We start from the raw sequence: 57,671 nt of genomic DNA, 5'->3' as shown, positions 1-57,671 counted from the left end.
CAACATGGCTGCTGGTCCTGCTTCATACGGTATGACAGATACTATGGGTCGTATGCACTCAGACGCTCAGTTCGCCGGTTCATCCTCAGTTCCTGCTCACGTAGAAATGATGGGATTCCTGGGAATTGGTAACAACCCGATGGTAGGATGTACAGTAGCTTGTGCAGTTGACGTAGCTCAGGCTTTGGCAAAGTAATTTAAGCCATTCTATATTGACAAACTCCTGCAGTCATATGATTGCAGGAGTTTTTTATTGTATAAATCAGAATAGATTATTTCTTCCTTTTTAAACAAAAAACACCTCTCCTTTTCTCTATCATTTCCCTAATTCTATTTTCAGTATTATAACTTATCCTAATCTCACTACGAAAATCAATGCATTTAGATTACAAAATATAGAATAAGTCTTTCTTTTCTGTATATTTGCGCCCGGTATTTTAGATGCAATTCCGAAAAGTCGTAAGTTTTCGGAGTCATTTTATACTTCCCCCACTTAAGAACTTACTTATTTAGACAAAGTTAATGAAACAAATCAATGCAGTAATTACAGGAGTTGGAGGATATGTACCCGATTACATCCTGACTAATGATGAGATATCCAGAATTGTAGATACCACCGATGAATGGATCATGGGGCGTATCGGCATCAAGGAAAGACGTATTCTGAATGAAGAAGGTCTTGGCACTTCATACATGGCACGTAAGGCTGTGAAGCAATTGATGCAACGTACAAAAAGCCATCCGGATGACATCGATCTGGTAATTGTCGCTACAACCACTCCCGATTATCGGCTTCCTTCAACAGCTTCCATTCTGTGTGAAAGAGTGGGATTAAAAAATGCATTCGCCTTTGATATGCAGGCAGTATGCAGTGGTTTCTTATATGCTCTGGAGACCGGAGCCAACTTTATCCGTTCGGGAAGATACAAAAAGGTCATCATAGTTGGTGCCGATAAGATGTCATCGGTGATAGATTACACCGATCGCGCCACCTGTCCTATTTTTGGTGATGGTGCAGCAGCTTTTTTACTGGAACCTACTACGGATCATTTAGGCATTATAGATTCTGTTTTAAGAACAGACGGCAAAGGACTCCCTTTTTTACATATGAAAGCCGGCGGCTCCGTATGTTCTCCTTCTTATTTTACGATAGACAATCACATGCACTATCTCTATCAGGAAGGCCGTACAGTATTCAAATATGCTGTAGCCAATATGTCAGATGCTTGTGAATCGATTATCGAAAGAAATCAGCTAACGAAAGACCAAATCGACTGGGTTATTCCCCACCAAGCCAATCAGCGCATTATCAATGCTGTCGCCCAACGCCTGGATATGCCATTAGAAAAAGTCATGATCAATATCGAACGCTATGGCAACACCAGTGCCGGCACACTTCCATTATGTATATGGGATTTCGAAGATAAGCTCAAAAAAGGTGATAATTTGATCTTTACCGCTTTCGGAGCCGGATTTGCCTGGGGAGCCGTCTACGTGAAATGGGGATATGACGGAAATAAATAACGCCACCAGTACACAAGCTTAGCCACAGAAAGTCATAATCACGCCACCATCAACATCAGATAGCTTTTTAAAGCAAAATAGCCAAAAGTGCTTTTTGGCAAATACAAAGGAACCTTATGCCGCTTTTTTTTGTTATTTGCTGATAATTAAATGCATTAAGATGATGGAAAATGGCGTAATGATGCAGTATTTTGAATGGAATCTGCCTAACGATGGAAAGTTGTGGAAACAATTAAAAGAAGACGCATCACATCTACATAAAATCGGTGTGACAGCAGTTTGGATTCCGCCTGCTTATAAAGCCGACGAGCAACAAGATGAAGGTTATGCAACCTATGACTTGTATGATCTTGGCGAGTTCGAACAAAAAGGAACCGTAAGAACGAAGTATGGCACAAAAGATGAATTGAAAGAAGCGATCGACGAGTTACATAAAAACCATATTTCAGTATACCTGGATGTAGTACTCAACCATAAAGCCGGAGGTGATTTCACTGAAAAATTTATGGTTGTAGAAGTCGATCCCCATGACAGAACCCAAGGATTGGGAAAGCCATTCGAGATACAAAGCTGGACCGGATATAGTTTCCATGGACGTAAGGATAAATATTCTGATTTCAAATGGCATTGGTATCATTTCTCCGGAACCGGTTTTGACGATGCCAAAAAGCGGAGCGGCATCTTCCAGATACAAGGAGAAGGCAAAGCATGGAGCGAGGGTGTAGATAGCGAAAATGGAAACTATGATTTCCTGTTATGTAACGACATCGACCTGGATCATCCGGAAGTAATTGCCGAACTGAATCGCTGGGGAAAATGGGTTTCCAAAGAACTGAACCTTGACGGAATGCGTTTGGATGCCATCAAGCACATGAAGGATAAGTTCATCGCACAATTTCTGGATGCGGTAAGGAGTGAAAGAGGAAACAACTTTTACGCTGTAGGTGAATACTGGAACGGAGATCTGAAAACACTCGATGCATACATAGAATCTGTGGGCCATAAAGTCAACTTATTTGATGTTCCGTTACATTACAATATGTTTCAGGCTTCACAAGAAGGCAAAAATTATGATTTGCAGAATATCTTGAAGGGCACATTGGTCGAACATCATTGCGATTTAGCAGTCACCTTTGTCGACAATCACGATTCACAATTGGGCAGTTCGTTAGAATCACAAATAGAGGACTGGTTCAAGCCACTGGCCTATGGTTTGATATTATTGATGAAAAACGGTTATCCCTGCCTGTTCTATGGAGACTATTATGGTGTAAAAGGCGAAAAGTCTCCCCATGCCCCGATCATTGATATTTTACTGAATGCAAGGCGAAAATATGCCTACGGTGATCAGATCGAATATTTCGACCATCCTTCTACCATTGGTTTCATCCGTATGGGAGATAAAGAACATACTGGCTCCGGTCTGGTCTTCTTAATGTCAAATGATGAAGCCGGTAGCAAAATGATGAAGCCGGGTGAGGAACATAAAGGTGAAGTATGGCATGAAATCACCGGAAGCATTCCCGAAGAGGTCACTTTAGATGAGAAAGGAAACGGAAAATTCTCTGTTAATGCCCGTAATATTGCCGTTTGGATAAAGAAAAATTAAAATGGAAATTCATTCGGAGAGAAAGAAAAAGCTTAGTTTACCCCTACTGTTCAAAATAATAAAAGATACAGTTTGGGGATTTATAGACGACAGCGTTATGAGGCTGAGCGCTTCATTGGCTTATGCGACATTGTTTTCAATTATCCCTTTTCTTTCTCTCCTGGTCACTGTCGGAGTCTTTTTCCATATGGATTTGGCCAACCAGCTTTATGTCCAGTTACAGCCCATTGTAGGACCGGAAATTACCGGAGCACTTCGCTCCATTATAGAAAATGCAGAACATACAGATTCTTCCAGATCTGCTGCCATTGTCAGCTTAGGCATTTCTATTTTCGGTGCTACCACCATCTTTGCAGAGATACAAAGTTCATTGAACACAATTTGGGGAATAAAAGCTGTTCCTAAAAAAAGCTGGCTCAAGTTTATCAAAAACAGAATACTCTCTTTTTCCATAATACTTGTATTTGCTTTCATCCTTCTGGTTACATTTACCATCACCAGCATCATCGGAGAATTGAGTAAAAAGTTTATGGTTAATTATCCCGAAATAGCCGGGTCATTGGTTCAGGTAGTAGGAATCATTATAAATATAGGTGTAACGGCCATCATTTTCACATTGATTTTCAAAATATTGCCCGATGCCAAAATAAAAAGCAGAGATGTTTTTATTGGAGCGATTGTGACCACATTACTGCTACTGGTAGGTCAATGGGGAATCTCATTTTATATAGGGATTGCAAACGTAGGAACCGTTTACGGAGCAGCAGCATTCATGGTCGTTTTCGTTACGTGGATTTATTATTCTTCCATCATCATATATACAGGCGCAGAGTTCACCAAAGCATGGGCAAACGAAATGGGTGGTAAGATTTTTCCCGATGAATATGCGGTAGCCACCAAAACCATAGAAATACACGAAAACAAACCAATCGGATTGGATGATTGAGAACAGGGATTACTTCTCCTGCAATGACTTACTCTCAGCCTCACGACATGTTTTCGTATACTGTTTCAGATGCTTTCTCATCTGCCCGAAGCGGACAAAGCCTAAAAAGAATAAAATGATCCCGGCCATAATACACACCCACGCCAGCCCATGCAGACGTGAGATACTTTCAACTTGAAAGATCCCTACTCCTACAGTCAGGAGATAAAGTGCCATGCGGATATATGCAAACAAGGTTCTTTCATTGGCCAACTTTGTTCTTTCAAGTGCCAAATGATCACGGAGTATCAACTCTTTATCATTCTCAAAGTTATCGGTAAATGTCAACATAGATATTGAGGAAATTGTGTTCTATACGTTTTTCTTTAAAAACAAAGATAGAAAAGAATAGTTCCCCAAAACAGAATCTCAATTAACAAAAACACCACTGATAGCCTCTCCAATTCCAACCAATCTACTGCATATTAAAAATCATTTTCTGTTATATTTTTCATAACTGATTAATTAGATTTATGTAAATAGAAAAATCTCTTCATAAATAGAAGATATAACATACCCAACAGTAAGATAATCCCTAATAAATAATAATATCCATGCTCTCGTAATACCAGATATCCTACCACAACCATGGCTTGCACGAACATATAAGTCAATGATACAGTTACATGAGAAATCTTCAATTCATTAGCCATAATCTGATACAAATGTTTCCGGTGAGGCAAACCAATATTTTCATGTAGTAACAACCGGTGTACGATCGTCAACACACTATCCACCCCGTACACAACAAGCAATACAAGCCAGCTGAAATCTTTCGTTTGAAGAATCAAACTCCCAATCAGGAACAGGACTACAAAAGCTATACTAACCGAACCCACATCACCGGCGAAGCATTTCGCTCTCTTACGGAAATTAAAGAAATCAAACACCAACACAGAACAAATCATCGTATAAATAAAATTCTGTTCTGTGAAGGAGATCACTTCCGCATTTACATATGCCAAAGAAACCAGGATAACCAATGAATACCCGCCGGTAATGCCGTTAATGCCATCCATAAAGTTATAGGCATTGATAATCCCCGTACAGACGATCAGAGCGACAAGCAACGTCCACCAAGGTAAACTGAACAATCCCCATTGATAGAACATCAGGGCCATTGCCGTAAAATGGAAGACTAAACGCAAACCCTGTGAAGTAGAACGGATATCATCTACAAAACTGATAAAAGTGATCAAGGTCAAAGCCAGTATAAACCAAGGGTATTCAAACTGATTCGTCAGGAAAAAAGTCAATGCACCCAAATAGAAAATGATTCCTCCACCTCTCAGAGTAATACGGGTATGTGAACTCCGCTCGTTTGGCCTGTCAATAATATTACATTTATCAGCAATACGGAAATAAAAAAGTTCTGCCAAAAATAGCAGAACTAAGATTAGCAGATAATACATAAGTTATTTAGTTTCTTCAAATGAACGAATGGTCTTCATTAATCCTTCTTTAGCAGTGACAGGTAATTTATCAATACCTAAAGCTGCTTTGATCTTAGCATTACTTACCACATAATTCTCCGTCAGTTTACGAAGCCTTTCGGTATTCAAAGGCAAGTGGAGTAAAGTGCCCAATCCGGCACAAGCTTCCATAAAACGCTTATTCATCTTCCAGATACGAGGTTGTTTTTCCATTGCCTCGCACATGATGGCAATCAATTCATTTGTTGACAAAGCTTCATCATCCCCCATGTGATAAATACCCGTAGGTACATCCTGATTCAAAAGCCCCTCAATCACATAACAAAGGTTATCGATTGAAGTAAACGAACGACGATTATCAAAATCGCCAAGAGGCCAAGGGATTCCTTTTTTCACTACATTATATAATAAATTCAGATTCCCTTTATTTCCCGGTCCGTGAATCATGCAGGGACGAAGAATATACACCTGTTTCTCTGTTGTTGAGTATTCTAAATGCTCCTTTATATATTCTTCAGCCTTGATCTTACTCTCTCCATAAGGCCCAACAGGAGCCGGAATCACATCCTCAGTAAGCATATCTCCCACTACACTATCAGCCGCAGCTTTTACTGAACTAAAAAATATGAATTTCTTCGCAGAAGACTCCAAAAAGAAATCAAATATCTTTTGAGTCAGGCCGGTATTAATATCAAAATAAGACTGAGCAACTGATTGGTTTTTCGTATCATGAGCCTTTCCGGCAAGATGAATGATTGCATCAAACTGGGGAAGAGTTTGAAAAGGAAAAGATGTGGGTTCGATATCTCGCCAAGAAAATGTTTGGCTCACTCCATCTCTACAAGGAAAGATAATATCAAGTCCATATAATGTATGTTTATCTCTCAAGGCCCTGATAAAATTAGAACCTATAAATCCATGGATTCCTGTAATCAGTATATTCATTCTTTTATCAATAACAGTTCAAAAACCTTCACAGCATATTTTAAACATAAAAGTGGCAAACAAGTCCAAATTCCATTCTCCCTACATGCCCTGACAATCTCCTTATTCAGTAAAATATTACTTTTTACAGATGCTGTACTGGTGCCTCCCGTACGCATTTTCATAAAATCAAATGGTAAATATTTACTTTTCAATTGACGTACATACAAGAAGCGGATAAGAAGCTCATAATCAGCAGCTATCTTATAATCTGTTTTATAATAGCCAAACTCCTCAAAATACTTTCGATAAGTAAAGAAAGTCGGATGCGCAGGCATAAAACCATACCGGAACAAATGTGGGGCAAAGTTCTTAGAAGAATAATAACGCACTGTTTTATCCAAATTTTTAGGGTTCACAAAACGCACATCCCCATAAACGACTTGTGTATCTGTATTATCAAAAGCCTCTACCACTTTAGTTATGACATCATTCCTGTGATAAAAATCATCTGAATTAATTATACCGACAATATCCCCAGTAGCCATGTGGATACCTTTATTCATGGCATCATAAAGTCCATTATCCTTTTCACTGATCCATTTTAGCCGACCTTGAAATAGAGGCTCATACTTTTTTATAATTTCAATAGTATTATCCTGAGATGAACCATCTACTATTATATACTCAATGTTAGTAAAATGTTGTGAAATAACAGACTGAATAGTATCACAAAGAGTCCTGTCACTATTGAAAGTAACAGTTATAAGAGAAATTTTCATTAACTACAAAAGCTCCTGATAAAGAGCAGCATATTCTTTATATTTATCTTCTTTTCTAAAATTTTCCAAGATATATGAACGGCAATTATTTCCATAATACTGTTTTCCCACCAATTTTAACTGCTGTATAGCTTTTAAAGCTCTATCAATATTATGAGGGGCAATTACAAATCCCGTTTTTTCTGTCACTATTTCAGGACAGGCTGTCGAATCATAAACCAATGCAGGTGTTCCGCAAGCCATACTTTCAGCCGTAGTCAACCCAAAGGTCTCTTCCATTGAAAAATTCACAAATAAATCAGCAGATGAGTACAGTTCTACCAACTCGCTTATATTTTCTGTTTTCTTAAGTCCGATTATATTAGAAGGTAATTTAGAAATTTGTTTCTGATCCAAGCCTACCAGTATTATTCTATCATCAGATGAAAGATATTTTGCAAGCTTAATAAAATCAGATAAACCTTTACGAGCATTCCAAACTGTTGCTACTCCCAATATCAGGAATTTATTTTCTATATTATATTTTAATTTTGCTCCAACACCTACAGGACGAAATACATCCGTATCAACTCCATTATAAATAACTCTTACAGGATATTTAGCAAGGAAAGAATGCTCTACTTCATTTGCCAGCCACCGTGAAACAGTGACAATAGTTAAATTTTCGAGAGAAGTAAAACTTTGTTTTTTGAGCTGATAGTTTTTTCTAGAGTGGTCATAAAATAATGAAGCGGGATAGTCTTGAAGATTAGGGCAAGCATAACACCCTTGTTCCCATTTGTTACAGTCAATATTAGAATAATAAGCGCAATGTCCAGTATATGCCCAACAGTCGTGTAATGTCCAAACAACAGGAATATCAGATTTTGATAAAAAATCAAACAATAGTGGATAATTTAAATAATAACCATGAATATTATGTAAATGTATTAGATCTGGCTTTATCTCCTTTATTTTTAATATCAATCGTTTAGTTGCGCATATAGATCCTAATCCATGCATGTCAAACAACTTAGATATTAAATAATGAGAATAAATTGCACACCTATTTCCAATCTTATACAAGTATGTTTTACTTGGATTTCCCCAACGTCCATATGCTGTATAGCAAGTCCATTTATCATTTATTACAGCTTCCGCAATACCTTCAGCAATACGTCCAGTAGAGCCGGAATTGGCAACAACATTAATTTGAAAAAGGGTTGACATTATTAAAGCTCTATATTCAAAATTATTTCTTGCACCATTTATTATTAGAACCCCAAAAACAAATCGTATTTACAACTTTAAGAGAAATCAACTTTGTCATATCTAAAAGTTAGTACTCAATTTAGAGCAATACTAAATTCTAATTGATTCATCAATTATTAACATAATATCAATCCTATATTAGTTAGCGTTCAGAAAGTTTCAATATTTACAAATATTTAGTCAAAGGGATATTAATAATAAATTTCAATTACAAACATATCCAAGTAGTATCTATTTGAAGGATTCTTTCAGATATTAAATCACAAGGATACCCAGCATATAGCAGGTAGATATGATGGTTATCTACTACATTGATCACCTCAATACATATACACGTTGTATCCATCCGACTGCAATACTTTTATACGGCTTTCTGGGATGTTAACTTCCGTTTTATATATGACCATACTTTTTGCTTAGTCAACACATCAACTCCAATCCAATATATTGATAATAGAATTATTATAACAGTTACAATTCCTATGAAAAAGAAATGCATAATATTAGTAACATCCATTACATTATATAAAAAAATAGGTATAGGTAAAGCGACAGCTGTGACTAATAAGCACGGTTTGAAAACGCCCAAAATATCCTTCCAATAATACCCTGCTATTTTTACTACCAATATAGGCTTTATTACTAAACCCAATGTAGCATAGGTCAGCAAGCTAGCCCATGAAAGAGCTACCGGAGAATACCCCGCTTTAAATAAAAAATAGACTATGGGAAAACTTATTAAACCCAAAGTAGGGGATATTAAAGCATTTTCTTTTAACTGTCCTTTAGCATATAATGCTGTATAAAAAGAAGTGTCAAAAACCTGAAATAAGCTCTGAATGACTATAAGTTGAAGAAATATAACAGTATAATCCGGCACAACCCCCAACCATATTTTTAATAAAGGATAGGCTAAGAGACAAACTGGAAAACAGATAATAAACATCAAATAATAGGAATACTTAGTAGATACCAGTAGCAATTGCTTAGATCCCATTAAATCACCTGTGGCCAATCTCTTAACTATCTGCGGATTAGCAGCTGTACGAAAATTATCTACAAGTTGACCGGCTGCCATGTTCACTTGGATGGAAATAGCCCGTGCGGCGACAACAGCGGGTTCAAAAAACATATTCAGCAAAATTAAAATCCCTTGACTATTGAGGGCGATCGAACCACTGGCAAACAAACTCCACCCTGAAAAGCCAGCAATTTCCTTGAATATAGCTTTATCAAATACAAAATGATATATCGTTTCTTTAAAATGCCGACTACAATAAAAACGATAGATACAAATAATCCCTACCTGGACAATAAATAACAAAGAGGCATACAATTTCAATTTATCATAATCACCAATAGATAACAGATAAACTATCCCCAATTTGGCAGAAACTTCCAGAACACTCATATAGGCAAAAACTGACATCTTTTCATGCGCAATAATACTTGCATTATAAGGTACCTGTGTTAATGTAAACACAGCTGTTAGTATGGATATATGGAAAACATAGACTGCCGCCTCCATTCGGTCCGCTGGTATTACTAACTTATTATAAAGAAACCATATACCCAACGTTTCTCCAATTATAACGACCAAAAAAGCAATCACTGCATGAATCGTCATTGTTGTGGAAAATGTTCTCTTTAATTTTTCAAGATCACCCGTTCCAAGTTCATAAGTTAAGAAACGGGATGAACCGGTACTTAACGCACTATTAATAAAAGATAAAAAGCCAACAATGCCACCTACGGACTGATAAATACCATAATTTCCAATCCCTAAAGTTTGCAGTATTACACGTGAAGTATATAATGATACTATCATTGTAAACATCATACGAAAATACAGGAATGCAGTATTCTTTGCGATGGTTTTGTTTGAAGATGGTCCAGGCATTAATTTTATTAATTTATTTTCCGATTACCTAATAAAACTGAGAAGCATTTATTTCCAATATAAGAACGGCTATTGAAGTGACAATTTCAGAAGAAGATACAATAAGTGTTAATCAAAATCTTCCGAGGAGCAGCATCTGTTTGATAACGGAATAAAAATTCACTTATATTCATTTTCTGTCATTTTTAGGTGCGACACAAAGGCAATAAAGAGAGGCAAATCGAACAAATGTCATACAATGAGTGCTCTTTTTTGGACACTTACCCTTATAGAATGGAAAAATCACAATTATCAGGGTCATACCTCAGCCGACTATTGATGTTAATACCGTCTATCAACTTCATATCCTCGTCAGACAACTCAAAATCGAAGATTTGGAAATTGCTCAACTGATGAGATGGCGTGAGTGAACGAACCAAAGGTATACAGCCGTTTTGTATATGCCAACGCAAAATGATTTGGATGAAGTTCTTGTTATACTTCTTTTCCAATTTTTTCAGTAGAGGCAAACGAACAAGTCTGTCATCATAACGTGCTATAGGCGTATATGCTTCAACTAATATATTGTTTTTCTTATAGTATTCTATAAGCGTTTTTTGAGTAAACAAAGGATGAATCTCAAACTGTCCTATTTCCGGCTTGTACTTGCATATCTTGAATATTTCCTCAAGGTGATGCTGATGACAGTTTGCCACACCAAGGTGGCGTACATAGCCTTCATCCTTCAACCTTTCCATCTCTCGCCATGTATCAAGATATAGTTCGGTGACTGGCCAATGAAACTGTAAAAGGTCAACATAGTCAATCCCCATCTCTTTTATATTTCTGAGGAACTCCTCTCTTACAGTATGATTTAGTTGTGCTCCATTACTAACTCTTGTAGTGATAAACAAGCTTTTTCTATCAACGCCACTTCTGCGTATGGCTTCTCCAATAAGATCCATATTGCCATAGGAGGCAGAAAAGTCAAGCAATTTATAGCCTATTTTAAAAGCATTGGCTACGTTATTGACATATCTTCTGCTACTCTCTTTTCTAAGATACAATTTGTTTATTACCCTAATAAAGAGAAGCGATAGACCTGTTCTTTGTTTTTTCATTTTTGGATTGTACCCCATTCCTCCAGGACCAAAACCTATCGATTGGATTTCATCTCCATTCTGTAGTTTGAATGTTGTTACCATAATTTCCCAAAAATCATATATTAAAATTGTAATATCGTCCCTCCCCAGCTAAGACCGACTCCAAATCCAGTAACCATAACTTGCATTCCTTCCTTGATTGTTCCACTATCCAAACAATCCTTCAAACCAATCAACACAGTAGACGAAACTGTATTGCCAATCTCTTCAAGATTCACATAGAACTTATCTTTTGGTAGCACACATACCTTTCGGATGGTGTTGAGCATAAATTTATTGGCCTGATGAAAGATGTAGTAATCCACTTTATCAGCAATTGTGTCATTTTTTTCCAGAACATCTTTCATCATGGACGGGACCGCTTCAAGAGTAAAATTGAAAATGCCGCTTCCGTCCATATAGAGATAATCGTCATAACGGGTATGTCCCTCGTCATCCACTTCGTTTTTCTCTGCACTGTCTTTGCATCTTGCAGCTCCGGTCCTCACAATAAGTTTTTCCGCACCACTGCCATCCGTGCCGAGAGAGAACTCACCGATTTTGGCAAATCCCTCAGTAGATATAAGGCAAGCAGCTGCACCATCGCCAAAGATGGCACGATTGCTTTTATCAGATGGATGAAGATACTTGGTATATGTCTCTGCCGTCAATAATAAAACGTTCTTTGCGACACCCGCAGTAATAATGCCTTTGGCTAAAGCCATTCCATAAATACAACCGGAGCACCCTAAATTAAAATCAAATGCTCCTGCTGACGTGGGGATACCGAGCCTATGCTGAAGAATACAAGCTGTTGATGGCAGGAAATGGTCAGGACTCTGTGTACAGAGCATCACGAAGTCGATATTCTCCGGCCTGACGCTATATTCCTCAAACAATTTGCGGGCTGCTTTCCCGGCCATGTCACCTGCCGTTTCGTTTTCAGCGGCAAGGCGACGGGAATTGACTCCCACCTTCCTTGCTATCTTGTCAACACTCCATTCAGGGAACTCTTTCACCAATTCCTCATTAGTCATCACCCTTTCGGGCAAATAATATGATATGCCTTTAATATAAACCATTATTTTATTTAAAATTTCAAAACAGTGGCAGCCCACGATAATCCGACACCAAATCCAGCAATCATTACTTGCTGTCCCTTTTGTATCTTATTCTCATCAAGACAATGTTTTAACGCAATCGGGATTGTTGAAGACGTGGTGTTGCCTGTGTTCTCTATATTAATATAGAATTTATCTTTTGTATGCTACATACTTTACGTATGGTGTTGAGCATGAATTTATTTGCTTGATGAAATACATAATAATCCATATGCTCTTTCTTTACATTATTTTTACTAAGCGTATCATCAATTAGTTGTGGAACACGATCAATCGTAAAATTGAAAACTTGCTCACCATTCATATAGAAATAATCGTCACGCCTAACATTGTCCGCCCCGTCTTTTTCCTCATGTCCTGTCCGCGCAAGATGCCTTGAACCGCAGTTTTTTACAATAATAGCCTCCGCACCGCTTCCATCAGTACCGTATACGGTTTCCCCTATTTCTGCAAGGCCCTCATTGAATATCAACGTTGCCGTGGCACTGTCACCGAAAAGTATCCGGTTCTTGTCCTCAGGATGGAGATATTTCGAAATGGTATCACCTGTGAGCAACAATACATTGCGTGCCAAACCTGAATCTATGAAACTTTTAGCCATTGCTAATCCGTATGTATAACCGGAGCACCCTAAATTAAAATCAAATGCTCCAGCAGTGGTTGATATACCAAGTCTATGCTGCAAAACACACGATGATGCAGGAAGAAAATAGTCGGAGCTTTGTGTGGAGAAGATAATGAAATCGATAGACTTACGGTCAACATTCCACTCTTCAAACAACTTGTTAGCGGCTTCACAAGCCATGTCCGCAGCTGTCTGATTCTCTGTAGCCACATATCTTTGATTTACTCCTACACTCTTCGCTATCTTAGTAATGTCTATATTTCCAAAAAAAATTGAAGCCCCACTATTTGTCAATATATTTTCACACATAGAGAGAGGGGGGGGGGGAGAATATTGAAATAGCCTTTATACACGCCATAGTTTTCTTTTTATAAATTATAATTTACTTATCCCTCCGGTCAGTTTTATACTGGATCCTGTCATCCATGCGGAAGCGTCCGACAATAGATAAACGGACAGGTTGGCAACATCTTCCGGTTTTCCATAGCGCTTGAGAGGATATTTCTTTTCGTCCTCTTTCAACTCTTCCTCCGTGATGCCTCCCTTGTAAATGAGATCTGTCCAAATCATAGCAGGAAGAATACAGTTCACTCTTATCAATCTTGGAGCAAGCTCTAAAGCCAGACAGTTGGCGTACGAAATGACAGCACCTTTGGATGCACAATACATTGCATTGCCAATAGTAGGAGAATCGTAGGCAATAGATGCTATGAACACTATAGAAGCCCCTTTGTTAATTTTCTTTTGCCTTAACAACTCAGTTTGAAACATAACAGGGGCTTTAAAATTTACATCCATCATATTATCAAGGTCGCTTTCTTGAAGCTGCTTACACAAAATCCGCTGTCCAATTCCGGCACAATGTACGACACCATCCAATTTAGGCAGTTGTCTGACCATGATTGCAACAGCATCTGTTTGGCTGAGATCGGCAATCAATGAGAGATTTTCTTCCCCTCGCATTTCCCGCAATGTTTCTGCAAGTCTTTGCTCATTTCTGCCATTGATTATCACAGACGCTCCCATCTTGGAACAGGCTATGGCTATGCCGCGGCCTATCCCAGATGATGCTCCAGTCACGAGAATTGTCTTTCCCTTGAGTGTGAAAGGATTGAATATATCCATTTTTACTTTTCAGCTACAAGATTAAACAAATCCTCTACAGTAATACACTCACGGATTTCCTTACCAGTAATAGTTTTACCATAAATGGTCTTTACCATGGCGATCACGCCCATACCTGCAAGACTTCCCCACTCGTCGAGTTCATGAAATTCGGTGTAAGCCTGGATTTCTGACGCATCTGTGTCATCAAACTGTTCTGCGAAGTTCGCAACAAATTCTTTTAAATTCATATACTTATTTTTTCTAATTAATATTTCCATAAAATATCCTCATCGACTATTTGAGCCGGATGCCCTGAAACCATGGCATGTGCCGGAACATTACTTATAACAAAAGATTTTGCACCAATAATCGCCCCATCTCCAATCCTGACTCCATTCATAATAGTGCAAGATTCACATAACCATGCCTTATCACCAATAATTACAGGTTTTGTATTCTTATATCCCTGACGATTGATATAATGTGATCCATTATTGTCCCTGACAGTAACATTGCGTCCTATCATCACCCTATCACCAAATTCAATATGCTCACCACAAACAACTGTCAATCCGATATTGGAACCACCATGCCCTTTAAAAGTAAGTGTGGCACCACTGAATATCTCTATGTCTGAACCGTAACCGATGATGGTTCCAGGGCCGAGATTAAGCGTAGCTCCTGCATCTACCGACAAGCGTGTTTCAAGCTTTGATTTACGGAATTTTACCTTTTGTCCAAGAAATGTGATGCCTTGCTTGCGGATAGTGGCAGTTTTGTTTATATGAATGATGCAATAAGGAGCAGGCAACAATATATTGCCGCGAAAGATTTCACCGATAGTATTGTATTTCAGTAACTGCCAGAGTGGACGTGGACGCATTTGCGTGGTTTTCATAATGGTGCAAACATAGCCGAGCCTATCCTTAACAAACTGTTTTTTACCCTGTTTACATGGCAAGATATATTTATTGGCAAGTTCTGTGAAAGTCATCCGGTCCAAGTCTTTAAAAAATTGATTGCGGTTTACCAAGGGAGTACCCAAAGGCTGATTGAGGGCAGGGTTACTTTTTTCTGCCAGAGAAAATGGTACTTCAAGATAATTGATGCGCTGCTTGGTCCTCTCAAAATAGGCTTTGCCTTTCTTCGAGTTAACCATCACGAGTGACGTACCAAGGTTTTTATCCATAGAAGTATTGATTTTCTCTATCCCCCAAAAATCGGCAAGAGTAATGTCGGCTATACGTGGATATCCTTTGAACTTACACTCATAGCATGAAGGGCGACAGTAAACATTGGTTTGCAGATATCCCTTGGTATAGTTTGACTGGTCCTTAGTCTCATAAACATGCTTGCCGTTGGCTAAAATCACTTTCTGCGTAAGGTTGCGCCAACCGTATTCTTTCGACTTAGCCTTACAATAAATAACCTTAGAACCATAGCGCTCCTCAAACGAATCAAGGTACTTACGCCATACTTTAGGAGAATTAATACCACGACAGATGTAATCAACAATAATTAGATTATCATAATCTTTGCGAAGGAAAGCACGCAAAGCAGTCATCTGGCAGGGACTTCCACAAATGAGAATCTTTTCCCCTGCACACAATAATTTTCTAACCTGTACAAAGAACCCCTCAAAAGAACTCTGCAAATACTTGGAACTCCTGATACGGGGAAGATCAGTCTTGTCATTGGAAATGTATTGGCGAACAGAAAAATCTTCATTAAATACTGCGCCACCCACATACCCCTTGTCTTTGTACATAATATCAGCCAAAGCCGAGAATAAGCCTCCAGAAGTGGAATCAAATACAACCTCCATATTTTTATGTTCGGCCGCATAGTACACCGGTTGCGAAAGGTCATTCTTCTTCAATTCCTTTATATTGATTATGGGACACACTTTCTCGCATAATTCACAATTTACACATTTATCCTTATTCACTGTCGGATACCAAAAACCTTCAATATCAGTCTTGAATGTTATTGCGCCATGAGCACATGCATCTCCACAAGCATTGCAGCCGCAACATTTGGTCTTATCTATAATATTTATCATAAATGAAATTTATCACCTTATAAACCTATTCGTTTTTGTAAACGTCCAAAACATTATATGCGTCTTTCAAATGAATGCCAATAGGCACTCGTCTCTCATTCCGAACAATCACTACTGTATATAAATATTTATATTTAAATTGCGGCAAAGATAAAAGCCCAATGAGAACATTTCAAGACATCATTTGGGAACGCTTACACAATAACATATACAATGACATCAAAGCTACACAAATTACCAAACAGATCATTTCCCTAATATCCAAGATAATTTTCTATTAAAAAGCTCTGTTATAAGAAATAATATTACCCACATGGAAACATGGCGTATTACCGAAGACAGAACCGGAGAAATATCCATAGAATTCATTCCTTGAATTAAGCATAGTTGTATGCATTGAGAAAATGCTAACACAAAAAATGTATTCTTGCCCCAATATGAAAAGATATAAAACCAAGGCTTTAATACAGTATATTCCATATATTTAGTCAATAACATTGATAATTGAATAATAAACAAAATACCTAATATTGCGCCTATATATACTGGTATTAAAGAAGTTATAATGTTGTAGCACATATCTAAATGATAAAATTGAGCAATTAGTCCACCGATACAAAATGATATAAGTAAAAAACTAAAAGTCTTCTTGACAGACTTATCTCTCCATACATTTAAAATAAAATCAGCCAATTTATTACCTAAACCCAGAAAACTTACGGCTAAGAAAACTGAAGAAATAGCCCATGGCAATAAAAGGTGCACCTCTGATAACCAATAGCTAAGATAAGCAAATACAATCAAAATCACTACAAAGAACTTTTTATTACGACTCAGTAAATGATAAAAAATATAATATAAAAGCTCAGCCAGAAATAATATAGGTACAAACCACAACGCAATGCCCCCCCATCCATGAACAAGCACTTCTAAAAACCTATCCTTAAATGTATTTACTTCATAAGATTCAGATATTCCTATGACTAGAATAGAAAACACAAAAAAAGGAACTAATAAAGTACGCAACTTGCGATATAAAAAAAAGTTCAAAGATTTATAGTTTCCTACTTTAAAAGTCATTCCAGATATAAAAAAGAAGAAAGGCATATGGAATGACCAAATCCAATTCGAAATAATCGATGGTAACCGAGTATGCCCAACTACCATTAAAACAATACAAATACCTTTTGCAACATCAATCCACTCTATCCGTTTTGAAATACGAGCCCCCATATTTACTCCATATAAAAAAATGAAGCGACGTACTTTTGAGATCTTTCCTCAAAATTATAACATGAAATATTTTTAGCTAATACATTATAATAGATAGGATTGCAAATTTTCAGCACGGCATTTTTTAAAGAATTTCTATCATCCAAATCAAATCTAATCCCATTTACATCTTCTGCCACAAGGTCCATAGAACACCCTACTTTATTGCTTACAATTACTGGTAACCCATTATTCATAGCCTCCTCAATAACCAATCCCCATGGCTCTGATTTAGAAGGCAAAACAAAAACATCATTACTCTGGTAATAATGAAATATCTTATCATTAGAGATAGCCCCTAAAAAAGAGATATTAAATGACGCCATTTTTTTCAATACCTCCTCTTGAGGACCAAAACCTATAATATTCAATTTTAAATCTGGTAAAGAATTGAACACATCAATCAGAAGTTTAAGATTTTTTTCTTCCGACAAACGACCAACATATAAAAAGTTCCGAATTTGTGTCTTATAAACAAAGGAAGGTTGATTCACATAATTAAAAACTCCAACTCCTTTTGTTTTGATTATTTTTCCCGAAAAAGACAAAAGTTTCAATAATTCAATATGTGGTTCTCCCGAAGCGTAAGCCAAGTATATTCGTTTTAAAAAAAATCTTTTTAACAGTCCTCGCAAACCTCTAATAGACGACTCATAATAAGTTGATTCTACCACCACTGCATTTTTACTCTTTGGAGAGAGAAAAGCTAAAAACCAGAGATAAAAAGAATCCCACCCCGATAGAATTAAACTGCGATATGAATAATCACGCTTTAACAACCGCCATAGATAAATCAAACGAGAGCCTTGTAACTTCGATAAAATAACATAGTCAAATTTAATCCCTTGAGAAACAAAATCTTTATTTCTCCGACTATTCATTTCATAAAGAAAAATCACAAAAACACGCTTTTTTTCGCACAGTCTATTCAAGAGATTCACTTTATAAAAGGCCGGCAATGGCGTTACAAATATAACATCAATTTGTTTCATAATCCTTTGTTTATAGATTCAACTCTATTAAAAGCATTACTCCATGCCATCGGAGAAAAATAGTGCAGTAAAGCGTCTCTATGGTTTGAATATTTCTCAAACCAAGCATCATTCATCTGAGATAACTGAAGAATGCACATTTTAAGTTGTTCCTTATCAAAATTAGAGTAAACATAATTAATATCTTTCAACTCAGGATAGCTTATTGTAGAAACAACTAGCTTATTACACGCCAAGTATTCTATAATTTTTGATGGGAAATTATTTTTATTTTCAGCCAGATTAGGATCTCTAAAACTTAGACATACTGTAAATCTTTTCAAATAAGAAAGATAATCTGTGTAATTTAGATATCCCAAATAATGTATATTCGCATATTTAGAAGCATATTTCATCACCAACGATTCATCCTCCCCTCTACCAGATACGTAAAGTTCACACTTTGGCAATTCGGAAAAAACATCTAATGCCATCTTTATACCTGTCACCTTTTTTAATGCACCAGAAAAGAAAAATGCATTTTTTACAATTTCCCCATTAGTTTCTTTTATAGAGTTGATGGCATTCATTGGAACAATTCCAGGCATATAAACTATATTTTTGTTTTGTATTGTTAAACGTTCCGACAAAGCCAAAATTCCATCAACAAATCTAGACAAACATATTTCCGCAACTTTAGTTATAGAAAAAAGCCTATTAGATGGAGTATGGTCTGCTAGTAAAACATAAATTTTCTTACGATAGATTACTTTCAAAAGCATAAAAGCAAGTAAGTTATGCCTTTCAAGATTATAAAACCAAATAGAATCATCATTGCGTAACAGACTGACTATTAACAAATTTTCCACCAAATAATTTAAATGCCTTAGCATTGGAAAACTTCCAAATACACGAACCTGAATAAATTTTACTTTCTGAATTGAAGGTAATTCCGCCAATATATTTTTTCTCACATTCAGAGGAACTTCTGAATACACTTTACTAAAACAGTTACCCTCAATAAGATTACTACAAAAATTTGTCACACATTGAGAGCCATATAAAGAGACCAATTCTTGTGGTATATAATTGCAATATAATGAACGATTAACAAGAAGCATATTTATTTTCTAATTCAAATTTTTCCCTATGAATATAAATACTGAGAACTAAAAACATTATATATTGTGTTGATAGAGTTGCACCATTTGGAGAAACAAATGCTACAAAAAGATAATTAAATAGCAGCACTAATATCAAATAATCAAAAATGCTTTTCTTTTTATACTTACGTAATAATGAGAAGATTTTTATAACCGGAAACAACACCAGCACAATGCCAAATAAACCTACGTCAACCATTTTAGCTAGAAAGGTATTTTCATAATTACTCCCAATAAATTCGCCCTCTCTACCCCCCTTTATAGGAACACTACCAACCCCATGACCTATCAATAGGACTAATTTATTTTCCTGCATGTAATCAATACCATTCTTCCATTGCCGTATCCTAGTATCATCAGCTTTACTAGTAGATTTGTCATCCCCAAGATACCTTTCCAAAAGATATTCATTAGAAGATAATAATGAAGTAATTACTGAACCTGATGCAATAAGTATTATAGAAAAAATTACCAATAAAATAACCCGATTCCCTTTTGCACAAATCACATAATAGACAAAACCAGCAAAAAACATTAATAATACAATCACAAATATTTGTCGGGATCCCGTAAACCAAGATCCTATTAAAGGAAGAAAAGAACATAACAAATAAAAAAATTGGCTCTTCGTTTTTGAGGAATGATATAGTAAATAAAATGATGAGAGTACGCAGAAAGAGAAATAAACCCCAAATGTGCTAACAGACTCAGCTAAGAAGCTACAACGATTCATAGCTAAATCTTCCTCTGCCAAATAAGATATATCTTCATGAGCGCTTAATACCAAAAATTTAAAAAGCAATGTTTGGCTATCAATAATAAGCCCTATTGATAAAAACAGTCCAAGCAACGAAAAAAACTTAAATATAGAACGTGGATTATATTTTGAAGAATTTAATAAATACGATGAAAACAAAACCACATGAAATCCTGCGGTATACATCCATAAAGCAAATCCAACTCTAATTAAGCCATATCCTTGAAAAAAAAAGGCGTATATACAATACGGTATACATAAAAATGTTAGTAACAATAAATCTTTTTCTATCTTTATCAACGAACGATTTTTATACCTTCCAAAAGAGCACATCAAAAGGGAAAAACCTATAAATGTCAAAATTTGCCTCCAGATCGTAAATGGAGTACCTTTAGTCAAAAAAGAAAATAAACCACCATTTATAACTAAGAAAAAAGAAATACAATAAAATAAGGTTATATAATTAGAGTATTTAGAGGCATTAAATTTCATCAACATTTATCCACAGCTATTAGCATACATAAAACAATTTAAATTTCCCCTATCTTCCCACTAAGTTCAAAACAGTATACCTATTTCTTATCATTTTAGCTAAAGGTATCATTTTCATAAAATCAATCTCGGAAAATTGGATATACTGTTTTATCATGCTATTTAAACCGATTCGAGAGAAATAACTGTTTATCATATTATACTCACTTTCAGTTCTCAGCAGTTTCTCTATCAACAAATGCGCCCACGCCACTTGAATACCATGTATAGTAGACTTGTCAGAAAAATATTCATCAATGGCGTGACTCATTAAATGCTCAGAACCACTCGTCCCACGTGTATTGCCAGAATGTATCATGGATAATCCGGAAGTTATTAACCCCCTTGCAAGATCAGCTAAAAATACATCTGTATATAAATCTTTCTCAGAATATCTTAAAATAGAAACAGCAGCTTCTTTTGCCAACATAAAAGATAATTCATCAATCTTTTCTCCTGTGGAAAGTCTAGATAACTCCCAGTCCTTTACAGCACTCAAATTTGATAAAAGATCACCTACACCTGCCAAAATCAACTGCTTGGGAGACTTCTTCACAATCGATAAATCCACTACAATTCCGATAGGAGGTTTAACTCCAAAACTTTTTTTCTTCTCATTACACGTTAAGCGTGCAACTGGAGAATAAATAGCATCGTTAGAAAGTGTTGATGGCATGGCTATGTAAGGGATATTCATATCTGTTGCCGCATACTTGACAATATCTAAAATACTACCTCCACCAAACGCAATAAAAAGTGTATCTAAATTATCACATTGTTTTTTCAATAAAGAGTATTCTTCTACCTTTCCTCCTTGGACAAGAATTAAACTATCAAATTTATTACTATCTATAAAGTGACTGTAAAGAGTATATAATTCAGGAGAAGTCACTAAAGTTTTATGAGAGAAAAACAGATGACTGGATGTGAGCATTTTATCAACTCTACCAAGTACTCTATTATCAATCTCCACAAAAACAGGTATTTCTAAATGCTTATAAAACATTATTCAACTCTTGAATAGATTTAATTATTTTAGATGTACTTATACCTTTAGTATACGGAAGATAAACTAATTCAATCTGATGCTTTTGCAAAAACTCTGGAGTCATACATATCTGATTTAAGTACCCTTCACCTGTCCAATCATCACCATGCACTATAATATCTACATTATACTTAATTACATAAAGTTTATTATCCAAATCTGGAATAATAAAAGCTTCATCTACATAGGAGCAAGCTTTAACTACTGCCAATCGATCATTCTCGTTAATAACAGGCTTTCTTTTATAATTAGCAACCATTTCATCACTATTAATAGCAACAACCAACCTATCTCCAAGACCTTTCGCTTTTTTTAAGAGCTCAACATGTCCACGATGAAACAAGTCAAATACCCCTATTACATATACAGTTATCATATATCTAAAAAATCAAACCGTTTTTATTAAGTTTATCTATTACATGCATCAACCGATAGCAAGCTTGATCATCTTTATATAAATTAAATTTGTTTTGAGTTTCCTTTTTATAAGTTTCGGGAGTTTTTAAAAAAGACTTGAGGGACTCTAAATCAGATAAAATAGGCCCAGGAAGAACCTCACTAATGTTATCAAAAGTCAAGCCTCTTGACTTTTGATATTCATCTATGTCATTCATTACAAATCCCATTGGCCTATCTAAAATATCATAATCAATCCAAACCGAAGAATAATCCGTTAGTAAGAAATCTGTTGCCCCCAGTAATGGATAAAGCTGAAAAGAAAAATCATTTTGTTTCACTATCATAATATTAGTAAACAATGGGAAATCAACCGTTTGCAATATATCCATTGGATGCAACTTTACAATCAACAAAATTTTAATTTCCGATAAAAAAATATTCAGATCTTGCAAGTCTGCTATATTCAAAAAAGAAATAGTATCGTTCGTTGAAATACCATCAGTTCTTGTTTCTCCAATAATCGAAGTACGGAAAGTTGGTAACCAAATGCCAACAGAACAATAGTCGGTCCTTTGGATATTTCTTTTAGAAAAGAAGTCTGTCTTTTGAAAAAGTAAATCATTGCGCGGTTGTCCAACAAGTAACACTCTACTCAGATCCAGATTATTAAAACTTTTAGACATCAATTCCCTAAAAATTTCTGATGTAGCAATTAAATAATGAGCTTTAGTCTTATTAACTCCATGTTTGGCAGGATCCATTGAACCTATCCGCTTTAATGGCATGCCATGCCACAAATTTATCAACTTATCTCTTTGACTGATATCCCAGAAACTATATAATCCATGAGTACAAAAAACAAACTTAGCCCTAAAAAAATACCAAAAAGCTAATAATGAAAATCTAAATACAACTTTTGTATTCGAATTTTTCGACAAAATATCCTTTTTACATGCTTTATAACCTGTCTTATCAGAAAGTACCCATACTTTCAAATAATGATCATATTGCTTTGATCCAGAAATATATTGAAATAGAGCATAAGCATTATCAGTATAATCCGGAAAACTAGAAAACAACATAACAGAATCTCTCTTTATTATCCTAGAGAATAAAATTCCTGTTGAAGCTATAAAAGAAGAAAAAGACAATTTCATTAAAGTATTATTAATCATTCACATACCGTATTTTTTATGGAGGAGCGAATAAGTACCATAAGGATAAATAATAAACAGAACTAAAGATAATTTATATTTTAAGGATATAGAAGTAGAAAACAATACATATGATAGTCTACTTTTAATATAGAAAATTATTTCGCGTCTATAGGTATTATCTGGAATATCAGTTCTCACATAAGCCATGAAGCATTGAAATATCATAAATGAATAAACATTTGCTATATCTGTTTCTTGAATAGACGGAGAAGCATTCTTTAAAATCCAAGGTATTTTCATACAAGACATAACTTTCTGACTAATTCCAGAGTGATTAGCACTTCCTTGCCTCTGCCTATAATGATAAAAACATTGGTTTGTCCTCAGCACTACTTCAGAGTCTGCGACCACTTGATATTGAAATAAAAAATCCTCCCAATGATGTACTTCTTTAGAAAAACATTTTCCAATAAATAAAGATGTCCTATATAATCCTAAACACATAGAAGCCGGAAACGAAAATGCAAGAAGTAAATCGATAGCTTGCTTCTTACTATATTTATCTATCTTCAACTGTCTTTGAACATCTTCAAAATAATGAGAAGAGATACAAATATCAGCTTGATTAGATAATAATAAATTCAAGAAGCATTCAATCATATTGCTATCTATCCAATCATCCGAATCGACAAAACAAATAAATTCTCCGCTCGCTACGCTGATCCCTGTATTCCTGGACTCACTTACACCACTATTCTTCTTATGGATAACATGTATCCTGTCATCTGCCAAAGCATATTGATCACATATATATCCAGACTTATCAATACTCCCATCATCAACCAGTATCAGTTCTATATTAGGATAAGTCTGATTCAATATACTATCAATGCACTCTTCTAGATACTCTTCAACATTATAAACAGGAACTATTACAGAAACCTTATTCATAAAACACTAGCATTCATTGACTTGTATTTAAATCCTTTATTTTCAAGTCGTGATAAAAACAATGGTAATAGCTGTAGTGTATTTAAACTATGTTCTTCAGAAAAATGAAACAACACAATGTCTCCACCACTTATCTGTTTCGTGATCTTATCAATATGTGTTTGTACATCCTCTAACTTTACATAATCTTGCATGTCAACAGACCATTTTATTATATCATAATGTTTTTTCAAGAGAAATAGCTCCATAATTTTCAAAGATCCGAAAGGCGGCCTAAACAACTTCGCATGCAATATATCATTACACTTAGACACATCCTTCACATAATCTTGACTCCTGACATCAACACCCTTTAAATGAGAATAAGTATGATTACCAATTGCATGTCCTCTTTCCTTTATTTTCCTATACAACAAAGGATATTCATGCACCTTTTCTCCAATACAGAAAAATGTAGCTTTTGCATCATACTTATCCAGTATATCCAAAATAAATTCCGTGATTAGAGGATCAGGTCCATCATCAAAAGTTAAATAAATATCTGTATCTGATGTTTTTACCTTTTCTATTACCGAAAATTTAAGAATGATTGACTTAATCCTAAATTTAACTCTTTCCAACAAAAAAGATATCATTTTGATAAGCTTTGTAACAAATCCCCCTTAGATTTTTTTCTATTAACATCAAGAATCTGATTAACTTTTTCCCAATTAATTTTTTTATTTATTTTTTGTTCATCTAATTCAGTTACCGAACTAATTAAACGATCTTCTAAATCGAACATCCTCAATAAAGAATGAAACCGAGTAAGCCCTCTTCCTTTATTAGCATAAGCGACAAAAGGCTTATTGAACATAATAGAAAAGACACATGCGTGAAAGGAATCTGTAATTACATATTTTGCATCAGAAAAACCTTTCAACCACTCTTCAACGGGAGAAGCTATTCGCTCTATCGCTGATAAACTTATATCATTTGTGTTAGGATTATTATTATAAAATATATCATATCCAAGAACTGTTTGGAGTTTTATCACAGCATCTTGTTTGTCAATAGTCTTATCCAAAATATAGACCATCAACCCCTTTTCAGATAGATCATTTTTTGCAATATCTCCCATTAATGCAACATATTTATTAACATCTAATAACATCGTCGGGTCTAATACATGGGTAGAATTTACATCAAAATATTTCCGGCATAACATAACCCCAGAATCTTCACGAACACCAACAAACGAAAATAACTTCAATAAACGTTGACAATTAAGAGTTTGTTTTTTAGAAAACATCCACCTATCAACACCAAATGAAGCAGCATACGCAATCCTTCTCACATTCCAATCTTTAGCAAACTCCAAAAATGCGTCCTCCACATGAAAAAAATAATCCGGACGCCATATTTGATCACTACCTACAACCCATATATCCACAGATTCCTTTTTTATTGATCTAAAATTCTCAATATTCACAATAGGATAGATATATTTATCGACAAATAATTTTGTATGAGATTGAATAAGAGAATTTATCTTTTTAATATCTTTTTCCGCAAAGACAGATAAATTCTTCTGTCTCCAAATGTATTTCATAAAGAATCTCTTCATATAAATTAATGGCCAAACAAATGGTGAAATTTCACGTACATAAATCTTATTATACAATGTAACATCATACCCATTTTCTTTCAAAAAGCTCATTAATGCATATGCTTGTAATATTCCACCATAATTTGCATCTAGTGGCAATGTTATTATACCTATTTTCTTCAAAATTTATACATTTACAAAAAGTAACTAAAAACGAACCAATAAATCATATATAGCACTATTACACCTAAAATATAAACATATAATTTAGTAATAGATTATTATTCTATATCCGTATTCGGATATGGATTTTCCTCCAAACTCTTTAAATGCTCTACAATCTCAAACTCTTCCCTCGTCAATTCCCGATCCTTCCAACCGTCTATTATTACGTGTGCCTCCGCCGCCAACTCTTCGTCAAAGACCTCGGCGTAACAGGCTACCAACAAACGGCATTTCAAAAGCGAGACGGGAAGTGTATCCAAGATATCCCAACTACGATTGAGAACCGACTGGATTTTATCTTCCTTATCACCGTGATTATAAATGGTAGCATTATAGCCGGTCAACAAAGCGATACAAAGAGAAGCTTCCTCTTCAAGAGTACGTCCGTGTGAACCGAAAAGATGCTCACAACGATGATACACATCCGTATTCAATTGGCGGAAACGGTCGGAGTAGATGGGTTCGCCATCCAGACCTAAATGGAGAAGTTCGTGCGAAACAGCGCACAAAGAATCGATTTCTGATTGCAAAGACAACATGGTGATTTATTTATGTATTGGAATATGCACCACAGAGGGCACAGAGTTCACTGAGTTTTTAATTCTTTATTAGCTCGATTAAAGAGGGATGAATGAAAGCAGTAGCAACTGCCATAACCCCCTGGATGGAAACCACCACACGGCGGTCACCTTTAATACGGACAAACTCACCCTCGACTCCCTCGAAGATGCCGCCCGTGACACGGACGCGGTCTCCCTTCTTCATGGAAACGGCGGAAGGGTCCAGATAAACAACCTGTTCATCGTAATTACCGGCAACAGCAATAAAACTACGCATCTGGACTTCAGGAATGGTAATGGGCTGACGGGTCTCACGGTCCATGATATAACGAATGGGAAGAGAAGCGCCGACAGTGGATTTCATTTCGTCAACTTCACTGCGGGTGGCATAAACAAAAACCAGGTTGTGAACAACAGGAACCAGTTTGCGGATCTTACGCTCACCACGGAATACGTATTCGTAGCGCATGGGAAGAAAATTCTTCACTCCACGGGAGTCCAGGTATTCCTTAAAGGCAAGCTCACGGCTATAGGTGATACGAAGGGCGTACCAGGATTTATCAATGCTGTTGTTCACGAAAGGATATGATTGGGGGACACCGGGGTAGTGAAATACCTTCCGGTCAAGTTTGCTAATTCTATTATTTGCCTTGCAGCGTATATCATTTCATCAGGTACTCCCCTATCGCAGGAGAGACGGTTTGAAAAGGGATTCAGAGCAAAAAAGACCATCTTCACAAAGAAGCAGGGAATTTTTGATCTTAGATTTTGTAAACAAGCGTATTATGAAGCAGAAATGTTTCAATAGACGTTCGTCTTTTGAAACACCTTTTTTGTAAATAAATCAAAAGTATCAGACAAACAAAATCAGACAGATAATAAATAGTTTTTTATTAATTCATAAACAACTATATATTAGTGCATTAATGTAATAAGTGAAAGAGGAATATTATTTTTTTTATTAAACATTTTGTAGTTCTAAAAATACCCTCTATCTTTGCGTTCAATTAAACGAACGTCTATTCAAACACTCACATTTCCATCCCATATCAAACTATATATCAAATATTTAACCCACGAAAGAACGTTCATTTTTTCTTTAATTTCACATTTACTTGTCCGCTGAGAGATTCCTTTCTACCTTTGCAACACATTAACACAAATTAGTTTTTAATAAAATAAAAATCACAATGAAGAAACAAAAAGTAGTATTTCAAGCCGTAGACAAAAGTGTAAAAAAACGCTATTAGCAAAACGCAATCAACTATTACAGAAATAGTTAAAGAAACAAGAGGCAGAAAGAAAGGAATACCGATACGTGGAATAATTTCGCATAAAGAAGAACTTATCAAAGCGTTGATAGAATCCTACATAGAGGATGCGAATATACAAAATATCAATACATGTCAGGCTTCACTCGCACGCTACATCAATGAAAAAAGACTAATCGGAAATATTAAAAACGGAGTATTTAAACCATTATCCATCAGTTCAATATTAGTCTATATCAGCAGCATTTGGGAAGAAGTGGAAAAGGATAGACAGCACAAACCCGCCATCCACAAAAATACGCACAATGAATTATCATAATCCGCCTTACATGAAACGTCCCCTATCTTCGTGGTGATAACATTTTATCAACTTAAAAAATATACGTATGAAACGAAAAAAAAGACCGGCATCACAGAGTGAAGCCATGAAACTGAGATGGAAGAAACGGATTGTCTTTGAGAAAGGATATACCGAACAATGTGCCGAATGGATGGCAGAGCGTCTGGAAGCATTAACAGACCACCTGCAATACGGGCACGCAGTTATTGCTTATCAGAAGCAGAACGGAGACTTCAGGCTGGTGAAGGCGACACTGATCTATTACGAAGCGGAATTCCACAAGAAGTATGATCCCACAAAAATAGAAGGCGCAGTAGTCTACTGGAATGTGGACGAACAGCGGTGGACAACGTTCCAGGTGGAGAACTTCATGGAATGGAGGCCGATGGCATAGGGTGGGCACCACAGAATTACACGGATTTTCACAGATGAATTATTTCTATTTTGAGGAATCAAGTGAAAACGTCTTTGGGAATCCGGGGTAATTTGTGATGAATGTTTTATTGAAAGTACAAACGATTAATTTGAAAATACAATGGCAATAGCATACGACGGGATCAACTATTTCCCGATGGGCGTAAACTTCATGGAAGAGAACGCAATGGAAGTGATAGAGGCAAAATACGGAATCAAAGGCCCCGCAATCGTACTGAAGCTCCTTTGCAAAATATACAAGGAGGGATACTTCATACGGTGGGATGAGGAGCAGTGCCTGATCTTTGCCAACAAGGCAGGAAGGGAAGTGCAGGCCGAGGAGGTGCAGGGAATTATCGAAATTCTCTTTATCAAAGGGATACTGGACAGAAACAGTTATCTGGAAAACGGAATACTGACTTCAGAAAACATACAAAAGGTATGGCTGGAGGCAACGAAGCGAAGGAAGAGAGAACTGTCGGAACTCCCCTACCTGATAGTAAAAACGGAAAAGGAAAACGGAAAACCCGATACTCCTTCTATAACACAGGAAATTCAGCAACCGGAGCTGTTCAAAGGGGAAAAAACACCTGTTAACCCGAAAAATGTAGTACATCATGTAGCCGTTGACGCAAAAAATGCATGCAATTCCGGACAAAGTAAAGTAAAGGAAAGTAAAGCAAAGGAAAATAAAGAATTACCCCCCTCAGCTCCCCCCGAGGGGAAGGAGGAAGAAAGGAAGGAGGATTCTTCTTATCTACAGATACCGGGATACGCCTTCAATACAATGACGCACAATTACTCGGGACTGATGGACACGCTAAAGAGATTGAGCGTTACCGACACCGGGGAAGTAAACTCCATACTCAGGCTGTCGGACTATGGAAGGAAGGGAACGACGGTGTGGCGGCTGATTGCCAACACTTGCTGGAGTGACATAGGGGCAAAAGGAAGGTATCTGATAGCGGCGCTAAACAAGGCGAAAAGAAGATAGCAGGAAGTGTTAGTCTCCGATTTGTAGTTGACAAAAAAGCAAGTATCCAGACTTTTGGTCTGAAAGGGATTCAGTGAAACAAAGAAGCAAAGAGCGTACTTAAAAAACTAAAACACAGCGCTTTTAATGTACAAGATTCCTGTCGGTAAAAGCTTTGCTTTAACACAGAGTTAAAGTTTGTTCTTTGGATGCAAATAACAAGTGTTTTACGTGCAAAAGACTTGTTATTTGCATCTAAGAATAAAATGGCCGGAAGAGGGCGTTAACAATGTTAATGAAGAGCACTGATACACCCAACCGGAAAATGAGGAAATTAAGATTAAAAGTCAGTGCTCCGACCTTTTTAAAGCAATGTACAAGGATCTTTCTGCTTAACAAAGCATTGTGACAGCAGCACGGCAAACAGAGTATCGTATACTCTTGCTTTCTGAGGACACCCCTTTACACAGGCACAGCATTTAATGCAGCGTTCGGCATCCGTATTCAACTCGTCACCTTTTATAATGGCACTCACGGGACACATCTTCGCACATGCACCACAATGAGTACACAAGGATTCGTCTTCTACCCAAGGAGTACGGGGAAGTGGGACACCACTCTTACGCAAAGCAATCACCTTTCGCAAAAAACGGAACAGCGGAAAGAAAGGCTGGCGCGGACGCCGGATTTTACGGACATCCACTGCATACAGCTTCTCCGGCTCGGCAGCAGATGCTATTTTATCCGAGATCTGCTTTCCAAAATCAGCTGCCAAAGTAAGATCACGTTCATCAGGACGTCCGGCAGCTACGGGATATTTCTCTGTACTATATGAATGTTCTCCGATGAAGGTTGCACCGGCAATCACCTTAAATCCCTGTTGAATAGCCCAATAATCAAGTTCCATCAACGATTTTTCATAAGCGCGATTACCATATACCACCACGATAACTGCCGGAGTATTATTCCCGCGTACACTTGCCAGACGATCCATGGCCAGAGGAGCCACACGCCCTCCATATACAGGTACGACAATAATGGCTAACGCAGATTCGGTAATTACTAAATCCTGAGCTGCCTGTTGTGTTAAATTCGTGTTTATCACATTTGTTATTCCAGTTCCACGAACAATTGCCTCTCCAACTTGTTTTGAGGTGTGGGTAGGCGAGAAATAAATCAGATGGACTTCGTTTGCTGTCATAATAGTTATGTTTTGTGCAACAAAGGTACACTTTTATGAAGAAAAAAAGAGTAAACGATCATAAAAACCAAATTTATTTATTATCTTTGCGGCGTTGAAACATTCCGATAATCCTCCAACGGGAGACGAAACTCGGATTTCCGATTCAACAAAACATCCCAAATTCATCATATAAAAACTGTTGCGTTTGTTAAGCTTCCGGCCATTGCGTCGTAGCTTCGGCCGTACGTATTTCAACAAATAAAATTAAAATATTAAATAACTCACATATACTGTATGTATAACATTATCCAATTGAACGACAAAAATTTGTCGGAACTACAAACTATTGCCCAGGAACTGGGTATCAAAAAAACAGACTCACTTAAGAAAGAAGAACTTGTCTACAAAATCCTTGATGAACAAGCTATAGCCGGAGCTACTAAAAAAGTAGCAGCTGACAAACTTAAAGAGGAACGTAAAGAAGACAAGAAAAAACGCTCTCGAGTGACAGTAAAGAAGGAAAACGCCGACAAGGTTTTCTCTTCTACCAAAAATGGCGAACTGACCAAGACAGATGCCAACGCACCTGCAACCAAAGCACAAGCTAAGACAACAGAACCGACTAAGGAAGCAACTAAAGAGATGAGTACTGAAACGAGCGCCACTCCGGCAGAATCGATAAAGGTGACCCCTTATGCCACTCCGAAAAAGAAACCGGGACGTCCCCGCAAAAACGCAGTGGAAGCAGAAACCAAACCTGCAGAGGTTATAGCAGACAAACCTGTAACAGCCCCAGCGGTACAGGAAGAAAAGCCGGCTGCTCAACCGGAAACGGAAAAACGCCCTATCAGCAAACCGATCCTCAAACCGAAACCAACCGTTGTAGACGAAGAAAGCTCAATCCTCTCGGATATGGATGCAGATGATGATTTTATCCCCATCGAAGATCTGCCTTCAGAAAAAGTAGAACTGCCTACTGAATTATTCGGCAAATTCGAATCAACAAAAACAGAACCGGTAACCACCACTCCCGAACCGGCTGCACAACCTCAACGTCCCCGTGTCATTCGCCCACGCGACAACAACAACTACAGCAATAATAATAACAACAATAATAATAACAATCAGCGCAACAATAACCAGCGTCCTCCTGTACAACAACGTCCCATGCCGCAACAAAATGCAACTGAGCCCGCTCCTGTTCAGGAACGCCGTGTGATTGAACGCGAAAAACCATACGAATTCGATGATATCCTCACCGGAACCGGTGTATTGGAAATCATGCAGGATGGCTACGGATTCCTCCGTTCATCAGATTACAACTACCTCTCTTCACCGGACGATATCTATGTATCTCAATCACAAATCAAACTATTTGGACTGAAAACCGGTGATGTAGTAGAAGGTGTAATCCGTCCGCCCAAAGAGGGTGAGAAATACTTCCCATTGGTGAAGGTTTCTAAAATCAACGGACGTGACGCTGCTTTCGTGCGTGACCGTGTGCCGTTCGACCACCTTACTCCGCTTTTCCCGGACGAAAAGTTCAAGCTTTGCAAAGGTGGCTATTCCGACTCCATGTCGGCACGTGTGGTAGACCTCTTCTCGCCCATTGGTAAAGGACAGCGTGCACTGATCGTAGCCCAGCCTAAGACGGGTAAGACCATCCTGATGAAAGAAATTGCCAATGCCATTGCTGCCAATCATCCGGAAGTATATATGATTATGCTGCTGATTGACGAGCGCCCGGAAGAAGTTACCGACATGGCCCGCAGCGTCAATGCCGAAGTGATTGCTTCTACATTCGACGAACCCGCCGAACGCCACGTAAAAATAGCCGGCATCGTTCTTGAGAAGGCCAAAAGACTGGTAGAGTGCGGACACGACGTAGTTATCTTCCTCGACTCTATTACACGTCTGGCACGTGCATACAACACTGTATCTCCGGCATCGGGCAAGGTACTTTCGGGTGGTGTGGATGCAAACGCACTTCACAAACCGAAACGTTTCTTCGGAGCAGCCCGTAACATCGAAAACGGAGGTTCGCTCACAATCATCGCTACCGCCCTGATCGACACCGGTTCTAAGATGGACGAAGTGATCTTCGAAGAGTTCAAGGGTACAGGTAACATGGAGTTGCAGCTCGACCGCAACCTGAGCAACAAGCGTATCTTCCCGGCTGTCAACATTGTGGCATCGAGCACACGCCGCGACGATCTGCTGCTCGACAAACAGACACTGGACCGCATGTGGATCCTGCGCAAGTACCTGTCGGATATGAACCCGATCGAAGCAATGGACTTTGTAAAAGACCGACTGGAAAAAACCAAAGACAACGACGAGTTCCTGATGAGCATGAACAGTTAAAAAAGTCCTTTTGTGAACAAAACATAAAAAAAAGAGTGAGATTCTGTTTGATTCTCACTCTTTTTATTTAGCTTTGCACTACATGCATCATAAACAAGCATAAAACAAACACCGGAAGTACAACAATTACTGTGGGAAAGTTTATTAATATAACGTTTATAGCAGTAGTAACCCTATACTCTGTCACTACACATGCTGCCAATAAAGCAACAATGCACGTGTCAGCACTCCAAAACCTGATTGACAACAGCCTCAATTATAGTAAAGAAGCTCCCAACGACAGTATCATCCAATGGGGTCATGAACTGGCTCCTATCCTGAAAAAACAGAAAGAGTACAAAACCCTCTTCCAGTTGAAACAGCTTATTGCGACTGCCTATGCCACACGCGGAGACATGAACATGGCCATCGACCATGCCCGCCAGATGTACAAGGAAGCCAAAGAACTGAATTACCCCATCGGCATTGCCCTTTCCAGCCGCGCCATCGGGGATGCTTACCTCAACGCCAACATGCAGGAACCTGCCATCGAATCCTATAAGGAAGCCCTGGAATTGCTGGACAAGATACCGGGCAGCGAAATCCTCGAACAGGAAATACTTCCGAAATTCATTCTGACCCTGATCCAGACATCACACATGGACGAAGCACGTACCTATCTAAAAAGATTCGAGAACCTGCATACCGCCGTTCCAACTCCTACATTCCACTTTTTTTTATGTGCATGTAAAGCTTACTATGACATTGAAGCAGGCAATCCGGAGAAAGGAAAAGCCAGTTTGGACGAAGCAAGGAAAATCAGTGACCAATTGAAATTCCTCTATCTCCGCAGTATCTTTAACTACATATTGGGGCAATACTACCAGGCTATCGGTGAGTATGGACTCGCCTTGCAACAATATGAACGCCTGATAAATACCCCTAAAGCACCCGCTCCCAACAAACACATCGGATTGCAATTGGAGTGTGCGCAGCTACTGACTAAGATGGGAAGGACAGAAGAAGCCTGCCTGATTTACCAAAAGGCCAACGAACAAAAAGACTCGCTGAACGCTTTGAGTTATGCCCGGCAAATCAATGACCTGAGAGGCATGTACCAGATAGACCAGATGGAAATCCGGAACCAGATACAACGCAACCAGATCACCCTGTGGGTTATCATAGCTTCCATTTTCATATTAGTGCTTATTTTGCTGCTGATCGTCCGCATCCGGCAGGAAGCCAACCGCCTTCTCCATTCCAAAGAAGAGTTGGAGATTGCACGCAAGTATGCCGAAAACGCCATACATACCAAAAGCCTGTTCCTATCCAATATGAGCCACGAAATACGGACACCGCTGAATGCCCTTTCCGGATTTTCGTCCATCCTGACCGAAGAGTCTATCGACAATGATACACGACGTCAATGCAACGACATCATCCAGCAGAATTCCGAGCTGCTGTTAAAGCTGATCAATGACGTGATAGATCTGTCGAGTCTCGACCCGGGTAAGTTGACTTTCAACTTTAAGGAATGTGGCGCAGTCAATATATGCCGCAACGTAATCGATACTGTAGAAAAGGTGAAGCAAACTCAGGCCGGAGTCAGTTTCGTCACTTCACTGGACAAACTGACTTTGCGTACCGACGAATCACGTCTGCAACAGGTATTGATCAATCTGCTGATCAATGCCACCAAATTCACCACCGAAGGCAACATCACCCTGACACTGGAGAAAGAGTCAGAGACCATGGCCCTGTTCACAGTAACGGATACCGGATGCGGCATCCCCCCCGAAAAACAGAATCAGATATTCAACCGTTTCGAAAAGCTGAATGAAGGGGCACACGGAACAGGACTGGGACTCTCCATTTGCCAGCTTATCATCGAACAAATCGGAGGAAAGATATGGATTGATCCGGAGTACACCGGAGGTGCACGCTTCCGGTTTACACACCCCATCGGACCCACAAAAGAAGAGGAGGCAGAAGGATGAAACGATTCATACTGATCCTTATTGCATGCTGTCTGGCCTCAGGAGCGTACGCGGACGGACAAACAGAAGCCGACAGCCTGTATCGGGTGGCACAGACACTTCCGCATGATTCCACACGTCTGGAAATGCTCAAGAAACTGGCACAAATAGAACAGTTGACACCGAAATGTATCACATATTCAAACCTGCTGAGAGAAGAAGCAACTCTACAGAATAACGATAAATACAACACCATAGCTGCCTATCTGCACACAGTGTACTACTATAACCAAAGCAACCGGGACAGTGTAAAGAAATGGCTGGACATTATGGAGCCTTATGCCCGGAAGTCGAAAACCTGGGATCTGTATTTCGACGCTCTCCGCTTCCAGACAGACCTCTACACTTATGAAGAGCAGTATGAACTTGCCATCAACGAGGCAAACCAGATGTTCGAAAGGGCAAAGAAAGTGGACTGTGTCCGCGGACTGATCGGAGCCAAACAATGTCTGGGCAATGCTTATATCGGCACGGAGCGATGGGACGAGGGAATGAAAGCATTGGAAGAAGCCTATCAACTATCTTCGCGAACGGACAATGCCGTGGTACGGATCTCGATCCTTTGCCAACTGATTGCGGTAGCCAAGGATAAACAGAACAACAAACAGCTGTCCGAATACCTCGGAAAGTTAAAAGAGACTTTGCAACAGCACACTGCCACAAACCCGATGCTCAAAGAGGCATTTTATGATGTTTATCTGTTCGGTGAGGTGTACTATACCTATTATTATCTGAATACCGGCCAATCGGAACAGGCACACGAAAGCCTGGAAAAAGCCGGGAAATATCTTACTCCCAATACTTTCTTCATGTACCGGGTGCTCTATTACGATGCCTATGCAGCTTATTACCGAACTCAAAAAGAGTATGACAAAGCACTTGCGAAGATGGACTCTACCATCATTTTATTACAGGAAGACCGGAACAGCAATTATATCCACCAGCAGCTGTCTAAAGCCGATCTTCTGGTAGAAGCCGGGCGGAGTGCGGAAGCTCTTCCGTTGTATATCAGGACACTCCACCTGAAAGACTCCATCGAAACGACTATTTTCGATAAACAGATGCAGCAGATAAAGGCCAAATACAATATCGACAAAGTAGCTTTGGAAGAAGAACAGTTGAAAAGCGATATCCAACTGACGGCTTTGGTCATTGTCGGCATTGTCCTGGCAATCCTGATTGTCTTCATGCTTCGTATCTCGCACGTTCGTAAAGCATTGGAGCTATCGGAAAAAGAGACACGGAAGGCAACCCGTATGGCGGAAGAAGCCAACGAGATGAAGAACCGCTTTTTGTCGAACATGAGTTACCACATCCGTATCCCGCTGAACGGCGTAGTGGGCTTCTCGCAACTGATAGCTTCCGAATCCAACATGACCGACGAAGTCCGGAAAGAATACTCCTCCATCATCCAGAAAAATTCGGAAGAGTTGATGCGCCTGGTCAATGATGTACTCGATTTATCGCGGCTTGAAGCAGGCATGATGAAGTTCAATATTCAGGAATACGGACTAACCGAACTCTGTAACGAAGCTCTCTACATGGCGCGTATGCGCAACGAAGAGAACATCTGTATCCGGCTCGGAAACGAAACAGCCCCCGGCCTGGACATCCGTATCGATACGGCCCGTTTCGGCCAAGCGCTGCTGAGTACTTTGACTTATCCGCAGAAGTGTAAAGAAAAACGGGAGATCGACTTCAAAGTGACCCATGACACAGAAAAGAACATGATCCGTTTCCGCATCATTAACTCCCCGTTGGCCGACGAAAGATTTACCTCACAGGAGGTATACATCCGCCACGAAATTAACCGGTTGTTGCTGGAGTATTTCGGAGGAAGCTATAAAGTACAGGCAAACGCAGGCGAAAAACCGACCATCCTCTTCACCTATCCGTTGGGAAAAAATTGACTTCTTTTCCCGGTGGCTCGTCAACTTCTGCAGAAAGTTGTATCTTTGCGGCCTGCAAACTAAAATCCTTATTTATGTATACCAACAAACAGATCTGGAGTGTCAGTTACCCGATTCTCCTGAGCTTGCTTGCGCAAAATGTCATAAATGTCACCGACACCGCCTTTCTGGGACGCGTCAGTGAGATAGCTCTTGGTGCCTCTGCCATGGGCGGGCTTTTCTATATTTGTATTTTCACCATTGCCTTCGGATTCAGCACCGGTTCACAGATCGTCATTGCCCGCCGCAACGGTGAAGCGCGTTATACCGACGTGGGGCCTGTCATGATCCAGGGAGTCTTGTTCCTGCTTGCCATGGCTCTTCTGCTTTTCGGCTTTACCAAAGCATTCGGTGGCAACATTATGCGCCTGCTGGTATCTTCCGAAAGCATTTATGACGCCACGATGGAATTTCTCGACTGGCGCATTTTCGGCTTTTTCTTCTCGTTTGTCAACGTCATGTTCCGGGCACTCTATATCGGAATCACCCGCACCAAGGTACTTACCATCAATGCGGTAGTAATGGCTCTGACCAATGTGGTACTGGACTATGCCCTGATATTCGGACACTTCGGATTGCCGGAGATGGGCATCAAAGGAGCCGCCATCGCCTCGGTAATAGCCGAAGCGGCTTCGCTGCTGTTCTTTCTGATTTATACGTATATCACCGTCGACCTGAAAAGATACGGTCTCAACCGTTTACGCTCGTTCGACCCGGCTTTGCTGATGCGCATCCTCAGCATATCGTGCTTCACCATGTTGCAGTATTTTCTGTCAATGGCCACCTGGTTCATTTTCTTCGTGGCTGTGGAAAGGTTGGGACAGCGTGAACTCGCCATTGCCAACATCGTACGAAGTATCTACATCGTCATGTTGATTCCGGTAAATGCACTGGCAACCACCACCAACAGCCTGGTGAGCAACGCCATCGGCGCGGGAGGCATCGAACACGTGATGCCCCTGATAAACAAAATCGGGCGTTTCTCTTTCCTGATCATGCTGGGACTGGTCATCGTAACCGCCCTTTTCCCACAGGCATTGCTTTCGGTATACACCAACGAGGCAGCGCTGATCAGCGAATCCGTACCATCGGTATACGTTATCTGCGCGGCCATGCTGATTGCTTCGGTAGCCAATGTGGTATTCAACGGCATATCGGGCACAGGCAACACTCAGGCGGCACTGATGCTCGAAGCCATCACCATCGCAATCTACGGATCGTATATCATTTTCATCGGAATGTGGGTAAAAGCTCCCATCGAATGGTGCTTTACAATTGAGATACTGTACTATACACTGTTGCTCGCCACAAGCTATATTTACTTCAAAAAAGCAAAATGGCAGAACAAAAAGATATAAAGTACAAGAGATTTTTGTACATTTGCGGCTGATTTCACCACAGATTACACAGATTAGCACAGATACTCTCTATTTCAAATACAAAATCCGTGTTAATCCGTGTAATCCGTGGTGGATTTTACACATCATTAGTAATTCATAATTCAAAGATATGTTCGACAATTTAAGCGAAAGACTCGAAAGGTCGTTTAAGATTCTGAAAGGTGAAGGCAAAATCACCGAAATCAACGTAGCAGAAACCCTGAAAGACGTGCGCAAGGCACTGCTCGATGCCGACGTTAACTATAAAGTAGCCAAAGGCTTCACGGATACGGTGAAGGAAAAAGCATTGGGACAAAACGTGCTCACAGCCGTAAAACCAAGCCAATTGATGGTGAAGATCGTTCACGACGAGCTGACTCAACTGATGGGTGGAGAGACTGTCGAGATAGATACCAAAGGCCAACCGGCAGTCATCCTGATGTCCGGTCTGCAAGGTTCGGGTAAGACTACTTTCTCAGGCAAGCTGGCACGTATGCTGAAAACCAAGAAGAACAAGCGCCCGTTGCTCGTTGCCTGTGACGTTTACCGTCCTGCCGCTATCGAACAGCTTCGTGTATTAGCCGAACAAATCGATGTACCGATGTACTCGGAAATCGACAGCAAAGATCCCGTTGCCATAGCTCAAAACGCCATCAAGGAGGCACGTGCCAAAGGTTACGATCTGGTAATTGTCGATACGGCCGGACGTCTGGCAGTCGACGAGCAGATGATGAATGAAATCGCAGCTATCAAGGAAGCCATCCAACCGAACGAAATTTTGTTCGTGGTAGACTCCATGACCGGTCAGGATGCCGTAAACACTGCCAAGGAGTTTAATGAGCGTCTCGACTTCGACGGTGTAGTGCTGACGAAGCTCGACGGTGACACCCGTGGTGGTGCCGCCCTCTCTATCCGTTCGGTTGTGAACAAGCCTATCAAATTTGTAGGTACAGGCGAGAAACTCGATGCCATCGACCAATTCCACCCCGCCCGTATGGCCGACCGCATCTTAGGTATGGGTGATATTGTTTCTCTGGTGGAACGTGCGCAGGAACAATATGATGAAGAAGAAGCCAAACGCCTTCAGAAAAAGATTGCCAAGAACCAGTTCGACTTCAACGACTTCCTCAGCCAGATTGGCCAGATCAAAAAGATGGGTAACCTGAAAGAGCTTGCATCGATGATTCCGGGTGTAGGCAAGGCTATCAAAGACATCGACATTGATGACAATGCTTTCAAGAGCATTGAAGCCATCATCTACTCCATGACTCCGGAAGAGCGCAGCAATCCGGCTATCCTGAATGGCTCGCGCCGTACACGTATCGCCAAAGGTAGCGGTACGACTATCCAGGAAGTGAACCGCTTGCTGAAGCAATTCGACCAGACCCGCAAAATGATGAAGATGGTAACCAGCAGCAAAATGGGCAAGATGATGCCGAAGATGAAATAAAACTGCACTTTTCGTCCCGAAAGCTTGACTTTGGCTTTGGGATGATGTATCTTTGTCAATGTAATCATTCAATAGATCCAATCAGAATGCAATAAAAGGAGGAAACCGTGGTTCCTCCTTTTTTTATGCACCTAACCGAAAGGAGAACCTACAGCCCGCAGCTTAAGCCTCCGAAGACGGTTGCCATACTCCCGAATGCCAGTTGCATTTCCTCCAAATGCTTACTGCATTTCAGCAAAACCCCGGCTCTACTTGTATCGGACCGAGGCTCTATCCCGAAAAGCACCTCCCTGCTTTCGACCCCTCCCCTCCTCCTGTTAATAATCTATAAAGCTACTCTTGACAAAAAACAGGAGATGGTAAATGATATTACTTTTGTCCGATACCATAAAAACATTGAATCAATGAAACACATTCTCTTCACTCTGGCGCTTGCTTCCGTAGCCGGGATAGCCAACGCACAACACAATGGGCACTCCTATACGGTAGAAGGTTTGATAAACGATTCTACCCTGAACGGACAGACACTCTATATCAGCCGTTATGACGACGGAATGAAAGTGGATAGCACGCAAGTGACCAACGGGCAATTTAAATTCACGGGAAAAGCGGACATCCCCTGTTTTTGCCGCATCGATGCGGGGAGAGAGTATGCCAACTTCATCCTCGAAGGGGGCAACATCCAGGTCAATGTACTGACTCACAATGACCCGAAGGGAACGCCAATGAATGAGGAGTATACCCACATATCTGATAAGACATCCGAGCTGGTCACAGAGTTGAGAAAAAGACATGCGGCCATCGAACAGCAAACAGAAGACAAATCGGAACAACTCCGGCTTAAAAAAGAATACGCCGATACTTACTGGCATCCGACTTATACCCGACTATACAAAGACATGTTTATGAAGAACCCGGACAATGCACTCGGAGAGTTTGCCATCAGAGAGCTTGCCATGTGCGCTTTGCCCGAAGAGATGGACACCATATTTGCGGCTTCCGGCCCCTGGTTGAAGTCACTGAGCGTATATCACCGCATCGAAAAGCAGTTTCAAGGCATGAAAGCGACGGCAGTAGGACAAAAGTTTACCGACTTCAGCGGTAAGACCATAGACGGCGCCGCAAGCTCTTTATCCGATTTTGTGGGCAAAGGTCAATACACTTTGGTAGATTTCTGGGCAAGCTGGTGTGGCCCCTGCCGTTCCGAATCGCCTCATATAGCCGAACTCTACAACACATACAAAGACAAAGGACTGACTGTTCTGGGAGTAGCAGTCTGGGACAAACCGGAAAATACCAAAAAAGCGATCAAGGAACTCAATATCGACTGGCCGCAAATTATCGACACCGGTATGACGCCCATGGATCTGTACGGTGTAAAAGGTATCCCTTTCATCCTCCTCTTCGGACCTGACGGAACCATCATCGCACGTGACCTCAGAGGAGAAGGAATGAAAAATAAAGTAGCCGAAGTACTAAACAATAAATAACTCAATAAACGAATAAGAAATGACACTGATTGATGGAAAAGCCATCTCCGAACAAGTAAAGCAGGAGATTGCAGCCGAAGTGGCAGAAATAGTGGCTCATGGAGGCAAACGCCCTCACCTGGCAGCCATCCTCGTAGGACACGACGGAGGCAGCGAGACATATGTAGCCGCCAAAGTAAAAGCTTGCGAAGTGTGCGGATTCAAGTCGTCACTGATCCGTTACGAAAGTGATGTGACAGAGGACGAGCTGCTTGCCAAAGTACGCGAACTGAATGAAGATGATGATGTAGACGGATTTATCGTACAACTTCCGTTGCCCAAACACATCTCCGAACAAAAAGTGATTGAGACCATCGATTACCGCAAAGATGTGGACGGATTTCACCCGATCAATGTAGGACGCATGTCTATCGGACTGCCTTGCTATGTATCGGCCACTCCGAATGGAATCCTCGAACTGCTGAAACGCTACCGGATAGAGACATCCGGGAAAAAGTGCGTCGTATTGGGACGCAGCAATATTGTTGGCAAACCGATGGCTGCACTGATGATGCAGAAGGCTTATCCGGGAGACGCTACGGTGACCGTATGTCACAGCCGCTCAAAAGATCTGGTGAAAGAGTGCCGGGAAGCCGATATCATTATCGCTGCATTGGGACAACCCAATTTCGTAAAGGCGGAAATGGTGAAAGAAGGTGCCGTGGTCATTGACGTAGGTACCACCCGGGTGCCCGATGCCAGCAAGAAGTCCGGGTTCAAGCTCACAGGAGATGTGAAGTTTGACGAAGTATCCCCGAAGTGTTCGTTCATCACTCCCGTTCCGGGAGGAGTCGGCCCGATGACCATCGTGTCACTGATGAAAAATACATTGCTGGCAGGTAAGAAGGCGATCTATCAATAACCCACTCCTCCGTTTCCCTCTTCATAGAAGGGGAAACGGAGAATTTGCTTTTCAATACCTTAGTATCATGAATACGATATTTAAAACCACAGGCTTGTGCGTCCTTCTCTTCGCATGTACCCCATGGGCTACCGCACAAAATTTCTCTATCGACTATCCTTCATATCAAAAAAGAAATACCGACGCACTTGAAATCAGCCGGATCGTCCGTAATGACACAGCTACCATTCTGTATATGGATGCTTACTCGCGCCCTAACTATTGGATACGGCTGGCTTCGGGGCTCTCTCTACACGGAGTGCAAAGCGGAAAGAATTACCCTGTCGTCCGATCGCAAGGTTTCGAGCTGGACAAGCAAGTATACATGCCGGCTTCGGGCAATGTGACGTTTATCCTGCAATTTGCCCCTATCGACCCGCAGGACCGGACGATAGACTTTGCAGAAAGCAACAATGAAGAGGACTTCCGGATCGAGGGGATTTGCCTTGACGCATCTGCCCCCCAAAAGAAAGTACACTGCCACCTGACCGGAAAAATGGCAGACCGCCCACAAACCAGCCGCCTGATACTCATAGAAAGCAACAAGAATACGAACGGTACCCCGTGGATTTCGATACCGGTACGCAACGGCATCTTTGAGTACGACTTCTATACCGACCACGAAAAGGCTTACGAACTTATCTGCTGGGACGACCTGCTGAACGGCTGTTGGTATCCGGTCACTTTCTTCGCAGAGAATGGAACGGTATCTTTCACCATATCTCCCATAGACGCACACCCACCCTATCGCATAGAGACCCTCAACCCACTGACCACGGCCCTCCGGCAATTTGAAGCGGAAGGGAAGGATAAGTTCAGTTTCGATGAACTCAACGCACGAAGAGATACGCTCGAGAAATACGGACGTTTTGAAAGCGAAGCCATGCAAGCACTCTGGAAAAAGTTCGATCAGGTGAAAGACAATCCCGAAGAAAAGAACAAGTTCTTCAGAGAAAGGGACCGCCTGGAAGAAAGTGGCGAAGCATTCACAGAAGAAGCAAAAGCACTGATGAAGGAAAGGGAACAACTCTTCCGGAAAAAGACTCTTTGGGAAACGGAACAAGCCTCGCAACACCCTTCGCTGTTAGGACTATTCATCTTGAAAATAAAGGTGGAGAACGCACGGAAAGGCGAAGACGTCACCCCCTATCTGGAAGCATTTCAAAAAGTGTACGCCTCCCGCTATCCCGAACATCCTTATACCCGGGAAATGCAAATGTTTGTCGACAATAACCAGCCCAAAGCGGGAAACCGTTTCATCGACTTCTCCGCTCCCGACCTGAACGGCAACATGGTTCAGTTGTCCGAACAGATCCGGGGCAAAGTGGCTCTGATCGACCTATGGGCCTCCTGGTGTGGTCCGTGCCGTACGGCCTCCAAGCAATTGATTCCCATCTACGAAAAATACAAAGACCGTGGATTCACCGTCATCGGCGTAGCGCGCGAGCAGAACAGCGATATCCGTATGAGAGAAGCCATACGGAAAGACGGTTACCCCTGGCTGAACCTTATCGAACTGAATGATGTTCAACAGATCTGGTCAAAATACCGGATACCGAATGCTGCCGGAGGAACTTTCCTGGTGAACGCCCAAGGAATCATTCTTGCCGTGAACCCTACAGCCGAGGAGGTGGAACACATTCTTCAGAAAGAACTTTAATACCTGTTGCTTATGAAACATCTGATTCTTCTTTCCCTGTTTTTCTGCTCTGTATCTTGCAGCAGCAATGCACAAGAACAGCCCGTCCCTGTCCCGGCGCCCGATACGATATCTGCGCAGAAGATTACACTCCTCTTTGCAGGCGACTTAATGCAGCATCAGGCACAGATAGATGCAGCCCGGACCACCAAGGGATACGACTACACGGACTACTTTAAACTGGTAAAAGAAGAAATCAGTAAAGCAGACATTGCCATCGGCAATCTGGAGGTAACCCTCGGAGGAAAACCTTACCGGGGTTATCCCGCTTTCAGTGCTCCCGACGAATATCTGTCCGCCATAAAAGACGCCGGCTTCGATGTATTGATAACCGCCAATAATCATTGTCTCGACCGAGGCAAAAAAGGGCTGGAACGAACCATCCTGATGCTGGATTCGCTACAAATTCCTTATGCCGGAACTTACACTGACAGTACGGCCCGCGCTTCACGCTATCCACTATTGTTGGAACAGAACGGCTTTCGGATTGCCCTGCTCAACTATACATACGGCACCAACGGCATTAAAGTTTCTCACCCAAACATAGTCAACTACATCGACAAGGCTGTCATGACACGGGACATTGAAGCTGCTAAGGCTCTGCATCCGGATGTATTGATTGCCTGCATGCACTGGGGGATCGAATATCAGTCACTGCCCAATAAGGAGCAGACCTCCCTGGCCGACTGGCTACTTAGTCAAGGAGTCACCCATGTGATCGGCTCCCACCCCCATGTAGTGCAACCCATGGAGCTGCGGACCGATACTCTCACCGGTCGGCAGAATGTAGTCCTCTACTCTTTAGGCAATTTTATTTCGAACATGTCTGCCCGTAAAACAGACGGCGGACTGCTCTTTAAACTCGAATTAATGAAAGACAGCACGGGCATATCTGTCAGTAATTGCGGATATGGTCTGGTATGGACGGCACGCCCCATACTCTCCAAAAAGAAAAATTACGTTTTATATCCCGCAAGTATTCCGACAGACTCTTTATCGGCAGAAGAACGTAACCGCCTGAAAATCTTTATTAATGACACGCGTGAACTCTTCCGCAAGCATAACCGCGGAATTAATGAATACATTTTTTGAAGAAAAAAGTTCGCGAAATGTTTGCAGATTTAAAAAGAATCGCTACCTTTGCATCGCATTTGAGAGAGATGCTAACATGGTGGATGTAGTTCAGTTGGTTAGAGCGTCAGATTGTGGTTCTGAATGTCGCCGGTTCGAGTCCGGTCTTCCACCCAACAAAGAAGAGGAAATTCAATAATGAATTTCCTCTTCTTTGTTATATATCAGGCTTTCCAGAAAATTATGAGGCTGTGTCGAAACTCTTTTCACCACAGAGTATCACAGAGTTTTTTTTACTAATAATCAGTAACTTAAAAACACCTCTGTGTTACTCTGTGTCCTCTGTGGTGAGTTATGACACACCCTCATATAGTCATTAAAATGAAATATATTTTATCATGCCGCATTTAAAAACGCGGCATGACAAACTTATCATCAGGAGATGTAAAGGACAATCCCGGAACAGAACGACGCATATCTTTATAGGCATGTTCTTTAATCAGTGAATAATCTGTAGCATCCAGGGCATAGTAATAATCATCTTTATCTGTCGATAACTTTACAGTCCAATCAAACATATTTCCAAAGATGGTCAACTCATCTTTTGCCGGATCGAAACCGGGGAGAGCTGATTTCACCAAACTTCCATCACTATTGATAACATAAAAATGATGCTTGCTATCAACCATATACCCCAAAGTCCGGCGACTACGGAACTCAGTAATAAACACATATTCCGGCAAGACTCCTTCAGGCAACTGAATAGCTTTCACATACGGACGTCCCTTGGTGCACTTCAGATGGAACAGTTTATGGTTGGCATCTAAAACCAGATATCCCTCATCATAGTCTTTACGGGTAGTCGGATTGCCCGAAGCATAGCTTGCGGGAAAAGCAAACCCTTTCTGAACCAGCATATCCGTAAACAATTTGCTCTTCGCCTCATCTATACGATTCGTCTCCATACGAATAAATTCCATACCTTTATCGGTAAAACGGAATGCATCTTCGGGCATTTTTAAATCCACCCGTTTGGACATGGACTCCATCAGGAAATAAAGTCCTGTCTGGGGAGCATTGATGGCTGACGGCACACTCTTGAAAGTAAAGTTTGTCAATTGAATATCTTTCGGACTAACCGCCTTGCCACAAATGGTATCAGGGAAACGTTCGTCCGCCGTAAGCTGGCGTACATAGAGAGAAGGCAATAAACTGTCCACCTGCTGCTGTGTATATGTATTGCCTTTTGTATCATAGCGGTAAAGTTGCTTATTCTCATCCAGTTGTGTAATAACAAAATCACCAAGTACGGAACTATACATAGTAAAAGGAGCTTTGACAGGCTTCAATGTGAGAAAAGCATAGCACCAAGGCAACTGCCATACAAGCAGGACAGCCACAGTAACATAAAAAAATATTTTGCTGAATCGAATCATGTTTGTTTGATTTTTTAGTAATAAACATTCAGTTAGTCTTGCTTACCGGCCTTGAACCGTACCACAGAAATCCACGAAAGAGAAGCGATAAGCAGCGTATAAAGTGTCAGCCAGGGCAAGAAACTGTTATAAGCCTCCGCTCCCGGAGCCAGAAAGTAGACACGGAAAATCAATGCCGCAATAATCAGATTCAAAACCCTGCGTTTCCATGTGGGCTCCAGGCAAATCCATGAAACAAGCAGATAACCGGCAAATCCGGCAAGGAACCATGGAGCTGCAGATAATAAGATACGCTGCACCAACTCACTTGTAAAATGTTGTGGCAGATAAACTCCCATAATAATAAAACTCATAGCAAAACAGGTAACCAGTGCAAGTACACCATAAGCTAACATCGACATGACCATCTTCTTCTGTGAATAAGGCAAATGCAAAGTAAGTTTCAAACACTTACGTTGCATCTCGGGAAAAAACTGTACGGCAGCAAGCAAGATACCGATAAGTAAAGGGACAAATTGCAACAAATCAATAAATATAGCATCCTTCTGAACCATTACCACCCATAAATGATCGATTCCCTGTATGGCAATGGTGCGGCCAATACGAAGCATGGAATATCCTGTGATTCCTATCATAAAAAGAGTTGCCAGCAACAAATACCAACGCGTTTTTATCCACTCTTTATAAAATATGGCTTGTATCATATTTCTTCTATTTATTTACATATTAATACTTTCCGGTAAGACCGATAAAGGCATCTTCCAGACTTACATTTTCGTGCTGCAAACCAGTAAAGGGAACTTGACTTTCCTTCAATAGTTTCTCCACATCCATGGGAGGCAAAAAAGAATACGTCTCCAAGGTCTGACGGATGACAGCCGGATGATAGCAAGTTTCCGGCAACTGAGGCTGATAACCCTCGGGCACAGCACAAGTATATCTTCTCAGCTCTTTCATCAACGTTTCAATAGGTTGTTGAATAAGGATAGAGCCATAATCCATAATAATACAATCATCAATCAACCGCTCCATATCCTGAATAATATGGGAAGTCAGGAAAACAGTCTTGTTCTCGGAACGGGCATAGTCACGCAAATAATCCACAAAAAGGCGGCGATAACCCGGATCAAGTCCTAAAGAGAAATCATCCAGAATCAACAACTCCGGATTTTGTGCCAGGATCAGTCCCAATGCCACTTGCGAACGCTGTCCGTTCGACATTCTTGAGATACGTTGCCCCGGAGCTACCTTCAGTTTATTCATCAAGTCATAATAAGCCTCCTTTTTCCATTGTCCCGGATAAAAAGAAGCATAAAACTTTTCTATCTGTGTGATATTCATAAACTGATATTGAACATGACCTTCCAGCAATAAGCCGATATTCCTGCGTAAAGCAGGGTCCATGGTCTGAATGTTCTCACCAAAGATGCGACATTCGCCCGAACGTGGCTGAAGATAACCGCTCAATATATTAATGGTTGTCGTTTTCCCTGTGCCATTTTTACCCAACAATCCCAAGATACGCCCTTGAGGTACTTCAAAACTCAAGTTCTCATAAATTTTACGTTGACCGTAATAATGAGTCAGGTTCTTACATTCTATAATTGCACTCATGCTTTATAAATCATTTTTCGTTTGTTATTAGAAACACGTCAGGAAAAGAATAGGAATCAGAATACCGGCCACCAACTCGACTCCCCCTCTGCCCCACAATCCTTTAGGACCTTTTATCATCACCATACCGCTGACAGTGATAATAATCAGACAGACAGCAAAGGCATCGGCAAACCAAGTCCACCACTTGCCCGGATTGAAATGGAGTTGTACCATGGAAGAGATCAGCGGACGGCGCTTCACCCCCTCGTAGACAGCATCTTTTGTCCGGGTATTAATCACCAGACTTGAACCTCCTTTCAGAAAAACCTTAATCCGATCCGGTTTCGGATAATAATATTTAGTAAAATTTCCGGCTTCGTCCAGTGGTTCCAACAAAGCCAAAATCATCTTCTCATTGACTTTATTCTTGTCCGACAGGTCCTCTGTTATTTTATATTCCGTTCGTGTCACTGTATAATGGGGATTTATGCTATCCCTATGGTTCATTACGATACCCGAAATAGCATAAATCAAAATCATTCCTGCAAAGAAGAAAGACAGATCACGGTGGATAATCCGGCTCCATTTGCGGAATGCAGCACCTTTATTCTGCGATCTCATAAGAACTGGCTTCCATATAGTAGAATGACAGATAATCTTTTCCGGTAGCAGCTTTTCTTTCTGCTATCTTTGCGCGAAAGTCTGCAATACGGGCTTCAGGAGTGTTGGCTGTTTCGCCGCGTGCTTTTTTTTCCGAATCACATCCGGCAGCAGTTTCTCCATGAGATTTTTCGGTCTGGGCTTTCAGTTTAGCTTCCCAGTTTTGCAAGTAAGCTTCATCTACCCGCTGTTCCTTTAACGTTCCGGTCACTGTGACAATGGCATTGATACATTTGGTGTCAAACGAACCCAAAGGTCCGGCTTCCACACGAATCGTTTTAGTATCATCACTGCCCATCAGGAATATTTTTGTAGCTCCGTGCTTGCAGGTATGTGTGCAGATTCCTTCTATAGTCACCTCCCGGTTAGCCAGTGAATCGGCATGCGCCAGCAGGTTATCGACGCTCAATGCCGCCGGAGCCGCCTGCTCCGTTTTTTCGGACTGACTCTGTTTGTTACTGTTTCCACAAGAAGTAGTAGTTACTAAAGCTGCCATTAAGGTTGCAGCGACCATAAACTTAATTTTCATATGCTAACTGTTTTTATTTTTTCAGAAAAAGATGCCCAGTGAACAAGCGGCATACTGGGCCGTTCCGCATTTTTTATAATATGCAGTCTGCCATTGAACAGACAAAGACAGGTTATACTGTTTCATGATAGGATAATCCCCTTGCAGACGAATCCCTACCATACTGTAGCTATCAGATAAATAGTCAATATTCGCCAACAAAGTCTGGGCGGAAGACTTCGCGGCATCCAATCCCGGTAAAGAATATTCAGCCGATAAATTGGCATAATATCCACCGTTAGCTTCTGCGGTCAATCGCAGTTGCCTCTTCTGATACTGCAAACGGGCACGCAAAGAACTCTCCAGAGCAGACAGGTGAACAAACCGGGATACGGCGTTGTAATCCGTCTCCAACCGATGGTAGATTATGTTTGGAACAATTGCTCCTCCCCATACACCTTTATCGGTCAAAAGCTTCTCCCACAAACCACTTACGGCAATCCGACTATTCGTGACCTTCATTCCCGGAGATGTGCTGATTAATGCTCCATAGGAGCTTCCGCCCGCCTCTCCGTAAATATTCTCCGTTCCTTTACGGACTGTATAGCCTGCATCCAGTTTCACTGCAAGGTGTTCTGCCTGCTGAAGTTCCCGCATCCAAGTCACGTTCCCTTTCAAATCAGTCGTATTCAATTCCAGCAAAGTGAGATTATTGGCATTGCTCAATTTCTTGTCCATCGACATACGGTCAATTGAGACTGTGGCCGATATCCCCTTCTCCGTATCAGCCGGCAGAATGCCTATGCTTCCTCCCCACCGGGTGCCTTGATGCTTCGTTCCGGTCTGGTTTCCGGCAAAACGCACATAATCCATGCCCAATCCCAACATATGGTATACCGAAGTGGAACCTTTATCTGCAAGGAATGAAATCTCACTTTTCTGTTGATAAAGCCGGAAATCTGCGGAAACTCCCAAACGATATGTCCCCAGACGATATCCTGCTCCCAAAGCCAAAGAGAGATCGGAAGCTGTATTACGCGGACGCGGATCTTTATCCCGATAATTATGAGACGCCCTGTAACCACCGGTGATTCCCCACGTCCAGGAACCCGACTCACTGGCGTAACCTCCATTGAAATAATAAGTTTCTCCTTTCAGGAAACCGCCAATGGAATCACCGGTCACGTAAGGAGCGATCAGTTTCCAGTCTATATTCTCATTCCATAACACATTCTCCTGCTTCTCACTTCTGTATCCTGCTGAACCGAATACACGATCACGTTCCGAAAGAATGACGAAGGAGTTGACATCTACCCCGATACGGGTATCCTTATCACCTTCCTGTTTCAAAGATGCTTTTCCTTTATCATGATAAGCTCCATTTACGTCCAGCCTTGTCCATGTATACGGAGTATAGTAATAATAAAGTGCCGGATTCCGCCATACCTCACCACGAAATCCGGTCGCGAATGAAGCGGTACGGATCACCTTATCGGACAGGGAGAGTGTGTCGGCAGTCTGCCCGAAGGCTTCCTGCCGACTCTCCACAAATAAAGCAATCAGCAACGTAATGATAATTCGGATTCGCATCATGAATAATAAAGATTTATATATCAATAGGATGGATTCAATTATTTGTTAAACAGGCTCGGAGTAGCCGCAGGTGTGAAATCAACAGTAGAGTTATTTGTATCCTGCAATACTTCCCGATCACCATCCTTATAGGCAGCTTTACGCATTACGCACTTTCCGATGTTTTCTGCAACGGTATTGTTCACACCAATATAAGTATGCCCCATATCCAACCCGGTAGAGGTAACATTCCACTGCCATTCATTGGAAGCACCTACATTTACAGCATCAATCACCCATTCATTGGGGAACTTATATTTGCTTTGCGGCTTACTGGCTGTTCCATTTTGCATGATATACGTATAGTTGTATGCATAGTCTGAAATATACTTTTCTTTAGTCATGCCTTTGGGTAATCTGCCGATAGCATAGGCGCGATTTCCCTGTTTATTCAACACCCAGATAGTTTTGGAATAACAATAATAAACATCCAGATTGGGAACAGCCGGATTATCCACATCTTGCTTCGATTCAATATACCACTCAAAATTGGCTTTACTTAAATCTATAGAATTCGGATTAGCCTCTTTATGATTGATCGCATTGTCACAAAGGATAAAGGACTCTCCCGGTTGTACCGGATAATCTGTTCCGCTGCCCGGCACCGCTACAACAGAGCCTACCGCAATAGCTTCATTCATAATATCCGGATCTACCGACTGATATTTCTGGGTAGTTTGGAATTGTGATTCCATAAATATCAATCCATCCGCATACAAAACTTTATCCGAGTTATTATAGATACGTACATACTGGTCGCCATTATATTGCTTGCCTGCTTCATTATAGGTTCCGGGAATAAATATCTCGGCAATCACAAAATCGGGGTCACCTGTATTGAGTACATGAACTTTCAGTTCCAACTTGTATGACCCTCCGGATACGGCCACATTCTGTTGCACTCCCTGTACATCGACTTCCACCGGAGTTCCATTCAGTGAGTAAGTTCCCTTACCAATGAAAGTTACATTATACAACCCGTCCGCCAATTCAATACTTTGAGCCGGATAGGCAATGTCTGTCTTGACAGATGTATTTACATTTTCAAAAGTATAGGTCCCACCGGTCAGTTGCAGACCCTCGATGGTTGTATCTACAGTAGTGGTAATACCTACAGTGGATATGCTCACTTTATCATCATCACTACATGCGGTAAATCCCAGCATTGTCGCAAAAAGGATTGCGATTGTCAATTGATTCTTTTTCATCTTCATTTCTATTTTGTTTTATTATTCATTTACTAAAAAGTCAAGTTCATTTCCATGCCGAAATAAGGCGATTCGGACGTTCTCCGTTGCAGTACGCCCCGTAACGTATAATCAGGATAAATACCCAAAAGCCGGTTTACATAAAAAGCCAGATTCAGATACTTACCGATCCGTTTACTCGCCTTCAGATTGATATCCATATAAAAAGGCACAGTAGTACGCTCAAAATAAGTGGCTGAATATTTCTCCACCAGATGCTGTAACTGAATATTGTTTTTATCTTCTTCACGAAACGGATGCGTTTCACCGGATTGATCGATATAGCTTACCGGCACGCCGTTATTCCACAAGTTCCGTCTGTTGGTATACCAAGTGCATTGTGCCGACGTGGAGAAAGTAAGCCCCAAACGCTGTATATAGGTATCAAACATAAAGTTCGTATTGAATGCCTGGCTTTCTGTTCCGTTGTCCCCATTATACAACCCCACATATTTCAACTGTTTGTTGTCCAACAATATAGAAGAGGCCTTATATTTGGGAGAGTCCGAATTATAAACTGTCTTTATCCAGGCTCCATACATAGTGACGCGGGTCTTGAGCGATTCGATTCGTTTGGAAGCGAACTGAAACTCCACTCCTTCTTTACGCACCTTCATTACATTGCCTTGTGTGGAATACACATCCAGATTATATTCATTTGCATAAGTCAACTGAGAAAGTTGGGGAGGAGCCGTCAAAGCTGAGCCGTCGATACTTGCAGGATCATATAGCTTATACGCCAATGATTTATAATAAGTGATATCATCAAAAGCATTGTTCATCCGTTCGCGGAAATAAGTCATCGACAGACGGTTTCCCTTATAGCTGACGTCGGCCCGCACTTCCCATTTCATGTTACGTGCCGGTTCCAACTGATAGTTTGTATTATCCCATTTATACGTCATCATATTGATACGGCGATAATCCGGGTTAGTATGGTAATAATTCAGCTGGATCAAGTCTACATACTTAAAATCCGGATATAGCTGTGCGGTGGTCGGCATACGGCTGATCCAGCCCAAACCTCCCGAAAAGGCAACATTCCATCCGTTTGATACCGGCAAACTCCATTGCAAGTCCAGACGGAGATCGGGATATATCTTACCCTGCATCTTATATTTAGTGTCCAGCCCCAATAAGGACTGCAAGCGGATACCGGCCGTAAAAGCCAATTTATGTCTATTTACAGGAAGATTCAACACCTCCTCGGCATAGAAGGCGAAAGGTTGCAGCCCCGGTATGTCCTTAAAACAGCGCGGACGTGTACTCAAACTTTCACTGATGGGTCGTGTCACATCGAATACCTGGCCTTCTCCCAAATTCTTCTGATAATTCCATTCCACCCCTATATTCATTGCATTTTGCAGCATCCCCAGTGGAAAAGCCAATTGCGTACGGGCAGAAGCCGTAACATATAAAGGTTTACCGTCAATCTCCATCTGCGCCACATAATTATAGGGCAGATAGATGCCATCAGATTCTCCGGTCTCTGTCTGAGTAGCAATAGCGGCCGGACGATTCAGAGACACAGATTTCGTTTCACGCATCTTCTCCCACTGCCAACTGACAGAAGTTGCCGCGCTAATCTCACGAATCCACGAATGGTTAGGGAATTTCAGGTTCCATTTTCCTGCCATCTTCAAACTGCTGAAGTCTGATTTATAAGAGTCCTCCTTTACGGTTGCATCTTTATCCCGCTTCGCATCATCAAACGATCCGGTATAGTCGGTACTGATATTCCAATGAATATTATGTTCATTCCATAACCATTTTCCATCCAGACGGGTGGAGGCTGTGAGACGGGTATAGTTTTTCACGCTGTTGCGCGGATCTATTTTTGAATCCAGATAGCTCAAATCGGCATTCAAAACATAACGTCCGTTCCCGTCCAACCGGAATCCTTTGCCCACTGAAAACAGTTTGCTGGTCTTATCAGCCTTGAAGCGTGCAGATAACGGACTTTCGCTGGTTTTACGCTGGATAATCACAGCGCCGTTTGCCACGTTACCATAAGCTACAGAGGGAATACCACGAATGATCTCCACCTTTTCAATATTATCAGTCGGAATGGTACGCATATCCAGTCCCTTTGACATCGTACTCGTCGCATTTACAGCAGAAGTGCTACTCGGCATATACTGCAGATTGGCATCCGTATTCTGAAAAATACCATCAATGTAAAATCCAACTCCCAATGAAGAGATATCTTCCGTCTTACCCGTTTCACGTATACGAATCAGATTGGCCTGTCCCATCTGAGGATCAGCCGATTTTCCTCCGGGTATCAGTTCCATCAAATCACTGAAACTGCTGGGTTGAAGATGTTTCATGGCAGTACGGTCGACTATGGAAGCACTGGTAGCACGCTTTGATTCGGAAGCAGTCACTACCACTTCGTTCAACGCCATGTTTGAGGGCTTTAAATGAAAGATTTCTGAAGTATTTCCAAGCACTTTAATCTCTTTTTCGGTAGAATCATACCCTAAATAAGATACGACGATCCGATAGGTCCCGGGCTTGATATGAAGAAGTTCAAAATGTCCGTTTGCATCTGTTATTCCGCCATAAGCAAACTGTTTCTCCACAAACAACTGAATGGTGGCATAATCCAATGCTTTATGAGTTTGTTCATCCAATACAGTACCCCGGAATACAAACGTCTGCCCCCACGCACGAGACACATTACAGCAAATTATAAATAAAAAAAGTATATATGCAATTTTACGAATCATCTCACCTTCTATTAGCTCGCAAAAGTACAATATACCCACAGCGGGGACAATACCAAAATTTAGGTATAATATTGTATCTATATGCAAACATAATACCTACATTTAGTTGTTTTACCTAATCTTTATCAATGCAAAATCACTTTTGATGAAATCCTTCCATTACAGGATTACCATTCTGGTATTAGTTATGACTCATTTTTATTTACTGTCCTAATCTTCCTCCAAACACGTTTATATATAGATAACATCCGGTCAAATGCGGGACGTTCCTATTTCGGCTTACCTCACAGGAATCTTGATCCAATATATACCCCTATGAAATAACAATATATGAAACGCCCCTTAACAATATATGTAATCGGAATAACATATATTGTTAAGGGGCGTTTCGTGTATTCTACCCGACAGGTAGGATACAAAGTGTTTAAAGTCTGTTCAGGTGATTCTTACCTGTCGACCGCACACTCGGATTTCCTTTGTATGAAATTTCACCGCTTCCTTGAATATTAGTCACAAGTGTCTTTGTAGCTACACAGGTAATATCTCCGGAACCGTTGACACGGGCTGTTACATTCTCTGCATCCAACTTACGCGCATTAAGTTCTCCCGACCTGCTCAGCACCAGTGTGGCATCGCGGGTAGAACCGGACAGAGTCATATCACCCGAACCGGCCAATTGTGCAGCTACATTATTGGCACGGATACCCAATACATCCATATCACCCGATCCGCTCAATTTTGCCGTTACGGTCGATGTGGTATAAGCACTTCTTACTTTCAGATCACCTGATCCCTGAAGCATTGCACTGATTTCGCTCCCGGTAACACCGACAACATTCAAGTCACCCGAACCCTGCAAAGTCAGACTCACACTTTTAGCACGAATCTGTCCTTTCACATCAATATCTCCGGAACCTTTCAACAAAGCAGAAAAATCACCATTGCATGTTACATCTCCCGCAACGATGTCTCCCGAACCGGCCAATGATACCTCAAGTTCTTCTGCCTTCAGATTACCTAAATAGATATCGCCCGACCCCTGAAGGAAAGCACTTCTTAAAGACGGACTGGAAACCAGGACTTTCAGCCGTCCCGCTTTACCATAAGAAATATTAGTATGTGGCTTCATATTCACTATCAGCGTACTTCCTTCTACCCGGCATTCTATCAAATCAACCAGATTGTCCGATCCTGTAACCTGAACCTTGGTTCCTCCCGACGACTGTGTGTATTCAATGGTCGGACTTCCTTTCAGCTGAATCCGGTCGAATCCCGACACTTTAACGTTCTTCGTTATGTATTTACCACTTGCCACAATCGCTCCTTGGGCACTTACCAACGTTGCCGACATCAACAAAGACAGAAAAAGAAATGCACTGATCCCTCTCTTACGAATTGTTTTCATATTCATTCTATTTTTTGATTATAGCTATTAGACGTAACAAGTATCCGGAACGTTGCACAGAAACCTGTATTTCTTGCAAAAAAACGGATGGTTGCTTTCCTTAATACAGTTCCAAACCGAACTCTTCCTTCAGTTGCAACAATGCGCTGTTCTTTTGTGCCATCATCTGGAATTTTTCCACACGGCTGACGGCACGTACATTCTCCGTCGCTTCGCTGACACGAACGGTCATTGTCACTTTGCGGTTCTTTAATGAACCACGCAAATATGCTTGTATGTTGGGAATCAGTGCCGTGAAATCTTTCGCAATGATTTCATTGTCTACCACCACCTCAAAAGTCGTATCATTGAGCAATGACAGACGCATGTTCTGCATACGCATGGCAATCGCTTTCTGTTCTATCGGCATACGTCCGGCGTATTCCTGCCAGTAATAATTCAAATCGCGTTCATTGAAGATGAAATCTTCTTCAATCTGCTGTGTTTGCACCTGGACAGTATGGACCGCTCCCGATCCCTGCTGCTCTTCCTCCTTCTGAGGATGCTTGATGGAAAGTCCGAGACTGGATTTCTTCATCACAGGAATCTTCTTTTCTTCTTTAAACTGCGCCATCCGTACCGCATCGGGCATAGCTCCCGGTGGAGAAACCGCTCCGCCCGGACGTATGTTGACAGCCGGAGAGGCAGTGGCTTGCTGGGGCGCAACCTGCGGAGCAGCAGGTGCAGCGACATTCGTACTCTGAGATTGCGAAGCGGCAGGTGCTACCTGAGGCTGCTGTGCAGCGGCAGGTTGCGTGAAGACGGGTTTTATGGCTTGTTTAGGGCCACGCCCACCACTGCCGTCATCCCCC

The 57,671-nt window shown here is 40.7% G+C and carries 51 protein-coding genes and 1 tRNA gene (2 of these 52 only partly in view); 16 read left to right on the top strand and 36 right to left on the bottom strand.

Annotated elements, in window-relative coordinates:
- From KO473_RS11030 to KO473_RS11015, 4 genes are all read left to right on the top strand, one after another.
- Positions 1 to 196, top strand: partial view of a GGGtGRT protein gene (locus KO473_RS11030; protein ID WP_005780364.1) — the end only. It extends 815 nt beyond the left edge of the window; the window shows 196 of its 1,011 coding nt (coding positions 816-1,011); the start codon falls outside the window, past its left edge; the stop codon is at positions 194 to 196.
- 326 nt (positions 197 to 522) lie between these two features.
- Positions 523 to 1,524 carry a beta-ketoacyl-ACP synthase III gene (locus KO473_RS11025; protein ID WP_005807475.1) on the top strand — a complete coding sequence of 334 codons (1,002 nt, stop codon included), beginning with the start codon at positions 523 to 525 and terminating at the stop codon, positions 1,522 to 1,524.
- Between the two features lie 163 nt (positions 1,525 to 1,687).
- Entirely contained in the window at positions 1,688 to 3,133 is a 1,446-nt protein-coding gene (locus KO473_RS11020; RefSeq protein ID WP_005821048.1) for an alpha-amylase, read from the top strand.
- 1 nt (position 3,134) lies between these two features.
- A complete protein-coding gene (locus tag KO473_RS11015; protein WP_005821049.1) occupies positions 3,135 to 4,079 on the top strand; it encodes a YihY/virulence factor BrkB family protein in 945 nt (314 codons plus the stop codon).
- A 9-nt stretch (positions 4,080 to 4,088) separates the two neighbouring features.
- Here KO473_RS11015 and KO473_RS11010 read toward each other — a convergent pair whose 3' ends face one another.
- From KO473_RS11010 to updY, 25 genes are all read right to left on the bottom strand, one after another.
- Positions 4,089 to 4,409, bottom strand: coding sequence for a DUF202 domain-containing protein (locus KO473_RS11010; protein WP_005821050.1), 321 nt, complete (start codon positions 4,407 to 4,409; stop codon positions 4,089 to 4,091).
- A gap of 170 nt (positions 4,410 to 4,579) precedes the next feature.
- Positions 4,580 to 5,530, bottom strand: coding sequence for a glycosyltransferase family 4 protein (locus KO473_RS11005; RefSeq protein ID WP_005821051.1), 951 nt, complete (start codon positions 5,528 to 5,530; stop codon positions 4,580 to 4,582).
- A 3-nt stretch (positions 5,531 to 5,533) separates the two neighbouring features.
- Positions 5,534 to 6,496: an NAD-dependent epimerase/dehydratase family protein gene (locus KO473_RS11000; RefSeq protein WP_005821053.1), complete on the bottom strand. Its 963-nt coding sequence runs from the start codon at positions 6,494 to 6,496 to the stop codon at positions 5,534 to 5,536.
- Positions 6,493 to 7,257, bottom strand: coding sequence for a glycosyltransferase family 2 protein (locus tag KO473_RS10995; protein ID WP_005781527.1), 765 nt, complete (start codon positions 7,255 to 7,257; stop codon positions 6,493 to 6,495). The genes KO473_RS11000 and KO473_RS10995 overlap by 4 nt, the downstream gene beginning before the upstream one ends.
- A 3-nt stretch (positions 7,258 to 7,260) precedes the next feature.
- A complete protein-coding gene (locus KO473_RS10990) occupies positions 7,261 to 8,466 on the bottom strand; it encodes a glycosyltransferase (RefSeq protein WP_005821055.1) in 1,206 nt (401 codons plus the stop codon).
- A gap of 403 nt (positions 8,467 to 8,869) precedes the next feature.
- Entirely contained in the window at positions 8,870 to 10,408 is a 1,539-nt protein-coding gene (locus tag KO473_RS10985) for a hypothetical protein (protein WP_005781532.1), read from the bottom strand.
- 266 nt (positions 10,409 to 10,674) lie between these two features.
- Entirely contained in the window at positions 10,675 to 11,592 is a 918-nt protein-coding gene (locus KO473_RS10980) for an aldo/keto reductase (RefSeq protein ID WP_005821057.1), read from the bottom strand.
- A gap of 20 nt (positions 11,593 to 11,612) precedes the next feature.
- Positions 11,613 to 12,611 carry a 3-oxoacyl-ACP synthase III family protein gene (locus KO473_RS10975; RefSeq protein ID WP_005821059.1) on the bottom strand — a complete coding sequence of 333 codons (999 nt, stop codon included), beginning with the start codon at positions 12,609 to 12,611 and terminating at the stop codon, positions 11,613 to 11,615.
- Between the two features lie 8 nt (positions 12,612 to 12,619).
- Positions 12,620 to 12,730: a 3-oxoacyl-[acyl-carrier-protein] synthase III C-terminal domain-containing protein gene (locus tag KO473_RS23455; RefSeq protein WP_232303482.1), complete on the bottom strand. Its 111-nt coding sequence runs from the start codon at positions 12,728 to 12,730 to the stop codon at positions 12,620 to 12,622.
- A gap of 35 nt (positions 12,731 to 12,765) precedes the next feature.
- Positions 12,766 to 13,485, bottom strand: a complete 720-nt coding sequence (locus KO473_RS10970) for a ketoacyl-ACP synthase III (protein ID WP_232303455.1) — start codon at positions 13,483 to 13,485, stop codon at positions 12,766 to 12,768.
- A 165-nt stretch (positions 13,486 to 13,650) separates the two neighbouring features.
- Complete coding sequence (locus KO473_RS10965) at positions 13,651 to 14,400, bottom strand: SDR family NAD(P)-dependent oxidoreductase (protein ID WP_005821063.1); 750 nt, start codon at positions 14,398 to 14,400, stop codon at positions 13,651 to 13,653.
- A gap of 2 nt (positions 14,401 to 14,402) precedes the next feature.
- Positions 14,403 to 14,630, bottom strand: a complete 228-nt coding sequence (locus KO473_RS10960; RefSeq protein ID WP_005781543.1) for a hypothetical protein — start codon at positions 14,628 to 14,630, stop codon at positions 14,403 to 14,405.
- Between the two features lie 17 nt (positions 14,631 to 14,647).
- A complete protein-coding gene (locus KO473_RS10955; protein ID WP_005821067.1) occupies positions 14,648 to 16,444 on the bottom strand; it encodes a Coenzyme F420 hydrogenase/dehydrogenase, beta subunit C-terminal domain in 1,797 nt (598 codons plus the stop codon).
- A 246-nt stretch (positions 16,445 to 16,690) separates the two neighbouring features.
- Positions 16,691 to 17,677, bottom strand: coding sequence for an acyltransferase family protein (locus tag KO473_RS10950; protein WP_005781548.1), 987 nt, complete (start codon positions 17,675 to 17,677; stop codon positions 16,691 to 16,693).
- Positions 17,678 to 17,679: 2 nt separating this feature from the next.
- A complete protein-coding gene (locus KO473_RS10945; RefSeq protein ID WP_005821069.1) occupies positions 17,680 to 18,708 on the bottom strand; it encodes a glycosyltransferase in 1,029 nt (342 codons plus the stop codon).
- Positions 18,705 to 19,808 (bottom strand): glycosyltransferase, encoded by a 1,104-nt coding sequence (locus KO473_RS10940; protein ID WP_005821071.1) that lies wholly within the window; start codon positions 19,806 to 19,808, stop codon positions 18,705 to 18,707. The genes KO473_RS10945 and KO473_RS10940 overlap by 4 nt, the downstream gene beginning before the upstream one ends.
- Positions 19,795 to 21,105 (bottom strand): O-antigen ligase, encoded by a 1,311-nt coding sequence (locus KO473_RS10935; RefSeq protein WP_005821073.1) that lies wholly within the window; start codon positions 21,103 to 21,105, stop codon positions 19,795 to 19,797. The genes KO473_RS10940 and KO473_RS10935 overlap by 14 nt, the downstream gene beginning before the upstream one ends.
- Positions 21,106 to 21,148: 43 nt before the next feature.
- Positions 21,149 to 22,144 (bottom strand): iron-containing alcohol dehydrogenase, encoded by a 996-nt coding sequence (locus KO473_RS10930; RefSeq protein ID WP_005821075.1) that lies wholly within the window; start codon positions 22,142 to 22,144, stop codon positions 21,149 to 21,151.
- A complete protein-coding gene (locus KO473_RS10925) occupies positions 22,134 to 22,562 on the bottom strand; it encodes an adenylyltransferase/cytidyltransferase family protein (protein WP_005821077.1) in 429 nt (142 codons plus the stop codon). Before KO473_RS10925 ends, KO473_RS10930 begins: the two co-directional genes overlap by 11 nt.
- 4 nt (positions 22,563 to 22,566) lie before the next feature.
- Positions 22,567 to 23,760: a CDP-glycerol glycerophosphotransferase family protein gene (locus KO473_RS10920; protein ID WP_005821079.1), complete on the bottom strand. Its 1,194-nt coding sequence runs from the start codon at positions 23,758 to 23,760 to the stop codon at positions 22,567 to 22,569.
- Positions 23,761 to 24,693, bottom strand: a complete 933-nt coding sequence (locus tag KO473_RS10915; protein WP_122130636.1) for a glycosyltransferase family 2 protein — start codon at positions 24,691 to 24,693, stop codon at positions 23,761 to 23,763.
- Positions 24,690 to 25,328, bottom strand: coding sequence for a polysaccharide deacetylase family protein (locus tag KO473_RS10910; protein WP_005821083.1), 639 nt, complete (start codon positions 25,326 to 25,328; stop codon positions 24,690 to 24,692). Before KO473_RS10910 ends, KO473_RS10915 begins: the two co-directional genes overlap by 4 nt.
- The gene (locus tag KO473_RS10905) at positions 25,325 to 26,464 is read right to left on the bottom strand and encodes a polysaccharide pyruvyl transferase family protein (protein ID WP_005821085.1); all 1,140 of its coding nucleotides are present in this window, start codon (positions 26,462 to 26,464) and stop codon (positions 25,325 to 25,327) included. The genes KO473_RS10910 and KO473_RS10905 overlap by 4 nt, the downstream gene beginning before the upstream one ends.
- A 98-nt stretch (positions 26,465 to 26,562) precedes the next feature.
- Positions 26,563 to 27,045 carry a UpxZ family transcription anti-terminator antagonist gene (locus KO473_RS10900; protein WP_005821087.1) on the bottom strand — a complete coding sequence of 161 codons (483 nt, stop codon included), beginning with the start codon at positions 27,043 to 27,045 and terminating at the stop codon, positions 26,563 to 26,565.
- Positions 27,046 to 27,103: 58 nt separating this feature from the next.
- A complete protein-coding gene (updY, locus tag KO473_RS10895; RefSeq protein ID WP_005808609.1) occupies positions 27,104 to 27,643 on the bottom strand; it encodes a capsular polysaccharide transcription antiterminator UpdY in 540 nt (179 codons plus the stop codon).
- A 1,080-nt stretch (positions 27,644 to 28,723) separates the two neighbouring features.
- Between updY and KO473_RS10890 the strand changes: the two genes are divergently transcribed.
- Both KO473_RS10890 and KO473_RS10885 read left to right on the top strand, forming a co-directional pair.
- Positions 28,724 to 29,071: an SH3 beta-barrel fold-containing protein gene (locus tag KO473_RS10890; protein WP_005780395.1), complete on the top strand. Its 348-nt coding sequence runs from the start codon at positions 28,724 to 28,726 to the stop codon at positions 29,069 to 29,071.
- 141 nt (positions 29,072 to 29,212) lie between these two features.
- Complete coding sequence (locus KO473_RS10885) at positions 29,213 to 30,085, top strand: DUF4373 domain-containing protein (protein ID WP_005821092.1); 873 nt, start codon at positions 29,213 to 29,215, stop codon at positions 30,083 to 30,085.
- 343 nt (positions 30,086 to 30,428) lie between these two features.
- Here KO473_RS10885 and KO473_RS10880 read toward each other — a convergent pair whose 3' ends face one another.
- Positions 30,429 to 31,265: a 4Fe-4S binding protein gene (locus tag KO473_RS10880; RefSeq protein ID WP_005821094.1), complete on the bottom strand. Its 837-nt coding sequence runs from the start codon at positions 31,263 to 31,265 to the stop codon at positions 30,429 to 30,431.
- 276 nt (positions 31,266 to 31,541) lie between these two features.
- Here KO473_RS10880 and rho point away from each other — a divergent pair, with 276 nt between their 5' ends.
- The 10 genes from rho to KO473_RS10830 all read left to right on the top strand — a co-directional run bounded on the left by rho (position 31,542) and on the right by KO473_RS10830 (position 45,779).
- Positions 31,542 to 33,611: a transcription termination factor Rho gene (gene rho, locus KO473_RS10875; RefSeq protein WP_005821097.1), complete on the top strand. Its 2,070-nt coding sequence runs from the start codon at positions 31,542 to 31,544 to the stop codon at positions 33,609 to 33,611.
- Between the two features lie 212 nt (positions 33,612 to 33,823).
- The gene (locus KO473_RS10870; protein ID WP_005821098.1) at positions 33,824 to 35,587 is read left to right on the top strand and encodes an ATP-binding protein; all 1,764 of its coding nucleotides are present in this window, start codon (positions 33,824 to 33,826) and stop codon (positions 35,585 to 35,587) included.
- On the top strand, positions 35,584 to 37,536 hold the full coding sequence (locus KO473_RS10865) for a HAMP domain-containing sensor histidine kinase (RefSeq protein WP_122130167.1): 1,953 nt from the start codon (positions 35,584 to 35,586) through the stop codon (positions 37,534 to 37,536). The genes KO473_RS10870 and KO473_RS10865 overlap by 4 nt, the downstream gene beginning before the upstream one ends.
- A 74-nt stretch (positions 37,537 to 37,610) precedes the next feature.
- Positions 37,611 to 38,933, top strand: coding sequence for an MATE family efflux transporter (locus tag KO473_RS10860; protein WP_005780409.1), 1,323 nt, complete (start codon positions 37,611 to 37,613; stop codon positions 38,931 to 38,933).
- 151 nt (positions 38,934 to 39,084) lie between these two features.
- The gene (gene ffh, locus KO473_RS10855) at positions 39,085 to 40,404 is read left to right on the top strand and encodes a signal recognition particle protein (RefSeq protein WP_005780411.1); all 1,320 of its coding nucleotides are present in this window, start codon (positions 39,085 to 39,087) and stop codon (positions 40,402 to 40,404) included.
- A 404-nt stretch (positions 40,405 to 40,808) separates the two neighbouring features.
- Complete coding sequence (locus tag KO473_RS10850; RefSeq protein WP_005821103.1) at positions 40,809 to 41,894, top strand: TlpA disulfide reductase family protein; 1,086 nt, start codon at positions 40,809 to 40,811, stop codon at positions 41,892 to 41,894.
- A gap of 19 nt (positions 41,895 to 41,913) precedes the next feature.
- Complete coding sequence (gene folD, locus KO473_RS10845; RefSeq protein WP_005780414.1) at positions 41,914 to 42,795, top strand: bifunctional methylenetetrahydrofolate dehydrogenase/methenyltetrahydrofolate cyclohydrolase FolD; 882 nt, start codon at positions 41,914 to 41,916, stop codon at positions 42,793 to 42,795.
- 67 nt (positions 42,796 to 42,862) lie between these two features.
- Positions 42,863 to 44,494, top strand: a complete 1,632-nt coding sequence (locus KO473_RS10840) for a TlpA disulfide reductase family protein (protein ID WP_032541720.1) — start codon at positions 42,863 to 42,865, stop codon at positions 44,492 to 44,494.
- Between the two features lie 12 nt (positions 44,495 to 44,506).
- Complete coding sequence (locus KO473_RS10835) at positions 44,507 to 45,625, top strand: CapA family protein (protein ID WP_005780417.1); 1,119 nt, start codon at positions 44,507 to 44,509, stop codon at positions 45,623 to 45,625.
- 78 nt (positions 45,626 to 45,703) lie between these two features.
- A tRNA-His gene (locus KO473_RS10830) sits at positions 45,704 to 45,779 on the top strand.
- A 232-nt stretch (positions 45,780 to 46,011) separates the two neighbouring features.
- On the opposite strand, the gene KO473_RS10825 is transcribed toward KO473_RS10830, so the two are convergent.
- From KO473_RS10825 to KO473_RS10780, 10 genes are all read right to left on the bottom strand, one after another.
- Positions 46,012 to 47,040, bottom strand: coding sequence for a DUF4857 domain-containing protein (locus KO473_RS10825; protein WP_005780419.1), 1,029 nt, complete (start codon positions 47,038 to 47,040; stop codon positions 46,012 to 46,014).
- 32 nt (positions 47,041 to 47,072) lie between these two features.
- A complete protein-coding gene (locus KO473_RS10820) occupies positions 47,073 to 47,744 on the bottom strand; it encodes a hypothetical protein (RefSeq protein WP_005807545.1) in 672 nt (223 codons plus the stop codon).
- Positions 47,745 to 47,766: 22 nt separating this feature from the next.
- A complete protein-coding gene (locus KO473_RS10815; RefSeq protein ID WP_005780422.1) occupies positions 47,767 to 48,654 on the bottom strand; it encodes an ABC transporter ATP-binding protein in 888 nt (295 codons plus the stop codon).
- 27 nt (positions 48,655 to 48,681) lie between these two features.
- Entirely contained in the window at positions 48,682 to 49,257 is a 576-nt protein-coding gene (locus KO473_RS10810; RefSeq protein ID WP_005807549.1) for a PepSY-associated TM helix domain-containing protein, read from the bottom strand.
- Positions 49,241 to 49,825 carry a hypothetical protein gene (locus KO473_RS10805; RefSeq protein WP_005807551.1) on the bottom strand — a complete coding sequence of 195 codons (585 nt, stop codon included), beginning with the start codon at positions 49,823 to 49,825 and terminating at the stop codon, positions 49,241 to 49,243. The genes KO473_RS10810 and KO473_RS10805 overlap by 17 nt, the downstream gene beginning before the upstream one ends.
- A 21-nt stretch (positions 49,826 to 49,846) precedes the next feature.
- Positions 49,847 to 51,397: a DUF6850 family outer membrane beta-barrel protein gene (locus KO473_RS10800; protein ID WP_181996016.1), complete on the bottom strand. Its 1,551-nt coding sequence runs from the start codon at positions 51,395 to 51,397 to the stop codon at positions 49,847 to 49,849.
- A gap of 38 nt (positions 51,398 to 51,435) precedes the next feature.
- Positions 51,436 to 52,650 (bottom strand): DUF4876 domain-containing protein, encoded by a 1,215-nt coding sequence (locus tag KO473_RS10795; RefSeq protein WP_005821116.1) that lies wholly within the window; start codon positions 52,648 to 52,650, stop codon positions 51,436 to 51,438.
- 26 nt (positions 52,651 to 52,676) lie between these two features.
- Positions 52,677 to 55,415: a carboxypeptidase-like regulatory domain-containing protein gene (locus tag KO473_RS10790; RefSeq protein ID WP_032537528.1), complete on the bottom strand. Its 2,739-nt coding sequence runs from the start codon at positions 55,413 to 55,415 to the stop codon at positions 52,677 to 52,679.
- 424 nt (positions 55,416 to 55,839) lie between these two features.
- Positions 55,840 to 56,820: a head GIN domain-containing protein gene (locus KO473_RS10785; protein ID WP_032537668.1), complete on the bottom strand. Its 981-nt coding sequence runs from the start codon at positions 56,818 to 56,820 to the stop codon at positions 55,840 to 55,842.
- A 100-nt stretch (positions 56,821 to 56,920) separates the two neighbouring features.
- On the bottom strand, positions 56,921 to 57,671 hold the end of the coding sequence (locus tag KO473_RS10780; RefSeq protein WP_005821122.1) for a DNA polymerase III subunit gamma/tau. It continues 1,094 nt past the right edge of the window; 751 of the gene's 1,845 nt are visible here — the last part of the coding sequence; its start codon lies beyond the right edge, outside the window; the stop codon is at positions 56,921 to 56,923.

The sequence above is a fragment of the Bacteroides sp. HF-4919 genome (genome assembly GCF_018860125.1).
The sequence above is the reverse complement of the archived record's forward strand: the minus strand, read 5'-3'. Positions and strand labels throughout refer to the sequence as shown.

Excerpts from the sequence above, each read along its gene's own strand:
- KO473_RS10900 (WP_005821087.1), bottom strand. The coding sequence starts at position 27,045 with ATGTTGTCTTTGCAATCAGAAATCGATTCTTTGTGCGCTGTTTCGCAC.
- KO473_RS10785 (WP_032537668.1), bottom strand. The coding sequence starts at position 56,820 with ATGAAAACAATTCGTAAGAGAGGGATCAGTGCATTTCTTTTTCTGTCT.
- KO473_RS11010 (WP_005821050.1), bottom strand. The coding sequence starts at position 4,409 with ATGTTGACATTTACCGATAACTTTGAGAATGATAAAGAGTTGATACTC.
- KO473_RS10950 (WP_005781548.1), bottom strand. The coding sequence starts at position 17,677 with ATGGGGGCTCGTATTTCAAAACGGATAGAGTGGATTGATGTTGCAAAA.
- KO473_RS10825 (WP_005780419.1), bottom strand. The coding sequence starts at position 47,040 with ATGATTCGATTCAGCAAAATATTTTTTTATGTTACTGTGGCTGTCCTG.
- folD (WP_005780414.1), top strand. The coding sequence starts at position 41,914 with ATGACACTGATTGATGGAAAAGCCATCTCCGAACAAGTAAAGCAGGAG.
- KO473_RS10790 (WP_032537528.1), bottom strand. The coding sequence starts at position 55,415 with ATGATTCGTAAAATTGCATATATACTTTTTTTATTTATAATTTGCTGT.
- KO473_RS11005 (WP_005821051.1), bottom strand. The coding sequence starts at position 5,530 with ATGTATTATCTGCTAATCTTAGTTCTGCTATTTTTGGCAGAACTTTTT.
- KO473_RS10805 (WP_005807551.1), bottom strand. The coding sequence starts at position 49,825 with ATGAAAATTAAGTTTATGGTCGCTGCAACCTTAATGGCAGCTTTAGTA.
- KO473_RS10985 (WP_005781532.1), bottom strand. The coding sequence starts at position 10,408 with ATGCCTGGACCATCTTCAAACAAAACCATCGCAAAGAATACTGCATTC.
- KO473_RS10890 (WP_005780395.1), top strand. The coding sequence starts at position 28,724 with ATGAAACGAAAAAAAAGACCGGCATCACAGAGTGAAGCCATGAAACTG.
- KO473_RS10815 (WP_005780422.1), bottom strand. The coding sequence starts at position 48,654 with ATGAGTGCAATTATAGAATGTAAGAACCTGACTCATTATTACGGTCAA.
- KO473_RS10945 (WP_005821069.1), bottom strand. The coding sequence starts at position 18,708 with ATGAAACAAATTGATGTTATATTTGTAACGCCATTGCCGGCCTTTTAT.
- KO473_RS10795 (WP_005821116.1), bottom strand. The coding sequence starts at position 52,650 with ATGAAGATGAAAAAGAATCAATTGACAATCGCAATCCTTTTTGCGACA.
- KO473_RS10935 (WP_005821073.1), bottom strand. The coding sequence starts at position 21,105 with ATGTTGATGAAATTTAATGCCTCTAAATACTCTAATTATATAACCTTA.
- KO473_RS11020 (WP_005821048.1), top strand. The coding sequence starts at position 1,688 with ATGGAAAATGGCGTAATGATGCAGTATTTTGAATGGAATCTGCCTAAC.
- ffh (WP_005780411.1), top strand. The coding sequence starts at position 39,085 with ATGTTCGACAATTTAAGCGAAAGACTCGAAAGGTCGTTTAAGATTCTG.
- KO473_RS10835 (WP_005780417.1), top strand. The coding sequence starts at position 44,507 with ATGAAACATCTGATTCTTCTTTCCCTGTTTTTCTGCTCTGTATCTTGC.
- KO473_RS10995 (WP_005781527.1), bottom strand. The coding sequence starts at position 7,257 with ATGAAAATTTCTCTTATAACTGTTACTTTCAATAGTGACAGGACTCTT.
- KO473_RS10865 (WP_122130167.1), top strand. The coding sequence starts at position 35,584 with ATGAAACGATTCATACTGATCCTTATTGCATGCTGTCTGGCCTCAGGA.
- KO473_RS10940 (WP_005821071.1), bottom strand. The coding sequence starts at position 19,808 with ATGCTTCTTGTTAATCGTTCATTATATTGCAATTATATACCACAAGAA.
- KO473_RS10915 (WP_122130636.1), bottom strand. The coding sequence starts at position 24,693 with ATGAATAAGGTTTCTGTAATAGTTCCTGTTTATAATGTTGAAGAGTAT.
- KO473_RS10910 (WP_005821083.1), bottom strand. The coding sequence starts at position 25,328 with ATGATATCTTTTTTGTTGGAAAGAGTTAAATTTAGGATTAAGTCAATC.
- KO473_RS10850 (WP_005821103.1), top strand. The coding sequence starts at position 40,809 with ATGAAACACATTCTCTTCACTCTGGCGCTTGCTTCCGTAGCCGGGATA.
- rho (WP_005821097.1), top strand. The coding sequence starts at position 31,542 with ATGTATAACATTATCCAATTGAACGACAAAAATTTGTCGGAACTACAA.
- KO473_RS10885 (WP_005821092.1), top strand. The coding sequence starts at position 29,213 with ATGGCAATAGCATACGACGGGATCAACTATTTCCCGATGGGCGTAAAC.
- KO473_RS10820 (WP_005807545.1), bottom strand. The coding sequence starts at position 47,744 with ATGATACAAGCCATATTTTATAAAGAGTGGATAAAAACGCGTTGGTAT.
- KO473_RS11025 (WP_005807475.1), top strand. The coding sequence starts at position 523 with ATGAAACAAATCAATGCAGTAATTACAGGAGTTGGAGGATATGTACCC.
- KO473_RS11015 (WP_005821049.1), top strand. The coding sequence starts at position 3,135 with ATGGAAATTCATTCGGAGAGAAAGAAAAAGCTTAGTTTACCCCTACTG.
- KO473_RS10870 (WP_005821098.1), top strand. The coding sequence starts at position 33,824 with ATGCACGTGTCAGCACTCCAAAACCTGATTGACAACAGCCTCAATTAT.
- KO473_RS10980 (WP_005821057.1), bottom strand. The coding sequence starts at position 11,592 with ATGGTAACAACATTCAAACTACAGAATGGAGATGAAATCCAATCGATA.
- KO473_RS10800 (WP_181996016.1), bottom strand. The coding sequence starts at position 51,397 with ATGATGCGAATCCGAATTATCATTACGTTGCTGATTGCTTTATTTGTG.
- KO473_RS10880 (WP_005821094.1), bottom strand. The coding sequence starts at position 31,265 with ATGACAGCAAACGAAGTCCATCTGATTTATTTCTCGCCTACCCACACC.
- KO473_RS10990 (WP_005821055.1), bottom strand. The coding sequence starts at position 8,466 with ATGTCAACCCTTTTTCAAATTAATGTTGTTGCCAATTCCGGCTCTACT.
- KO473_RS10975 (WP_005821059.1), bottom strand. The coding sequence starts at position 12,611 with ATGGTTTATATTAAAGGCATATCATATTATTTGCCCGAAAGGGTGATG.
- KO473_RS10955 (WP_005821067.1), bottom strand. The coding sequence starts at position 16,444 with ATGATAAATATTATAGATAAGACCAAATGTTGCGGCTGCAATGCTTGT.
- KO473_RS10930 (WP_005821075.1), bottom strand. The coding sequence starts at position 22,144 with ATGTTTTATAAGCATTTAGAAATACCTGTTTTTGTGGAGATTGATAAT.
- KO473_RS10960 (WP_005781543.1), bottom strand. The coding sequence starts at position 14,630 with ATGAATTTAAAAGAATTTGTTGCGAACTTCGCAGAACAGTTTGATGAC.
- KO473_RS11000 (WP_005821053.1), bottom strand. The coding sequence starts at position 6,496 with ATGAATATACTGATTACAGGAATCCATGGATTTATAGGTTCTAATTTT.
- KO473_RS10925 (WP_005821077.1), bottom strand. The coding sequence starts at position 22,562 with ATGATAACTGTATATGTAATAGGGGTATTTGACTTGTTTCATCGTGGA.
- KO473_RS10920 (WP_005821079.1), bottom strand. The coding sequence starts at position 23,760 with ATGATTAATAATACTTTAATGAAATTGTCTTTTTCTTCTTTTATAGCT.
- KO473_RS10965 (WP_005821063.1), bottom strand. The coding sequence starts at position 14,400 with ATGGATATATTCAATCCTTTCACACTCAAGGGAAAGACAATTCTCGTG.
- KO473_RS10840 (WP_032541720.1), top strand. The coding sequence starts at position 42,863 with ATGAATACGATATTTAAAACCACAGGCTTGTGCGTCCTTCTCTTCGCA.
- KO473_RS10810 (WP_005807549.1), bottom strand. The coding sequence starts at position 49,257 with ATGAGATCGCAGAATAAAGGTGCTGCATTCCGCAAATGGAGCCGGATT.
- KO473_RS10860 (WP_005780409.1), top strand. The coding sequence starts at position 37,611 with ATGTATACCAACAAACAGATCTGGAGTGTCAGTTACCCGATTCTCCTG.